The 57,671-nt window shown below is 59.1% G+C and carries 48 protein-coding genes, 3 tRNA genes and 3 pseudogenes (2 of these 54 running past the window's edge); 14 read left to right on the forward strand and 40 right to left on the reverse strand.

Features of this window, described 5'->3' with window-relative positions; genetic code table 11:
- The 5 genes from PSH65_RS27655 to PSH65_RS27675 form a co-directional block, all read left to right on the forward strand.
- Nucleotides 1-450, forward strand: the 3' portion of a protein-coding gene (locus tag PSH65_RS27655; protein ID WP_192417399.1) for an ABC transporter permease. The gene continues 267 nt to the left of window position 1, outside the view; 450 of the gene's 717 nt are visible here — the last part of the coding sequence; its start codon lies off the left edge, out of view; the stop codon is at nucleotides 448-450.
- A 20-nt stretch (nucleotides 451-470) separates the two neighbouring features.
- Nucleotides 471-1,364 carry a glycine betaine ABC transporter substrate-binding protein gene (locus PSH65_RS27660; protein ID WP_305423582.1) on the forward strand — a complete coding sequence of 298 codons (894 nt, stop codon included), beginning with the start codon at nucleotides 471-473 and terminating at the stop codon, nucleotides 1,362-1,364.
- Nucleotides 1,365-1,376: 12 nt separating this feature from the next.
- A complete protein-coding gene (locus PSH65_RS27665; RefSeq protein ID WP_007900392.1) occupies nucleotides 1,377-2,030 on the forward strand; it encodes an ABC transporter permease in 654 nt (217 codons plus the stop codon).
- Nucleotides 2,027-3,184, forward strand: coding sequence for a betaine/proline/choline family ABC transporter ATP-binding protein (locus tag PSH65_RS27670; RefSeq protein WP_305423584.1), 1,158 nt, complete (start codon nucleotides 2,027-2,029; stop codon nucleotides 3,182-3,184). The genes PSH65_RS27665 and PSH65_RS27670 overlap by 4 nt, the downstream gene beginning before the upstream one ends.
- A gap of 467 nt (nucleotides 3,185-3,651) precedes the next feature.
- Nucleotides 3,652-4,815, forward strand: a complete 1,164-nt coding sequence (locus tag PSH65_RS27675) for a type III PLP-dependent enzyme (RefSeq protein WP_008067252.1) — start codon at nucleotides 3,652-3,654, stop codon at nucleotides 4,813-4,815.
- Here PSH65_RS27675 and PSH65_RS27680 read toward each other — a convergent pair.
- Nucleotides 4,812-5,108 carry a hypothetical protein gene (locus tag PSH65_RS27680; RefSeq protein WP_305423586.1) on the reverse strand — a complete coding sequence of 99 codons (297 nt, stop codon included), beginning with the start codon at nucleotides 5,106-5,108 and terminating at the stop codon, nucleotides 4,812-4,814. The two genes, PSH65_RS27675 and PSH65_RS27680, sit on opposite strands and share 4 nt — an antisense overlap.
- Nucleotides 5,109-5,335: 227 nt before the next feature.
- Here PSH65_RS27680 and PSH65_RS27685 point away from each other — a divergent pair.
- Together PSH65_RS27685 and PSH65_RS27690 are read left to right on the forward strand one after the other, a co-directional pair.
- Nucleotides 5,336-5,479: pseudogene (locus PSH65_RS27685) on the forward strand (hypothetical protein); the annotation flags it as partial.
- A 167-nt stretch (nucleotides 5,480-5,646) separates the two neighbouring features.
- Nucleotides 5,647-8,172, forward strand: a complete 2,526-nt coding sequence (locus PSH65_RS27690; protein ID WP_305423588.1) for a sulfite reductase flavoprotein subunit alpha — start codon at nucleotides 5,647-5,649, stop codon at nucleotides 8,170-8,172.
- Between the two features lie 137 nt (nucleotides 8,173-8,309).
- Here the strand turns inward: PSH65_RS27690 and PSH65_RS27695 are convergent, their stop codons facing one another.
- The 4 genes from PSH65_RS27695 to ptsP all read right to left on the reverse strand — a co-directional run bounded on the left by PSH65_RS27695 (nucleotide 8,310) and on the right by ptsP (nucleotide 15,581).
- A complete protein-coding gene (locus PSH65_RS27695) occupies nucleotides 8,310-9,851 on the reverse strand; it encodes an alkaline phosphatase (RefSeq protein WP_305423589.1) in 1,542 nt (513 codons plus the stop codon).
- 170 nt (nucleotides 9,852-10,021) lie between these two features.
- Entirely contained in the window at nucleotides 10,022-11,761 is a 1,740-nt protein-coding gene (locus PSH65_RS27700) for a PTS fructose-like transporter subunit IIB (RefSeq protein ID WP_305423591.1), read from the reverse strand.
- 11 nt (nucleotides 11,762-11,772) lie between these two features.
- The gene (gene pfkB / locus PSH65_RS27705; RefSeq protein ID WP_305423593.1) at nucleotides 11,773-12,714 is read right to left on the reverse strand and encodes a 1-phosphofructokinase; all 942 of its coding nucleotides are present in this window, start codon (nucleotides 12,712-12,714) and stop codon (nucleotides 11,773-11,775) included.
- The gene (ptsP, locus tag PSH65_RS27710) at nucleotides 12,714-15,581 is read right to left on the reverse strand and encodes a phosphoenolpyruvate--protein phosphotransferase (RefSeq protein ID WP_305423595.1); all 2,868 of its coding nucleotides are present in this window, start codon (nucleotides 15,579-15,581) and stop codon (nucleotides 12,714-12,716) included. Before ptsP ends, pfkB begins: the two co-directional genes overlap by 1 nt.
- A gap of 301 nt (nucleotides 15,582-15,882) precedes the next feature.
- Between ptsP and cra the strand changes: the two genes are divergently transcribed.
- Together cra and PSH65_RS27720 are read left to right on the forward strand one after the other, a co-directional pair.
- A complete protein-coding gene (gene cra / locus PSH65_RS27715; protein WP_305423597.1) occupies nucleotides 15,883-16,878 on the forward strand; it encodes a catabolite repressor/activator in 996 nt (331 codons plus the stop codon).
- 3 nt (nucleotides 16,879-16,881) lie between these two features.
- On the forward strand, nucleotides 16,882-17,658 hold the full coding sequence (locus PSH65_RS27720; RefSeq protein ID WP_305423599.1) for a TatD family hydrolase: 777 nt from the start codon (nucleotides 16,882-16,884) through the stop codon (nucleotides 17,656-17,658).
- Between the two features lie 157 nt (nucleotides 17,659-17,815).
- Here the strand turns inward: PSH65_RS27720 and PSH65_RS31960 are convergent, their stop codons facing one another.
- The 6 genes and pseudogenes from PSH65_RS31960 to PSH65_RS27745 all read right to left on the reverse strand — a co-directional run bounded on the left by PSH65_RS31960 (nucleotide 17,816) and on the right by PSH65_RS27745 (nucleotide 23,852).
- Complete coding sequence (locus PSH65_RS31960) at nucleotides 17,816-18,529, reverse strand: methyl-accepting chemotaxis protein (RefSeq protein WP_370694719.1); 714 nt, start codon at nucleotides 18,527-18,529, stop codon at nucleotides 17,816-17,818.
- 192 nt (nucleotides 18,530-18,721) lie between these two features.
- A pseudogene (locus PSH65_RS31965) lies at nucleotides 18,722-18,769 on the reverse strand (hypothetical protein); the annotation flags it as partial.
- Nucleotides 18,770-19,011: 242 nt separating this feature from the next.
- Entirely contained in the window at nucleotides 19,012-19,845 is an 834-nt protein-coding gene (locus tag PSH65_RS27730; RefSeq protein ID WP_305423600.1) for a hypothetical protein, read from the reverse strand.
- A 326-nt stretch (nucleotides 19,846-20,171) separates the two neighbouring features.
- Nucleotides 20,172-21,008 (reverse strand): regulatory signaling modulator protein AmpE, encoded by an 837-nt coding sequence (gene ampE, locus PSH65_RS27735; protein ID WP_305423602.1) that lies wholly within the window; start codon nucleotides 21,006-21,008, stop codon nucleotides 20,172-20,174.
- Nucleotides 21,005-21,580: a 1,6-anhydro-N-acetylmuramyl-L-alanine amidase AmpD gene (gene ampD, locus PSH65_RS27740; protein ID WP_305423603.1), complete on the reverse strand. Its 576-nt coding sequence runs from the start codon at nucleotides 21,578-21,580 to the stop codon at nucleotides 21,005-21,007. The genes ampE and ampD overlap by 4 nt, the downstream gene beginning before the upstream one ends.
- A 64-nt stretch (nucleotides 21,581-21,644) precedes the next feature.
- Nucleotides 21,645-23,852, reverse strand: coding sequence for a DUF1631 domain-containing protein (locus tag PSH65_RS27745; RefSeq protein WP_305423604.1), 2,208 nt, complete (start codon nucleotides 23,850-23,852; stop codon nucleotides 21,645-21,647).
- A gap of 266 nt (nucleotides 23,853-24,118) precedes the next feature.
- Here PSH65_RS27745 and nadC point away from each other — a divergent pair, with 266 nt between their 5' ends.
- Complete coding sequence (gene nadC / locus PSH65_RS27750) at nucleotides 24,119-24,967, forward strand: carboxylating nicotinate-nucleotide diphosphorylase (RefSeq protein WP_305423605.1); 849 nt, start codon at nucleotides 24,119-24,121, stop codon at nucleotides 24,965-24,967.
- 50 nt (nucleotides 24,968-25,017) lie between these two features.
- On the opposite strand, the gene PSH65_RS27755 is transcribed toward nadC, so the two are convergent.
- Nucleotides 25,018-25,323 carry a DUF6388 family protein gene (locus PSH65_RS27755; RefSeq protein ID WP_030128074.1) on the reverse strand — a complete coding sequence of 102 codons (306 nt, stop codon included), beginning with the start codon at nucleotides 25,321-25,323 and terminating at the stop codon, nucleotides 25,018-25,020.
- A 303-nt stretch (nucleotides 25,324-25,626) separates the two neighbouring features.
- On the opposite strand from PSH65_RS27755, the gene PSH65_RS27760 reads away from it, so the two are divergent.
- Nucleotides 25,627-26,172, forward strand: coding sequence for a hypothetical protein (locus PSH65_RS27760; RefSeq protein ID WP_305423607.1), 546 nt, complete (start codon nucleotides 25,627-25,629; stop codon nucleotides 26,170-26,172).
- Nucleotides 26,173-26,180: 8 nt separating this feature from the next.
- On the opposite strand, the gene PSH65_RS27765 is transcribed toward PSH65_RS27760, so the two are convergent.
- The 16 genes from PSH65_RS27765 to rlmE all read right to left on the reverse strand — a co-directional run bounded on the left by PSH65_RS27765 (nucleotide 26,181) and on the right by rlmE (nucleotide 41,703).
- Nucleotides 26,181-26,256 (reverse strand) — tRNA-Thr (locus PSH65_RS27765).
- A gap of 148 nt (nucleotides 26,257-26,404) precedes the next feature.
- Complete coding sequence (pnp, locus tag PSH65_RS27770; RefSeq protein WP_052965657.1) at nucleotides 26,405-28,510, reverse strand: polyribonucleotide nucleotidyltransferase; 2,106 nt, start codon at nucleotides 28,508-28,510, stop codon at nucleotides 26,405-26,407.
- A gap of 195 nt (nucleotides 28,511-28,705) precedes the next feature.
- Nucleotides 28,706-28,975 (reverse strand): 30S ribosomal protein S15, encoded by a 270-nt coding sequence (gene rpsO, locus PSH65_RS27775; RefSeq protein ID WP_011332409.1) that lies wholly within the window; start codon nucleotides 28,973-28,975, stop codon nucleotides 28,706-28,708.
- Nucleotides 28,976-29,092: 117 nt separating this feature from the next.
- Entirely contained in the window at nucleotides 29,093-30,010 is a 918-nt protein-coding gene (gene truB / locus PSH65_RS27780; RefSeq protein WP_007900465.1) for a tRNA pseudouridine(55) synthase TruB, read from the reverse strand.
- Between the two features lie 3 nt (nucleotides 30,011-30,013).
- A complete protein-coding gene (gene rbfA / locus PSH65_RS27785) occupies nucleotides 30,014-30,415 on the reverse strand; it encodes a 30S ribosome-binding factor RbfA (protein ID WP_063341585.1) in 402 nt (133 codons plus the stop codon).
- Between the two features lie 159 nt (nucleotides 30,416-30,574).
- Nucleotides 30,575-33,100: a translation initiation factor IF-2 gene (gene infB, locus PSH65_RS27790; RefSeq protein WP_305423608.1), complete on the reverse strand. Its 2,526-nt coding sequence runs from the start codon at nucleotides 33,098-33,100 to the stop codon at nucleotides 30,575-30,577.
- A gap of 27 nt (nucleotides 33,101-33,127) precedes the next feature.
- Nucleotides 33,128-34,609: a transcription termination factor NusA gene (gene nusA / locus PSH65_RS27795; protein WP_007900474.1), complete on the reverse strand. Its 1,482-nt coding sequence runs from the start codon at nucleotides 34,607-34,609 to the stop codon at nucleotides 33,128-33,130.
- A 47-nt stretch (nucleotides 34,610-34,656) separates the two neighbouring features.
- Nucleotides 34,657-35,115: a ribosome maturation factor RimP gene (gene rimP, locus PSH65_RS27800; RefSeq protein WP_010463487.1), complete on the reverse strand. Its 459-nt coding sequence runs from the start codon at nucleotides 35,113-35,115 to the stop codon at nucleotides 34,657-34,659.
- A 138-nt stretch (nucleotides 35,116-35,253) separates the two neighbouring features.
- A tRNA-Met gene (locus tag PSH65_RS27805) sits at nucleotides 35,254-35,330 on the reverse strand.
- A gap of 96 nt (nucleotides 35,331-35,426) precedes the next feature.
- Nucleotides 35,427-35,512: transfer RNA gene (locus PSH65_RS27810), tRNA-Leu, on the reverse strand.
- A 22-nt stretch (nucleotides 35,513-35,534) separates the two neighbouring features.
- Nucleotides 35,535-35,918: a preprotein translocase subunit SecG gene (gene secG, locus PSH65_RS27815; RefSeq protein WP_017336473.1), complete on the reverse strand. Its 384-nt coding sequence runs from the start codon at nucleotides 35,916-35,918 to the stop codon at nucleotides 35,535-35,537.
- Nucleotides 35,919-35,922: 4 nt separating this feature from the next.
- Nucleotides 35,923-36,678 carry a triose-phosphate isomerase gene (tpiA, locus tag PSH65_RS27820; protein WP_305423611.1) on the reverse strand — a complete coding sequence of 252 codons (756 nt, stop codon included), beginning with the start codon at nucleotides 36,676-36,678 and terminating at the stop codon, nucleotides 35,923-35,925.
- Nucleotides 36,679-36,744: 66 nt separating this feature from the next.
- Entirely contained in the window at nucleotides 36,745-38,082 is a 1,338-nt protein-coding gene (glmM, locus tag PSH65_RS27825; protein WP_305423612.1) for a phosphoglucosamine mutase, read from the reverse strand.
- Nucleotides 38,083-38,099: 17 nt separating this feature from the next.
- A complete protein-coding gene (gene folP / locus PSH65_RS27830) occupies nucleotides 38,100-38,951 on the reverse strand; it encodes a dihydropteroate synthase (protein ID WP_305423613.1) in 852 nt (283 codons plus the stop codon).
- 8 nt (nucleotides 38,952-38,959) lie between these two features.
- Entirely contained in the window at nucleotides 38,960-40,870 is a 1,911-nt protein-coding gene (ftsH, locus tag PSH65_RS27835) for an ATP-dependent zinc metalloprotease FtsH (RefSeq protein WP_305423614.1), read from the reverse strand.
- Nucleotides 40,871-41,070: 200 nt separating this feature from the next.
- Nucleotides 41,071-41,703, reverse strand: coding sequence for a 23S rRNA (uridine(2552)-2'-O)-methyltransferase RlmE (rlmE, locus tag PSH65_RS27840; RefSeq protein WP_003177853.1), 633 nt, complete (start codon nucleotides 41,701-41,703; stop codon nucleotides 41,071-41,073).
- Between the two features lie 105 nt (nucleotides 41,704-41,808).
- Here rlmE and PSH65_RS27845 point away from each other — a divergent pair, with 105 nt between their 5' ends.
- On the forward strand, nucleotides 41,809-42,117 hold the full coding sequence (locus PSH65_RS27845) for a YhbY family RNA-binding protein (protein WP_305423615.1): 309 nt from the start codon (nucleotides 41,809-41,811) through the stop codon (nucleotides 42,115-42,117).
- 9 nt (nucleotides 42,118-42,126) lie between these two features.
- On the opposite strand, the gene PSH65_RS27850 is transcribed toward PSH65_RS27845, so the two are convergent.
- The 8 genes and pseudogenes from PSH65_RS27850 to grpE all read right to left on the reverse strand — a co-directional run bounded on the left by PSH65_RS27850 (nucleotide 42,127) and on the right by grpE (nucleotide 52,749).
- Nucleotides 42,127-42,531, reverse strand: coding sequence for an MFS transporter (locus tag PSH65_RS27850; RefSeq protein ID WP_305423617.1), 405 nt, complete (start codon nucleotides 42,529-42,531; stop codon nucleotides 42,127-42,129).
- Nucleotides 42,532-42,559: 28 nt separating this feature from the next.
- Nucleotides 42,560-43,036 carry a transcription elongation factor GreA gene (gene greA, locus PSH65_RS27855; protein ID WP_010463507.1) on the reverse strand — a complete coding sequence of 159 codons (477 nt, stop codon included), beginning with the start codon at nucleotides 43,034-43,036 and terminating at the stop codon, nucleotides 42,560-42,562.
- A pseudogene (gene carB / locus PSH65_RS27860) lies at nucleotides 43,033-46,256 on the reverse strand (carbamoyl-phosphate synthase large subunit). The gene greA and the pseudogene carB overlap by 4 nt, the downstream one beginning before the upstream one ends.
- A 117-nt stretch (nucleotides 46,257-46,373) precedes the next feature.
- Nucleotides 46,374-47,510, reverse strand: coding sequence for a glutamine-hydrolyzing carbamoyl-phosphate synthase small subunit (gene carA, locus PSH65_RS27865; RefSeq protein WP_008005476.1), 1,137 nt, complete (start codon nucleotides 47,508-47,510; stop codon nucleotides 46,374-46,376).
- 259 nt (nucleotides 47,511-47,769) lie between these two features.
- Nucleotides 47,770-48,576 carry a 4-hydroxy-tetrahydrodipicolinate reductase gene (gene dapB / locus PSH65_RS27870; protein ID WP_305423619.1) on the reverse strand — a complete coding sequence of 269 codons (807 nt, stop codon included), beginning with the start codon at nucleotides 48,574-48,576 and terminating at the stop codon, nucleotides 47,770-47,772.
- A 9-nt stretch (nucleotides 48,577-48,585) separates the two neighbouring features.
- Nucleotides 48,586-49,710: a molecular chaperone DnaJ gene (gene dnaJ / locus PSH65_RS27875; RefSeq protein ID WP_123355997.1), complete on the reverse strand. Its 1,125-nt coding sequence runs from the start codon at nucleotides 49,708-49,710 to the stop codon at nucleotides 48,586-48,588.
- 453 nt (nucleotides 49,711-50,163) lie between these two features.
- Nucleotides 50,164-52,080, reverse strand: coding sequence for a molecular chaperone DnaK (dnaK, locus tag PSH65_RS27880; protein ID WP_305423623.1), 1,917 nt, complete (start codon nucleotides 52,078-52,080; stop codon nucleotides 50,164-50,166).
- 102 nt (nucleotides 52,081-52,182) lie between these two features.
- Nucleotides 52,183-52,749, reverse strand: coding sequence for a nucleotide exchange factor GrpE (gene grpE / locus PSH65_RS27885; RefSeq protein ID WP_305423624.1), 567 nt, complete (start codon nucleotides 52,747-52,749; stop codon nucleotides 52,183-52,185).
- A 240-nt stretch (nucleotides 52,750-52,989) separates the two neighbouring features.
- Between grpE and recN the strand changes: the two genes are divergently transcribed.
- Nucleotides 52,990-54,663, forward strand: a complete 1,674-nt coding sequence (gene recN / locus PSH65_RS27890) for a DNA repair protein RecN (RefSeq protein WP_052965677.1) — start codon at nucleotides 52,990-52,992, stop codon at nucleotides 54,661-54,663.
- Nucleotides 54,664-54,738: 75 nt separating this feature from the next.
- On the opposite strand, the gene fur is transcribed toward recN, so the two are convergent.
- Nucleotides 54,739-55,140, reverse strand: a complete 402-nt coding sequence (gene fur, locus PSH65_RS27895) for a ferric iron uptake transcriptional regulator (RefSeq protein ID WP_305423627.1) — start codon at nucleotides 55,138-55,140, stop codon at nucleotides 54,739-54,741.
- A gap of 47 nt (nucleotides 55,141-55,187) precedes the next feature.
- On the opposite strand from fur, the gene PSH65_RS27900 reads away from it, so the two are divergent.
- Nucleotides 55,188-55,766, forward strand: a complete 579-nt coding sequence (locus PSH65_RS27900; RefSeq protein ID WP_305423629.1) for an outer membrane protein assembly factor BamE — start codon at nucleotides 55,188-55,190, stop codon at nucleotides 55,764-55,766.
- 61 nt (nucleotides 55,767-55,827) lie between these two features.
- On the opposite strand, the gene PSH65_RS27905 is transcribed toward PSH65_RS27900, so the two are convergent.
- The 3 genes in view from PSH65_RS27905 to PSH65_RS27915 are tightly spaced (at most 7 nt apart) and all read right to left on the reverse strand, a layout consistent with a single transcriptional unit that may run on beyond the window.
- Nucleotides 55,828-56,142 (reverse strand): RnfH family protein, encoded by a 315-nt coding sequence (locus PSH65_RS27905; RefSeq protein ID WP_305423630.1) that lies wholly within the window; start codon nucleotides 56,140-56,142, stop codon nucleotides 55,828-55,830.
- Nucleotides 56,135-56,569, reverse strand: a complete 435-nt coding sequence (locus tag PSH65_RS27910; protein WP_030128093.1) for a type II toxin-antitoxin system RatA family toxin — start codon at nucleotides 56,567-56,569, stop codon at nucleotides 56,135-56,137. Before PSH65_RS27910 ends, PSH65_RS27905 begins: the two co-directional genes overlap by 8 nt.
- 7 nt (nucleotides 56,570-56,576) lie before the next feature.
- Nucleotides 56,577-57,671 carry the 3' portion of a sodium-dependent transporter gene (locus PSH65_RS27915; RefSeq protein WP_305423631.1) on the reverse strand. The gene runs 309 nt beyond the window's last position, so 1,095 of the gene's 1,404 nt are visible here — the last part of the coding sequence; the start codon falls outside the window, past its right edge; the stop codon is at nucleotides 56,577-56,579.

Raw genomic sequence — 57,671 nt, forward strand, 5'->3', positions numbered from 1 at the left:
CCGCCTCTTGCCGTACTGGCCATTGCATTGGGGATCCTCGGCATCGGCAGCGGCCCGGCGATCTTCGCCTTGTTCCTCGCCTCACTGTTGCCGATTGTGCGCAACACCTACGAAGGGCTGAAAAACGTCCAGGGTTCACTCAAGGAAGCGGCCGTTGGCATCGGCATGACACCGACTCAGGTGCTATGGCGGGTCGAACTACCGAACGCCGTGCCGATCATCATCGGTGGCGTGCGCGTGGCGCTGGCGATCAACGTCGGTACCGCACCGCTGGCGTTCCTGATTGGCGCCAACAGCCTGGGCAGCCTGATTTTCCCCGGCATCGCCCTGAACAATCAGCCGCAACTGCTGCTCGGCGCGGCCTGCACCGCCCTGTTGGCCTTGCTGCTCGACGGCCTGGTGACACTCGCCAGCCGCCTCTGGCTCGAACGCGGCTTGCGCCCGTCTTAAGCCTCGGCAAAGGAATTTTTATGAAGAAATTAAGCTTTTTACTAGGCTGCGTTCTGCTGTTCGCAGGATTTGCCCAAGCCGCTGAAAAACCGGTGATCCGCATCGGCGCCCGGGTGTTCACCGAACAAACCCTGCTGGCGGAAATCACTTCCCAATACCTGCGCACCAAGGGTTACGACACCCAAGTGACCGGCGGTCTGGGTAGCAACCTGGCCCGCAGCGCCCACGAAAGTGGCCAGCTGGATTTGATGTGGGAATACACCGGCGTGTCGCTGGTGGCCTACAACCATGTCACCGACAAGCTCGACAGCGCTCAGTCCTACGCCCGGGTGAAAGAACTCGACGCGAAAAAGGGCCTGGTCTGGCTCACCCCGTCGAAGTTCAGCAACACCTACGCCCTGGCCCTGCCGGAAAACACCGCAAAGGCTTACCCGCAGATCAACACCATCAGCGAGCTGAACACGGTGCTGCAGGCTGAGGCGAAGACTAATCATCTCGTCGCGCTGGACACCGAGTTTGCCAACCGTTCCGACGGACTCGATGGCATGGTGGACCTCTACGGCATGAACCTGACCCGCAACAACATCCGCCAGATGGATGCCGGGCTGGTCTACACCGCTCTGCGCAATGGCCAGGTGTTTGCCGGTCTGGTCTACACCACCGACGGTCGTTTGAACGCCTTCAAGCTCAAATTGCTGGAAGACGACAAACATTACTTCCCGGACTACACCGCCGCGCCAGTGGTGAGTCAGGTTTACCTCGACGCCCACCCGAAACTCGCCGAAGAGCTCAAGCCACTGGCCGAACTTTTCGACGACGCCACCATGCGTCAGCTGAATGCGCGGGTCGATGTCGATCATGAAAGCCCTTCATCCGTTGCTGCAGATTTCCTGCGCCAGCACCCCATCAACTGAGGAGGAAAAGCCATGGAATTTTTGAACGCCTTTTCCCATCTCGATTGGCCGCAGGTTTTGCACCTGACCTGGCAGCACATCACCCTGGTCGGCATCGCCGTGACCCTGGCGATTCTGGTCGGCGTGCCGCTGGGCATCCTGATGACCCGTTTCCCGACACTGGCCGGCCCGTTGCAAGCCAGCGCTACGGTGTTGCTGACCGTGCCATCGATTGCGCTGTTCGGCCTGCTGCTGCCGTTCTACTCCAAATTCGGCCAGGGCCTCGGCCCGATGCCGGCGATCACCGCCGTGTTTCTGTACTCGTTGCTGCCGATCATGCGTAACACCTATTTGGCGCTGACCGGCGTCGAACCGGGTATTCGCGAAGCGGCGCGCGGCATCGGCATGACCTTCGGCCAGCGCCTGCGCATGGTCGAACTGCCGATTGCCGTGCCGGTGATCCTCGCCGGCGTGCGCACCGCCGTGGTGATGAACATCGGCGTGATGACCATCGCCGCGACCATCGGCGCCGGTGGTCTCGGTGTACTCATTCTCGCTTCCATCAGCCGCAGCGACATGTCGATGCTGATCGTCGGCGCCGTGCTGGTCAGTCTCCTGGCCATCTTCGCCGATCTGCTCCTGCAATGGCTGCAACGCACGCTGACTCCAAAAGGACTGCTCAAATGATCGAACTTCAAAACCTCAGCAAGACCTTCCAAAGCAACGGCAAAGATGTGAAAGCCGTGGACTCGGTAAGCCTGACCGTCAATGAAGGCGAGATCTGCGTGTTCCTGGGGCCATCGGGCTGCGGCAAAAGCACCACGCTGAAAATGATCAACCGCCTGATCAAACCGACCTCCGGCAAGATCCTGATCAACGGCGAAGACACCACCGACCTCGACGCCGTGACCCTGCGTCGCAACATCGGTTATGTGATCCAGCAGATCGGCCTGTTCCCGAACATGACCATCGAGGAAAACATCACCATCGTTCCGCGCCTGCTCGGCTGGGACAAACAGAAATGCCACGACCGCGCCCGCGAGTTGATGAGCATGATCAAGCTCGAACCCAAGCAGTATCTGACTCGCTATCCGCGTGAACTGTCCGGGGGCCAGCAGCAGCGGATCGGCGTGATTCGCGCGCTGGCGGCGGATGCGCCATTGCTGTTGATGGACGAACCGTTCGGCGCGGTCGACCCGATCAACCGTGAGATGATTCAGAACGAATTCTTCGAGATGCAACGGGCGCTGAACAAGACCGTGATCATGGTCAGCCACGACATTGACGAGGCGATCAAGCTCGGCGACAAGATCGCGATTTTCCGCGCTGGCAAACTGCTGCAGATCGACCACCCGGACACCCTGCTCGCGCACCCGGCGGACGACTTTGTCAGCAACTTCGTCGGCCAGGACAGCACCCTCAAGCGTCTGCTGCTGGTGAAAGCCGAAGACGCGGCGGACAACGCGCCCTCGGTGAGCCCGGAAACCCCGGTGGCCGAAGCGCTGGAGTTGATGGACGAACTGGACCGTCGCTACGTGGTGGTTACTTGTGCCGAGAACAAGGCCTTGGGCTACGTGCGCCGTCGCGACCTGCACCGCCAGACCGGCACCTGCACGCAATACTTGCGCGAGTTCAACGCCACCGCGGCGTACGACGAGCATTTGCGCATCCTGCTGTCGCGCATGTACGAGTTCAACCGCTCGTGGCTGCCGGTGATGGATGCCGAGCGGGTGTTCCTGGGTGAGGTGACCCAGGAATCGATAGCCGAATATTTGAGCTCCGGTAAGTCCCGTGGGGGCAAGACCAGTATTGTTTCGCCAGCGGAAACTGCGTTGGCCTGACGGACGCCATCGCGGGCAAGCCTCGCTCCCACAGGGTTCTTGGTGTACACGAGATTTTGTGTACGACAGAAACCACTGTGGGAGCGGGCTTGCCCGCGATTGGGGGCACCACAAATCCCCCTGAAACACCTCAAATATCCCTTCTACGGGAACATCACACTGTCATGCAGGTCGGTTACATCAGTACCTGTCCGGCACCGCACGACGGAAGCGTGCAAAAACGCGACATTTTTTGTTGATCTCAAGCTCCTCACGCCCTAAAGTTCGCGCCGAACGTCCATGCTGGAAACGATCCATCCGGCTCAAGTACTGACGACGAGACAGCAAGGCCAAGGGAAAGCACCGCCTCCCATGGCCTTTTTGCTTTCGGCGACATGCCTTGGGAAGTAGGCGAACCAAAGTGGGGATACGGAGGGCGTTCATTTGCACCCATTGATAATTTCAGTTTGCCAGTAGGAGTTCCCAGCATGTCGATCAACGTCGAAGACTATTTCGCGCGCGATACCTTCCAGAAAATGAAGGCCTTCGCCGACAAACAAGAAACCCCGTTCGTGGTGATCGACACCGCGATGATCAGCCAGGCCTACGACGACCTGCGCGCCGGTTTCGAATTCGCCAAGGTCTACTACGCAGTCAAGGCCAACCCGGCTGTTGAAATCATCGACCTGCTCAAAGAGAAAGGCTCGAACTTCGACATCGCCTCGATCTACGAGCTCGACAAAGTGATGAACCAGGGCGTCGGCCCGGATCGCATCAGCTACGGCAACACCATCAAGAAATCCAAGGACATTCGCTACTTCTACGACAAGGGCGTGCGTCTGTATGCCACCGACTCCGAAGCCGACCTGCGCAACATCGCCAAGGCAGCTCCGGGCTCGAAAGTCTACGTGCGCATCCTGACCGAAGGTTCGACCACCGCCGACTGGCCACTGTCGCGTAAATTCGGCTGCCAGACCGACATGGCCATGGACCTGCTGATCCTCGCTCGCGACCTGGGTCTGGTGCCTTACGGCATCTCCTTCCACGTCGGCTCGCAGCAGCGTGACATCAGCGTCTGGGACGCGGCGATCGCCAAGGTCAAAGTGATCTTCGAGCGTCTGAAAGAAGAAGACGGTATCCACCTGAAGCTGATCAACATGGGCGGTGGCTTCCCGGCCAACTACATCACCCGCACCAACAGCCTGGAAACCTACGCTGAAGAAATCATCCGCTTCCTCAAGGAAGACTTCGGCGACGAGCTGCCGGAAATCATCCTGGAGCCGGGCCGCTCGCTGATCGCCAACGCCGGCATTCTGGTCAGCGAAGTGGTGTTGGTGGCGCGTAAATCCCGTACCGCCGTCGAGCGATGGGTGTACACGGATGTGGGCAAGTTCTCCGGCCTGATCGAAACCATGGACGAAGCCATCAAGTTCCCGATCTGGACCGAGAAAAAAGGCGAGATGGAAGAAGTGGTCATCGCCGGCCCGACCTGCGACAGCGCCGACATCATGTACGAGAACTACAAGTACGGTCTGCCGCTGAACCTGGCGATCGGTGACCGCTTGTACTGGTTGTCGACCGGTGCTTACACCACCAGCTACAGCGCTGTTGAATTCAATGGCTTCCCGCCGTTGAAGTCGTTCTACGTTTAATCCGCTGCTGGCCCGAAAAAAGCCCATGACATGTCATGGGCTTTTTTTTTGACCGCATTCAACGTCCGCAGAATCTGGTCTGACATGGCTTTGACTTCAGCCAGCGAAAAATCCACCAGTCTCAATGAGCTACTGGCACGTCCCAAGGTTTGTCCGGAATGGTTGATTTGAAGATATCGCTGGGCTTCACCCAGGATATACGTCAGCCGGTAGCAAAAGTCGCTGAGATTGTTCACCACCCCTGTGGTGCGCCGATATAACCCGGATAGCCGAGCAAGATGTTCCCGCGCCATTTCCAGTCGCTCCTGCTGAGAGTAGGGTTGGGGTACGCTTCGATCTTGGGGATAGGATCGTGGCATTGACACAAGGGAAGTCCGATCGACTCGATGAGTCGAACAAAAATACTGTGGATCGTTTCACCGACGCTGCGCACTGTTTCCTTGAATCTCGCGACACCTGACTTGCAGGTTTCCAGCCGAGAGAAAAGCTCACGCATGACGCAATGTTGTCGGAGAGGCGTGACGATCTGTCGCTGACCGCCGCGCTGTTCCGCACCGAGAAAACCAACGCGCGGATCAACGATCCGGACGGCGGCACCACGCAAGTACTGGACGGCGAACAGCAGGTCAATGGCCTGGAACTGAGCTACGCCGGCAAGCTGACCAGTTAAACGAGAATCCCTGTGGTTGCGCGGCGGACTGACTGACATTAGGCCAAAGCCCCGTTCATCGACGTGAACGGGGCTTTTGTGTGTAAAAAAGAATGCTTCTCGACAACTCACGGCATAATGCGCGCCGTGATGATGACTTTTGAACGAACAAGGCGAGCGACGTGTTGAAGAAATCCCTGTTCCAGTTGCACTGGTTTTTCGGCATCAGCGCCGGGCTGGTCCTGGCCCTGATGGGCATCACCGGGGCGGCGGTATCGTTCCAGGATGAAATCCTGCGAGCGCTGAACCCCTCTGTGCTGCACGTCGAGAAGCAGATCGCCGGCGTACTGCCGCCTGCCGAGCTGGTAGAGAAAATCGAAGGTGCTTCGGGCAAGACAGTCTCGATGCTTTGGGTCGAGACCGACAGCGGCAACGCCGCGCGGGTGATCTTCACGGCACCACCCGGTGAACGTCGCGGGCCGATGCGTTACTTCGACCCATACACCGCCGAGTTCATGGGCGACGTCACGGGCCAGGATTTCTTTGGCCTGATGCTGCAACTGCACCGGGTCTTGGCCATGGACGATACCGGCCGGCAGATCACCGGCGCCTGTACGCTGATCCTGCTGTTCTTCTGCCTGTCCGGCCTGTACCTGCGCTGGCCGCGGCAGTGGAAAAACTGGCGCGCCTGGCTGACCCTGGACTGGAATAAAAAGGGCCGCAGCTTCAATTGGGATCTGCATTCGGTGGCCGGTACCTGGTGCCTGGTGTTCTATCTTTTGGCGGCGCTGACCGGGCTGACCTGGTCGTACGAGTGGTACAACAAGGGCCTGACGCGGCTGCTTTCCGATTCGCCGCAAAACGAACGAGTGCGCAGTCGCGGTCCTGCGCCAAGCGGCCCGGCCCCCACCGCCGATTACGCCGCGATATGGAGCAGCATCTACAGCGCCGCCGGCCCTGGGCTTTCGTCCTACAACGTGCGTATGCCACCGGTGGCCGGGCAACCGGCAACGGTGTTCTACCTGCTGAAGAACTCCCCCCACGACCAGGCACGGAACCAGCTCACCCTCGATCCGGCGACCGGCATCGTCAGCCGTCATGACCGTTACAGCGACAAGAGCCTCAAGGCGCAGCTGTTGACCAGTGTCTACGCGCTGCATGTCGGCAGTTATTTCGGGATGATCGGGCGGATTATGGTGACGATCGCCGCGCTGGCCATGCCGCTGTTTTTCATCACTGGCTGGTTGCTGTACCTGGACCGTCGACGCAAGAAACGTCAGATCAAGGACGCCCGCAAAGGCCTCGCGCAACCGGGCAGCGATGCGCCGGCATGGCTGATCGGCTTCGCCAGCCAGAGCGGGTTTGCCGAGCAACTCGCCTGGCAGACTGCCGGACAATTGCAGGCCGCCGGGTTGCCGGTGAAGGTTCAACCGTTGGCCAATGTCAGCGAACAGGACCTGCAGGATTCCAGCAACGCGCTGTTTGTGGTCAGCACCTTCGGCGACGGTGAAGCACCGGACAGCGCCCGAGGATTCGAACGCAAAGTGTTGGGTCGGACGCTGAGTTTCGACAGTCTTAACTATGCCGTACTCGGCCTCGGTGACCGCCAGTATCAACACTTCTGCGGCTTCGCTCGCCGCTTGCACACCTGGCTGGGCGAGCACGGCGGCAAGACCTTGTTCGCCCCGGTGGAAGTCGACAGCGGCGACCCTTACGCCTTGCGTCACTGGCAACAGCAACTCGGCCTGCTGACGGGCCAGGCGCCGGTGGATACCTGGCAAGCGCCACGCTACGACAACTGGACCCTGACCCGTCGCGAATTGATGAACCCGGACAGCAGCGGTTCGCCCGTGTATTTGCTCGGTCTCAGCGCCCCCTCCACCAGCAGCTGGCTGGCCGGTGATCTGGTGGAAGTGCTGCCGCGAAACTGCCCGTGGGCCATCGAGCATTTCCTCGACGGCCTGGGGATTGATGGTCGGGCCACGGTTGAGTTCGATGGCCTGTCGCAAACGCTGGAACAAGCCCTCGCCAGCCGCCAACTGCCCGAGAACCGCGCCCATCTGGTCGGCCTGCACGCGCAAGCGCTGGCGGACGCCCTGGTGCCGTTGGCCATGCGCGAATATTCCATCGCCTCGATCGCCGCCGACGGCGTGCTGGAGTTGATCGTGCGTCAGGAATTGCATGCCGACGGCAGCCTGGGCGTCGGTTCCGGCTGGTTGACCGAACACGCGCCCGTGGGTAGCAGCATCAGCCTGCGGGTACGACGCAACAGTGGTTTCCATCTACCGAACGAACCGGTGCCGATGATCCTGCTGGGCAACGGCACCGGGCTCGCCGGGTTGCGCAGTTTGCTCAAGGCACGGATTGCGGATGGGCAGCAGCGTCACTGGCTGCTATTCGGCGAGCGCAATCGCGAGCACGACTACCTGTGCCGCGCAGAGCTGGAAGAGTGGTCCATCAACGGGGATCTGGAGCGACTGGACCTGGCGTTCTCCCGAGATCAGGCCGAGAAGATCTATGTGCAGGATCGCCTGCGCGAATCTGCCGGCGAGTTGAAAAAGTGGCTGGCCGATGGCGCCGTGATTTACATCTGCGGCAGTTTGCAGGGGATGGCTTCAGGCGTGGATCAAGTGCTCAATGAAGTGCTGGGCGCGGATGAAGTCGAGCGCCTGATCGAACAAGGCCGCTACCGCCGCGACGTCTACTAATAGCGCGGTACATTGATTGATCGTTCCCACGCTCCGCGTGGGAATGCCTCAACGGACGCTCCGCGTTCGGCTTGAAAGGGACGCGGAGCGTCCCGGGCTGCATTCCCACGCAGAGCGTGGGAACGATCATGCAGCCCTCAAACTGGCTGCAACCTGCGCTCAAACACCCCCACCCCATCCAGATCCCGTAGCACGATGCCCATCTCCCCCGTCTGCCCATCAATGTTCACCTCGCCAAAAAACTGAAACCCGGCAAACGGCGAGGTGTTCTGCGCCGGCGGTGCTTTCTCGAACACCACTTCGGGACCAAAGGTTTTATCCAGCGCATTCGGCCCGAAGCTCCCCGCATTCAGCGGCCCCGCGACAAACTCCCAGAACGGTTCGAAGTCCTGAAACGCCGCGCGGTCCGGGTGGTAATGGTGCGCCGCGCAGTAATGCACATCCGCCGTGAGGAATACGAAATTGCGCACCTGCTGCGCCCGCAGAAAACCGAGCAATTCAGAGATTTCCACTTCACGGCCTTGAGCCGGGCCGGGGTCACCGTTGGCCACCGCCTCCCACCGCGCCACACCGGGGCTGACTTCACCGTCGGGGACGCCGAGGCCGATGGGCATGTCGGCGGCGATGACTTTCCATTGGGCCTGGGAGCCTTTCAATTCACGCTTGAGCCAGTCCAATTGTTCGCGACCGAGAAACGGTTTGGCGGCCCCCAGGTTGTCGTCATTGGCTTCGCGATAACTGCGCATGTCGAGCACGAACACATCAAGCATCGGCCCATAACTCAGCTTGCGATAAATCCGCCCGCCGTCATCGGCACTCTGCAAGCGCATCGGCGCGTATTCCAGCCAGGCCTGGCGCGCGCGGCCCACCAGGCTGTGGATATCTTTGCTCTTGTAGCGCTCATCCAGTTGCTTGCCCGGCGACCAGTTGTTCACCACTTCGTGGTCGTCCCACTGCCAGATTTGTGGGACCTCGGCGTTGAAGCGGCGAATGTTTTCGTCCATCAGGTTGTAGCGGTAATTGCCGCGATAGTCGTCGAGGGTTTCGGCGACTTTGCTCTTGGCTTCGCTGGTGATGTTGCGCCACACCCGGCCGCTTTCGGTGGTCAGTTGCGCCGGCACCGGGCCGTCGGCGTAGATCGTATCGCCGCTGTGGATAAAAAAATCCGGCAGGCGCAGACGCATGGCTTCGTAGATACGCATGCCGCCAATGTCCGGGTTGATGCCGAAACCCTGGCCGACCGTGTCGCCGCTCCAGACAAACCGAATATCCCGCCGGGCGGTTGGCACACTGCGCAGATGACCGAACCAGGGTTCGCTGGCGACACCGCTTTGGGCGTCTTCGAACGTCACACGGTAGAAAATCGCCTGATCGGCGGGCAGGCCAGTGAGCTCGACGCGGGCGGTGAAGTCGGTGCGGGCATCGGCCAATGGCGAAACAAATCGACGAGGGTTACTGAACAGACTGCGCGTGTCCCATTCCACCACCATCCGCGCCGCGCGGTCGCTACGGCTCCAGATCATCGCCCGGTCGCCCAACAGGTCGCCAGACTGCACGCCATCGGTGAGTTGCGGCCGATCCTTGACCGAAGCAATCACCGCCGGGGCCAGGCCGGGCATCAACAGCCCGGCGCCAACGACCTGCATGACACGACGACGGCTGAGGTCGAATTCGCTCATGGTGTTCTCCCTGAAAAAGGAAAACTTAAGCACGTGCAAATGACACCCATGTGAAAGCCCGATCCCTGTGGGAGCGGGCTTGCCCGCGATAGCGGTGCAACAGTCACCGAATGGGTTGAATGTTAAGCCGTCATCGCGGACAAGCCCGCTCCCACAGGTTTTGTGGTGTGTCAGGCGTTGGCCGGTTCCAGCGCCAGTTCCACTGTTTCCGGCCGCTTGAGCACCGAATACACCACCGCCGTCAGCAAACTACCGGCGACGATCGCCAGCAGGTACAACAGCGCATGGTTGATCGCATTCGGAATCAGCATCACGAACAACCCACCGTGCGGCGCCATGAGTTTGCAGCCGAAGTACATCGACAACGCGCCGGTCAACGCGCCGCCGGCGATGCTCGCCGGAATCACCCGCAGCGGGTCTTTGGCCGCGAACGGAATCGCCCCTTCGGAGATAAAGCACAGCCCCAGCACCAGCGCCGCTTTACCGGCCTCGCGCTCCGTCTGGGCGAACTTGCGCCGGGCGATGAACGTGGCGATGCCCAGGCCAATCGGCGGCACCATGCCGGCGGCCATGGTCGCGGCCATCGGTGCATAACTCTGCGATGCCAGCAGCCCCACTGAAAACGCGTAAGCCGCCTTGTTGATCGGCCCGCCGAGGTCGACGCACATCATCCCGCCCAGCAGCACACCGAGCAGGATGGCGTTGGTGGTGCCCATGCTGTCGAGGAAGTGCGTGAGCCCGGCGAGCATTTCGGCCACCGGTTTGCCGACCACGTAGATCATCACCAGACCGGTGAACAGGCTCGCCAGCAACGGGATGATCAGGATCGGTTTCAGCGCCTCAAGGCTTTGCGGCAGGCGCGCATAGCGATTGATCGCCTGGGCCGCGTAACCGGCGATGAAACCGGCAATGATCCCGCCAATGAAACCGGCGCCCAGGGTGCTCGCCAGCAAACCACCGATCATCCCCGGCGCCAGGCCCGGGCGGTCGGCGATGGAGTAAGCGATGTACCCCGCCAGCAGCGGCACCATCAGCTTGAACGCCGTCTCGCCGCCGATCTGCATCAGCGCGGCCGCCAGCGTACCTTCTTCCTTGAACGCGGTGATGCCGAACACGAAGGACAAGGCGATCATCAGACCGCCCGCTACCACCATCGGCAACATGTAGGACACACCGGTCAGCAAGTGTTTGTAGATGCCGGACTTCTCTTGCTTGGCCGGGCCTTTGGCACCGGTCGCAGCACTTTCCTGCTTGCCTTCGGCCAGGGCTTTGTTCAGCGTCGCTTCGGCCTGTTTCAGCGCAATGCCGGTGCCGCAGCGGTAGATTTTCTTGCCAGCGAAACGCTCGGTGGCGACTTCTATGTCGGCCGCCAACAGCACCACATCGGCATCGGCAATCGCCTCTGCGCTAAGCGGATTGCGCGCGCCGACCGAGCCCTGGGTTTCCACTTGCAGGTCGTAGCCCAGACGCTTGGCCGCTTGCTGCAAGGCTTCGGCAGCCATGAAGGTGTGAGCGACGCCGGTCGGGCACGCAGTGACGGCCACCAGGCGCGGTGCATTTTTAACGATGGCGGCAGGCTCGGCGGCGGCTTCGGGTGCGACGTAAACCTCAGCCTCCTCCACCCCACGGCGCAGCACCGCTTCGACATCTTGCAGGGCCTGGGCCGGGGTGCTCTGGAACACCCGTTTGCCGACGAACCGCGACATGTCCACCGGCGCGCTGGTGACCAGCAACACCCACTCGGCGGCCTCGATGGTCGCCGCCGACAATTGACGTTCCGGATGGGCTGCATCAACGACTTCGACACTGGTGCTCCAACCCTGACGCTGGGCCGCTGCATCGAGCAGACGAGCGCAGAGCACACTGGTGACCATGCCGTTCGGGCAGGCCGTAACAATGGCTAACTTCATTGCAAACCCTCTTATTGTTCTGTCAGGGGGCGCAGGCGCACGCCCTGTTCGAGCTGCGCCAGTTGCGCGGCGTCACCGATGCCAAAACCGATCTGCGTCACGGCCATGGCGGCAATCGCGGTGGCGGTGCGCAAGGTTTGTTCAGGCGTATCGGCACTGAGCAAACCGTGCAGCATGCCCGCCAGCAACGAATCCCCAGCACCAACGGTACTGACCACGCTGACCTTGGGCGGCGTGGCGTGCATGGCCGAGCCGACACTGAACCAACTCACCCCGTCGGCTCCGTCGGAAATCACCACATGCTCGATGCCATGGGCATGCAAACGGCTCGCCGCCTCGGACTGGGCCGTGTGCGAAACCACTTCGCAATCGAGTGCGTCGGCCAGTTCTTCGGTATTCGGTTTAATCAGCCACGGGCCGGCCTTGAGCGCCGTTCGTAGCGCCTCGCCACTGGTGTCGAGGGCGACTTTCAATCCGATTTGATTCAAGCGCTCGATCAACTCCCGTAACCACTGCGCACTGACCCCGCGCGGCAAACTGCCGGCGACCACTACCGCGTCATGCCCCGGCGCGATCTGCGCCAGGCGATCCAGCAGCGCCTGTTGCGCCGCCGCGCCGATCACCGGCCCCGGGCCGTTGATGTCGGTGATGCGCCCGTCGTGTTCGGCCAGTTTGAGGTTGCTGCGGGTCTCGCCCGGAACACGGATAAACGCGTCGACAAAACCGCGTTTGGCGAACAGGGTTTCGAATGCCTGAAGGTTGTCGGCCCCGAGAAAACCGCTGACGGTCAGTTGATGCCCGAGGTCCGCCAGCACCTGCGCTACGTTCACCCCTTTACCGGCGGCATGGGTGTGCATTTCGTCGCTGCGATTGACCTGACCGGGTGTAAGAACCGGCAATTGAACGGTGAGGTCCAGCGCCGGATTAAGGGTCAGGGTTAAGATCTTGGCCATTACAGGGCCTCCACTAATGCGCGGACTTCGTTCGCGCTGCCCACGGCCAGGGCCTGTTGGGCAAGGGTTTGAGTCTGGGTCAGGCTGAGTTCACGAATGCGCGCCTTGACCTCGGCAATGCTGCGGCCCGACACACTCAACTCATCCACACCCAGGCCCACCAGCACCGGCACTGCCAGCGGATCGGCTGCCAGTTCACCGCACACGCCGACCCACTTGCCATGAGCATGAGCCGCACGCACGGTGATGTCGATCAGTTGCAGCACCGCCGGGTGCAAGCCGTCAGCCTGGGCCGACAAAGTGGGATGACCACGGTCGATGGCCAGGGTGTACTGGGTCAGGTCATTGGTGCCGACGCTGAAGAAGTCCACTTCTTTGGCCAGTACCGGCGCCAACAAGGCAGCCGACGGCACTTCGATCATGATCCCCAGTTGCAGGTCCGCGACCGGGATTTCCAGACGCAGACGTTCAGTCATATCCCGAGCCTGACGCCACTCTTCGACGCTGCCGACCATCGGGAACATGATTCGCAATGGACGGTTGTCCGCCGCACGCAGCAAGGCGCGCAATTGCGCTTCCATGACCTGCGGACGTTGCAGGGTCAGGCGAATGCCACGCACGCCGAGGAACGGGTTTTCTTCTTTGGCGATCGGCCAGTACGGCAGCGGTTTGTCACCACCAACGTCAAGGGTGCGCACCACCAGCGGTCGACCGGCCAGGCCATCAAGCACACGACGATATTCGACTTCTTGAGTCGCCTCGTCCGGCGCTTGCGAGTGGGCCATGAAAATCAGTTCGGTGCGCAGCAGGCCAATGCCTTCGGCGCCCTGCTCCACCGCACTGGTGACGCCGGCGCTTTCACCGATATTGGCGAACACTTCCACCGCGTGGCCATCGGTGGTCAGCGCCGGTTGATGGCGTTGTTCAGCGGCGGCTTTCAAGCGCAGTTCGCGGGTGTCGCGCTCTTCGGTGGCGCGCTGCAAGGTTGCGGCATCGGCATCCACATGCAGGCGCCCGCGCTGACCATCGATCAACAGCGGCGTGCCTGGTTTCAGCAGCAACACGGCGGCGCCGGCGCCCACCAGCGCGGGAATACCGAGGGCACGCGCGACGATGGCGCTGTGGGCCGTGGCGCCACCGCGAGCAGTAAGAATGCCGGCGACGCGGGTCGGATCGAGACGTGCCACGTCGGACGGGCCGACTTCGTCCATCACCAGAATGTACGGTTGCGCAGGCTCCTCCGGTGTTTCGACGCCACACAAATGCGCCAGCACTCGACGGCCAATGTCCCGCAAGTCGGCGGCACGTTCGGCGAGCAAGGCGTCCTGCAGCGCTTCCTGTTGTTTGGCAGCCGCTTCGATCACCGCCATCCATGCTGCTTCGGCGCTTTCGCCTTGCTTGAGACGGGTGTCGACTTCGTCGGTCAGTTCCGGGTCGTCGAGCATTTCCTGATGGGTGATGAAAATCTCGCGAATTGCTTTGGCCTTGCTGCGCTCGATCAGGCCTTCGATGTCGCGACGCACATCGACCAGCGCTTGCTTGAGACGTTCGCGCTCGATGGCGGCGGACTCACCGCGCAGCGGGTAATCGATGACTTGCAGTACTTGAATATGCGCCGGGCCGATGGCGATCCCTGGTGCCGCAGCAATCGCCTGAATCAGGCTGCCGGACTTTGGCGCGAGCAGCACTTCGGCGACCTCTACCTCCACGAGCACTTCACGCTGCTGGCTCACCACGGGCAACGGCTCGACTTCTTCACCGAGGCCTTCTTCAATGGCCGCCAGCAAGGCGGGCAAGGCGTCGGCGGCGATGGTCGGTTCGGCGATGAGCTCCAGCACCTGACCGCGGCGGGCGCCAAGACTGAGCAGTTTGCTCAAACTCTTCACCGACACCGCGCTGTCGTGGCCATCGACGATGCGCACACGGATTTCGCCTTCAAAACTTTTCGCCAGTTGCGCAAGGATCTTCGCCGGGCGGGCATGCAAACCGTGGGCGTTGGCCAGGGCGATGCGTGCGCTCGGCCAGTCCGCCGGCACTTCACCGCCAAGGACTTCCAGCACCGCGCGGCTGCTGGTGGCGCGACCCAATTCATGACCACGGCCTTCGATCAGCAACGCGCAAAGGCGTTCGAGCAACGCCTGATGGGCTTCACCGAGGCTGGCCAGGCAGAACAGCCCGCTCAACGGCTGACCGAGGTAGCGGATGGGTTTGTCCGGGGTAACGAACGCCAGGCCCGGACGCTTCACCGTTTGTTCGCTGTGCAGCCACCACAGGCCATCGCCCAGCGGCAGCGCTTCGACCTGCTGCAAGACGCCGGCAAAACCGTTGCTCACGCAATCGGCCTGACGCAGCAAACGGGCACCGCGCCAGACCAGCTCTTCGAAATCATCGGCGGAAACACCGAGGCCGATCATCTGTGCGTCCAGCGCCAATTCTTGCGGCGCGCCTTGCAGCAGTTTCAACAAGGCTTCGGCGGAACTGGCGCGGCGCAGGGCCTGGCCCAGATCGGTTTCACCGAGGGCGCGGGTCAGCAGTTGCAGCAGGCGCAGGTGTTCATCGGATTTGGCGGCGATACCGATCGCCAGATAAACGATCTGGCCATCGCCCCAGTCCACGCCGTCAGGGAACTGCATCAGCCGCACGCCGGTGGAAAACACCAGATCGCGGGTTTCCGGGGTGCCGTGGGGGATGGCAATACCTTGGCCGAGAAAGGTCGAGCCCTGGGCTTCCCGGGCCTGCAAGCCCGCAAGATAACCGTCGGCCACCAGGCCATCGGTCACGAGTCGGTCAGCGAGTAATTGCAAGGCGGTGGCTTTATCCACAGCCGACTGGCCCATGGATATCTGCTCTATGGTGAGCTCGAGCATGCTTTCTCCTTTTTGGCGCCGTGTGACGCCAGGTATTGTTTTGATTGATTCAGCTTAGGCCCTTGGGAGCGCCTTTTCAGGGGCAGTTTTGGCGGTTTCGCGGCAGAACCGACCAAAGCGACCTATAACGTAGAAAATACGCCTGCTGAAACGTTTAATCTAGAATGTTAGGCACGTTACTCGATAATGTCTCATCCTTGAAGTCCAATTGTCGGACAGGCTGCGACAATGGTCGCCTGCCTGAATCGGGTAGGATTGGCGAAAATGTTGCGACACGCTCGAAAAAACAAGGAATACCGGGTTGAAACTCAGTGATATTGCACAGTTGGCCGGCGTCTCCGTGACCACCGCCAGTTATGTCATCAACGGCAAGGCCGAACAGCAACGCATCAGCAGCGCCACCGTCGAGCGCGTGCGCGCGGTGGTCGAACAACATGGCTTCACGCCCAACCCGCAGGCCGCCGGGCTACGCAGTCGGCACACCCGCACACTGGGTTTCATTCTGCCGGACCTGGAAAACCCCAGTTACGCGCGAATCGCCAAACTGTTGGAGCAAGGCGCCCGGGCTCGCGGTTATCAGCTACTGATCGCCAGCTCCGACGATGCGCCAGACAGCGAGCGGCAATTGCTGCAACTGTTCCGCGCCCGCCGCTGCGATGCATTGATCGTCGCCAGTTGCCTGCCGGCCGGCGACGACAGCTATCGCGTGTTGCAAGCCAAAGGCATTCCGATCATCGCCATCGACCGGGTGATGGAGCCTGAGCACTTCTGCTCGGTGATCAGCGACGACCGCGAAGCCAGTCTGCACCTGACCCGCAGCCTGCTGGACCCGTTGCCCAAGCAGATCGCGCTGATCGGGGCCCGTCCCGAATTGAGTATCAGCCAGGAGCGGGCCGCAGGTTTCAAGGAAGCGCTGAACGGCTTCAAAGGTGAGGCGCTGATCGAGCACGGCGAGTCGTTCAGCCGTGAGTGCGGCAAACAATTGATGGAAGAGTTGCTGCAGCGCCTGGGCCATTTGCCGGATGCGCTGGTGACCACCTCCTACGTGTTGCTTCAGGGCGTGTTCGATGCCTTGCACGACTTCCCGCTGAAAAACCGCCCGCTGCGCCTGGGCACCTTCGGTGATACGCAGCTGCTGGACTTCCTGCCGCTGCCGGTCAACGCCATGTCCCAGCAGCATCAGCTGATCGCCGACAAGGCGTTGCAACTGGCGCTGGCGGCCATTGAACAGGCCGATTACCAACCCGGCGTGCAGGCCATCGCGCGTACCTTCAAGCAGCGAATTCATCAGGACTGAGCCGTGGAACTGATCGACACCCACACTCATCTGGATTTCCCGGATTTCGACGTGGATCGTCAGGCGCTGCTGGCCGAGAGCCGCGCCCTCGGCGTGCGGCGGATGGTGGTGCTGGGGGTTTATCAGGGCAATTGGCAGCGGGTCTGGGATCTGGTGCAAAGCGATCCCGATCTGCACGCGGCGTTCGGTTTGCACCCGGTGTATCTGGATGACCATCGCCCAGAGGATTTGACCGAACTCGGTGACTGGCTGACGCGTCTGGCGGGCCATCGACAGCTATGCGCGGTGGGCGAGATCGGTCTGGATTACTTCATCGAGACCCTGGATCGTGAACGCCAACAAGCACTGTTCGACGCCCAACTGCAACTGGCGGCGGACTTCAATCTGCCGGCGCTGATTCATGTACGACGCAGCCATGCGGCGGTGATTGCCACGCTCAAACGGTTTCGCTTGAAGCGCGCGGGAATCATTCACGCCTTCGCCGGTAGCCAGGAAGAGGCCCGCGAATACATCAAGCTCGGTTTCAAACTCGGCCTCGGCGGCGCCGCGACCTGGCCGCAGGCCTTGCGCATGCACCGCGTGCTCGCGGGTCTGCCCGTTGAATCGGTGGTACTGGAAACCGATTCACCGGACATGGCCCCCGCCATGTTCCCCGGTCAACGCAACAGCCCGGCCCATTTGCCGGCGATCTGCGAGGCACTGGCCGCCATCATGGCGATCAGCCCTGAACAACTGGCTGCCGCCAGCACGGCCAATGCGTGTGAGTTGTTTAACTGGTAGTCAGTTGCCACACACATCCCCTGTGGGAGCGGGCTTTTGTGGCGAGGGGGCTTGCCCCCGTTGGGTCGCGAAGCGGCCCCGGCACCCGTTCAGGCAGACCAAGTTGTCTGGTTTACGACTGCTTCGCAGCCGAACGGGGGCAAGCCCCCTCGCCACATCAAACCCGGAACGCGCTGATCAATTGCTTAAGCTCCACCACCTGCGCCGACAACGCTCGGCTGGCATTTTCAGTCTGGTGCGCGCCGTCGGCGGTGCGCTCGCCAGCGCGGTTGATCTCGACGATATTCTGATCGATGTCGTGAGCCACGGCAGTCTGTTGCTCAACCGCAGCGGCAATCTGCTGGTTCTGATCGACGATCATGCCGACGGCGCCGAGGATGTTTTCCAGCGCCTGCTGGACCTTTTCCGACTGCCCGACCGTGCCGTTGGCCATCTGATGGCTGGTGCCCATCGCCTTGACCGCCGCACCGACACCGCTGTGCAGCTTGGCAATCATCTGCTCGATTTCTTCGGTCGATTGCTGAGTGCGTTTGGCCAAGGTCCGGACCTCGTCCGCCACCACCGCAAACCCCCGGCCCTGCTCGCCCGCGCGCGCGGCTTCGATGGCGGCGTTGAGGGCCAGCAAGTTGGTCTGTTCGGCAATGCTTTTGATCACTTCCAGAACACGGCTGATGGATTGGCTGTCGCTGGCCAGTTGATTGATCACCCGCACCGACTGATCGATCTCACTGGCCAGTGCAGCGATGCTGCCCTGCTGGGACTCGACCAGACCGCGACCGCTGATGGTCTCGTCATTGACGCTGTGAGCGCTGCTGACGGCCGCCGCGGCGCTGCGCGCCACTTCCAGAGACGTGGCTGACATCTGGTTCATCGCGGTGGCGACCTGTTCGATCTGCGTACGCTGTCCCGCCACTGCCTGATTGCTCTGGGCCGACACGTTTTCGACCTGGCCGGCCTGGCGCTCGACCTCACTGACGGTCTGGCCCACGCGCTCGATCAGGTCATGGATCTTCTTCACGGTGCTGGTGAACACCTCGCCCAACTCGCCCAGTTCATCGCGGCTGTTGGCGCTGAAGGTCACGGTCATGTCGCCGGCTGCCACCTTGTCCATCACCGCGCCAAGACGCTTGAGGGTAGTGCGGGTCGAGGCGTAGAAACCGCCATAGAGGTAAAAAATCAACAAACACCACCGCCAACGCCACCGCCTGCAGGATCATGTGGGTGCGATGCTGCTCCAGCCGCTGCTGCAACTGGGTACCGAGAAACTTCAGGGTGGCCTCGTTGAGTTGGTAGGTCTGGTCGATCAGGCCCGTGACCTGATCGTAAAAGGCCTGCCACGGTGCATCGAGGGTGTCAGCCATCACCACCTGTTTCTTCGAACAGTTCACTGGCCTTTTTCAGAGAGGCCTTACTGCTTTCGGCCTGAGCGGCCAGGGTTTCGTGCGCCGCTTTACTGGAGCCCAGAGCATCCTGCAATTTCAGACCGTATTCGGCCTGAAGCTTTTCGATCTGCGCCAGCAACTCATCGAAACGGGTGCTCGACGCCGAATTGAGAAAGCCCTGCCCCAATGAGTAAGAACCCATCGCCCGGCCTTCACCGAGCGTCTGGGTGACGGCTGGCGTGACGTTGGTAATGAGCTCGCTCAGCTGACGCATGTCACTCTGGCTGTCGCGGCTCAGGCCGGCCTGACTGGCAATGATCTGACTGAAAATCTGCGCGTTGCCGAGCAACTTGCCGATCAGCGCACTTTTGCTTTGCAGAGAGGTTTCCGCTTGCTGGGCCTTGAACGCGGCAATCATTTCATCGCGCTTGCCATCGAAAAAGGTGATTTGCTCCGGGTCAGTGGTCATCGCCGCCAGCCCTTGCAAACGGGTCAGAACGCTTTGCTCCAGGGCGCTGATATTCGACTCGACATGACCCGCCTTGCCGGACTGGCCAAGGATGACGTTGATCTGCACCAGGTTGTTCAGGGTTTCCAGATCCCGCCGCAGGCTCAGGCCGCTGCCTAGCAGGTCGAGGCTCTGCAGCTCCACCCGGGTGCCCTGGAATTCGCGATAGGAATCGCGCACCAGATAGAAGTTGGTCACCAGCATCGGCACGAGGAATAGCACGCTGATCAGGCTGAACTTCATGCCGAAGCTCAGGCGGTTCATCAGCGCGACGGCGGGATAGAGCAAGCTCTTCACTGTGAAGTCTCCCTTTGATTTCTTATTTTTATGGCAGGCGCGCGGAGAGAGCAGATAGCCACTATTGGCGCTATCTCTGTATAGCCTAAATCGGCGGGGGGTTTTGTAACTTAAGGTTAACGACAGACACGCAGCCTGCGTTCGGCCGTAGCAGCTGTCGAGCCTGCGAGGCTGCGTTCGGCTGCGCAGCAGTCGTCAAATCAGAATTCGCGGTGCATCAGGCAGACCGCGTCAGCCGGATTCACGACTGCTGCGCAGCCGAACGCAGCCTCGCTGGGGCTCGACAGCTGCTACAGGGCTGCGATCTTTTCGATTCAAAGCAGAAATCAGGACAAAACAGTCCACAACGCAAACCCGGCGTACCAAAGCACCGCCGCGCGCAGCAGCAGTTCCCAGATCCGGTCGAGGCTGTTGATGCCGTCCGGCCCGACCACCGGTGCCGGAATTTCACCGGCCACCAACCCGACTTTCTCGATCAGTTGGGCGGCGCTGATGTTCCAGTTCAGCAGCTCGTGCAACATCACCCGGCCGACCGCGACAAAGTTGCCGACCAGCGCAAAACTCGCCGCCAGCAGTCGCACCGGTACCCAATCGAACGCATGACGCAGCTGTGCCGCTCGCTCGACCACGGCCGGGTTCTGCCCGTTCTCCTCGGCCAGCGCCAGCAGTCGATAGCTCAACGCAGCAACCGGGCCCAACAGGAAATACCAGAAGATCACCGCGAAAAAGCTCTGATAGGCCTGCCACAACAGATGCCCTTCAACTCGCTCCAGCAGTTGCTCGCCGCTGTCAGCGCAAATATTCAGGTCACGTTTGGCCACATGCGCGGCGGCTTGCAGGTCTTCCCGGCGCCAGGCATCGCGAAACGGCCCGAGGTCGGCCAGCAGATCACCACGGCCCAGACTGTAAATCACCACCAGCAGGTGCACCGGCAACGCCAGCAAGCCGTAGGCCACCGGGTCCAGCACCACCAACAGCAAACCCAGCAGCGCCACCGGCAACAACACCAGCACCACCAGTATCAGCCACGGGCGGTTTGTCATGCGTGGGCTGGCCTCAAGCTTGTTCAGCTCGCGTACCCAACCGCCATCACGTTGAACCCTATGGCGCAAGGCCGAGAACTTCTCGATCCACACCGCCAGCAGCAGCACCAGAAAACTCATTGTTGCTCCTCTTCTTCCTGAGTGGCTTTTGCCAGAGCCGCGCGATAGCGTGCCCAGTCAAACGCCGGTCCCGGATCAGTCTTGCGCCCGGGTGCAATGTCGCTATGCCCGCAGATGCGTTGTGCGGTGATGCCCGTGAAGGCGCTTTGCAGCTGTCGCGTCAGGTCCGTCAACGCTTGATATTGGGCGTCGGTGAACGGCAGATCATCCGTGCCTTCGAGCTCGATGCCCACGGAAAAATCGTTACAGGTTTCCCGTCCTTCGAAACACGAGACGCCAGCGTGCCAGGCGCGCTCAAGACAAGAGACAAACTGAGTGACGGTGCCGTCACGTTCAATCAGAAAGTGCGCAGACACCCGCAGGTCGGCGATACCTGCAAAGTAGGGATGTTCCGTGACATCCAGACGATTCTGGAAAAACTCCTGCACCTTGCCGGTCAAAAACTGCGCTGGCGGCAGACTGATGTTGTGGATCACCAGCAGGGAAATTTCGCCCTCGGGGCGCGCATTGAAGTTGGGCGAAGGGCATATGCGCACACCCTGACACCAACCGCTCGCGGGGTCCAACTGCATACAGGTTCCTTCAACGACGACTGTGTTGGTGCCCAGTATGCCGCGATAGACCCTCGGCGCGCGATCACTTGCCGTGATTGAGACGCCGCAGGTTGCCCAGCACCGACTCCAGCGCCCGGTCGAACAGCAAGGTGTCGTCCAGCTTTCGCACCGCGCCACGCCGGAACTCCAGGGCCAGACCGGTACGGCTGTGCTCCAGCACTTTCATCCCGGTACGGTTGACGAAGATGTATTTGTCGGTGGCTTCAATGATCGCCGCCAGCTTGCAACGCAGGGTGTTTTCCTCGTCTTCCTGAAACTCGACCCAGCAGCCCGGGCGTAGCTGATCGACCTGAAGCAGAGCGACATCGTCCTCCGGTAAACGCACCGATGCCGTTTCGACCGGACCTTCGTCAGCGGTGCGAAGCACGATTTGCTGCTGCACTTCGACCATCATCGGTGCGTCAACAGCCGTGCTTTTCTGGCCCGGGCGTTCGAACAACTGAAGGTGCAAAACTTCCAGCTCGCTGAAAAACTCGCCGGTGGCGAACGGGTCGAATGCCGAGCTGTTCAAGCCATCGCGCAACGACTTGAGCAACCCCGGCACCAGCGACAACAAGCGCAGGCTCGCATCGGGTTCGTCATGGCGCTGCACGCTCCAGATCAATTGCGCCATGGTCTGCACATCGGCATGCCATTCGGCGGACTGATCACCGCGCTTGAGGCAGGTCAGCAACAACACTTTGCTCCAGGCTTCCTGGACAAACGCCACCACGCTGTGCGGCAACACCTTGCCCACCAACGCCTGGTTCAGCGCCTGCTCAACGCGCTGACGCGCCAGTTCGGTCCTGGCGCGGCCCTCCTCGGCGTCACGGGTGCGCTGCTCGAGTAATTCGCTGCGACGGCGCTCATCACTGGTGAAGGTGAGAAAATCCGCCAGCAATTCGGAAAAGATCGCCGGATCATCGACAAAGTCGTTCAACAAGCGCTGCACTACTTGCTCGATGCGCAGGTACAGGCTGTCGCGCTCATGGTCATCGCACTCGCCCCAGCCCATGGCCGCAGCGGCGATTTCGTTGAGCAAACGCCGAGCGGGATGGCTGCTGCGGCTGAAAAAGCTCTTGTCGAGCACCGCGACTTTCAGCATCGGAATCTGCAAACGGCCGATCAGCGCCTTGAGGGAGTCCGGCAGGTTACGGTCATCGAGGATGCATTCGAAGAGCATGGCGATCAGATTGATCACGTCTTCGTCGGCCACCCCCACCACGCGCGACTTGCCGCTTTTGACGCTGACCCGGGTCAGCAGTTGTTCGAGCTGGTTACGCAGATCGAAGTCGTCCTGAACCGCCAGCGCCGGTACGTATTGCTGCAAGTGCGAGAGCAGGCGCAGCAGGTCGCGGGTTGAAATGGGCTGGGTCTGGGCACTGACTTCCAGGGTCGGCGCGACGCTGCCACGCACATGGAACAGCAGTTCCTGCAGGGCGGCGAAGACTTCCTGCACGCCCTCGTCGATCTGCGTATTAGCAGTCCGCACGCCTGTTTCGGCGGAGTCAGCACGAACGCTCGCAGCCGCCCGATCGGTGGCACGCCGCGCCGGGGCGGGCTTGAGGTCCGGCAGCACGCCGGTGGCGATCAGCAGTTGATTGGCTTCGGCGTAGAGCTGATCAGCATTGCTGAGCACATAGCGTTCGAACAACTTGAGGATGATCAGCTTGACCTTGATCTCCATGCCCAGGTTGCGCCCGGCCTGCAAGAAATACTCGCAGAGCAGCGTCGGCCCCAGGGGGTTGTGCTGTTCGACCAGCGTCTTGCTCAGCAGTGTGCTGAGTCGAGCGGTGAGCTGGTCGAGGGCGAAACCGTCACGGTTCAACACTTTGCCGACCATGGCCTCCACCGCCACATTGCGCTCCATGTCGTCATCGGGCATCGACGCCGAGGCATCGAAAGCCAATGCCCGGGGCAAGGCAGCGTGAGAAATATCGTACCGCGCGAGGCTGACGAAGGCCTCGAAGTATTGATCGAGAAATCCGCGTTCGATGCTTTTGCGCTTGAGGCGCAAATCGCGCATGGCCTCGAAGAAGATGTTTTGCTCGACATTATTTCGGGCCCGGTCGGCCATTTCGAACAGGGTGTCGTCGGCGTTATCGAACAGTTCCTGCAAACCTTGCTTGAGCTGTTGAGCGGCCTTGTCGCGAACCTGAAGCAGAATCACGGGCAGGCGGGCGAGCGGCGAGTGAGTCGCCTGGTCGGTAGCGGCCTTGTGCAAAGGCACTACATTCCCGTCGTTGTGCATCCAAGCCTCCTGAAACGGTGATTCTTCGGTTAACGTCAAAGCCATGACGTCAAATGCAAGGCGGATTATCGACAAAAGACCTTCCTTGTGCCAGCAGACTCTGCGCTTCACCAAGGAATAGACGTTTATGAGGGCTCCTTGCTTAGCGCCGAGTCTCGTGCGAATCGACCAAATGCAGGTTGACGGGTAACCCGATGACCGTTGATGCCTTGGGTTGCCTCGCAGCATGGCCCTATAATCGGGCCACTTTGTTTGTGGAGCCCGTTATGCCGAATCTACGTCTCGCCGATTTGACCGCCGAAATCGAAGCCAACGTGCGCCGTGCGTTGCTCGAGGACATCGGCAGCGGCGACATCACCGCGCAACTGATCCCGGCCGAACGCCTGGCCAAAGCCACCATCATCACCCGCGATGCGGCTGTCATTGCTGGCACCGCGTGGGTGGATGCCGTGTTTCGGCAGCTGGATCCGCGGGTTGCGGTGCACTGGCAGGTAGCCGACGGCGAACGGGTGAAACCCAATCAGGTGCTATTCCATCTCGAAGGCCCGGCGCGCTCGCTGCTGACGGGTGAGCGCAGTGCGCTTAATTTCCTGCAATTGCTGTCTGGCGTGGCCACTCGCGCGCAGTACCTAGCCGATTTCGTCGCCGAGACCCAGGTGAAGTTGCTCGACACCCGCAAAACCCTGCCGGGGCTGCGCCTGGCTCAGAAATACGCCGTGACCTGCGGCGGTTGCCATAACCACCGCATCGGCCTGTATGACGCCTTCCTGATCAAGGAAAACCATATCGCCGCCTGCGGTGGCATTCCTGAAGCCATCAACGCCGCGCACAAGATCGCCCCGGGCAAACCGGTGGAGATCGAAGTGGAAAACCTGGCAGAGCTGAAGGAAGCACTGGCGGCGGGCGCCGACATCATCATGCTCGATGAACTGAGCCTGGATGACATGCGCGAAGCCGTGCGCTTGAACGCCGGCAAGGCAAAACTGGAGGCCAGCGGCGGCATCAACGAAAGTACGTTGCTGCCAATTGCCGAAACCGGGGTGGATTATATTTCGATTGGTGCGATGACCAAGGATGTGAAGGCTGTGGACCTGTCGATGCGACTGAGTCTCTGATCACGCCTTTGATAATAAAAAATGCCAGCCTGATGAAGGCTGGCATTTTTTTAGACCACCAGATTATTCATCTCGCAGTACTCTTCCCACTCGACGCCCAATACCTCGGCCGCCTCCTTGTGCAGCGCCAGGCGCGCGGCCTCGAACTCTTCCGGGGTTGTGGTGTATTTGAGCGTCAGCTCCCACGGCTGCAAGCCCTGAGCTTCCGCCTCATCCTCGAACGCCCACTGGATCTGGTCTTTCTGATCGTCGGCGGGCAAGTCCTTGATCTCTTCCAGCAACTGGGGCGCGTCCAGCACGTACTTTTTCAGGGCTTCTTCGTGTCTGGCTTCTTGGGTCAATTCTTTAACGGTCATGGCGTTCTCGCTGATCTGAGGAATGGAAGATGGATCTGGATCATCAAGGATCTCTCTGACGCAGAAAAACCGTTTGAAGCCCGGTTTGTCTGGCCTTCAGAACCATTCGGGATCATCTGAAAACTGCTGGGTGATGCTCATGCAGACAACGAATATAGGACGTTTTGCCGATGATTTACACGGGTCTTTACATCTATCCCATAAAAAACCACACGCACAAGGTGCAGGTGGCTTAGGGAACATAAGTCAAAACCCCAAGTCATAGCGATGTGCCATATCAGCACTTCACAAGGAACCCCAGTGATGCGCAGTTTTTCGAAGCTTTTGTCTGCCCAGCTTGCGACCGCTACCCTGCTGCTCGGCAGCCTGACATTGGCCAGCGCGGCTCAAGCGGCTGTCGAAGTCACCTCTGACCCTGCGTTGTACTCCGACAAAATCTCCGCCCTCCACAATTCATTCGGCAAGGACACGCTCGTCAGAACCAGCGTCAGCATCGACGATCTGGAAAGCCTGCAAAAAACCGTGAAGGCCAATGCCACCGAACTGGAAAGCCAGAAACGCACCCTTAGCGAGCAGGCCCGTCAGATCGAAGAACTCAATCGCAATAGCGGTTCCAGCTCAAGCTCCAGCAGCAAGGAGATTGAGGATCTCAAGCGCACGGTCAATGAGCAGGAGCGCGATCTGAACAACCTTGGCAAGCAAATGGAAGAGCTAAAGCGCAACAGCGGCTCCAGCTCAAGCTCGAGCAACAGCGAAATTTCCAGTCTCAAACGGGAGATCAGCGATCAGGATCGCGCGATGGATCAGCTCAAGCGCACCGTCGAGGATCTGAGCAGAAAGGTGAAATGAAGAAGAGATGGTGCCCGAGACAGGAATCGAACCTGCGACCTTCGCGTTACGAGTGCGCTGCTCTACCGGCTGAGCTACACGGGCTGTGGGCTAAACCTAGCACTGGCTTCGGGGTCCGGCAACTTGTGACGAGGGAGCTTATTCAGATATTTTTCTGCGCACAAAAAAATGCCCCGCCGTTTTCACGGCGGGGCATTTTTTATAACGTTGAAGCGGTCAGGCGCGGGGGTGATTAAACGCCCGAAGCCTTGGCTGCTGCTACGTCTTTGATGGACAGCTTGATACGGCCGCGGTTGTCCACGTCCAGTACCAGTACTTCCACTTCCTGGCCTTCTTTCAGGATGTCGGTCACTTTCTCAACGCGAGCATCGCTCAGCATCGAGATGTGAACCAGACCGTCCTTGCCCGGCAGGATGTTGACGAATGCGCCGAAGTCGACGATGCGCTCAACTTTACCAACGTAGATCTTGCCGATTTCAGCTTCAGCGGTGATGCCCAGAACGCGCTGACGTGCCGCTTCAGCCGCTTCCTTGGTTTCGCCGAAGATCTTGATCGAACCGTCGTCTTCGATGTCGATCGAAGCCTTGGTTTCTTCACAGATCGCACGAATGGTCGCGCCGCCTTTACCGATGACATCACGGATTTTGTCGGTGTCGATTTTCATCGCGATCATGGTCGGAGCGTTTTCCGACAGCTCGGTACGCGACTGGCCAATGATCTGGTTCATCTGACCGAGGATATTCAGGCGCGCTTCCAGGGCTTGGCCCAAAGCGATTTCCATGATTTCTTCGGTGATGCCCTTGATCTTGATGTCCATCTGCAGCGCGGTAACACCTTTGGCGGTACCGGCTACTTTGAAGTCCATGTCGCCGAGGTGATCTTCGTCGCCCAGGATGTCGGTCAGGACGGCGAATTTCTCGCCTTCTTTAACCAGACCCATGGCGATACCGGCAACCGGTGCCTTCATCGGAACACCGGCATCCATCAGAGCCAGGGAAGCGCCGCAGACCGAAGCCATGGAGCTCGAACCGTTGGACTCGGTGATTTCCGACACCACACGAATGGTGTACGGGAACACGTCGGCAGCAGGCAGCATGGCCTGAACCGAACGACGGGCCAGACGGCCGTGACCGATTTCGCGACGACCAGCGCCACCCATGCGGCCACACTCACCTACCGAGAACGGAGGGAAGTTGTAGTGCAGCATGAACGGGTCTTTTTTCTCGCCTTCCAGGGTGTCCAGCAGCTGTGCGTCACGGGCGGTACCCAGAGTCGCGACTACCAGGGCCTGGGTTTCGCCACGGGTGAACAGTGCCGAACCGTGGGTCTTCGGCAGAACACCAACTTCGATGTTCAGCGGACGTACGGTCTTGGTGTCGCGACCGTCGATACGTGGCTTGCCGTTAACGATATTTTCGCGAACGGTGCGGTATTCGATTTCACCGAAAGCCGCTTTGACTTCAGCGGAAGTCGGCTGACCTTCTTCACCGGACAGGTTGGCAACCACCTGGTCTTTCAGCTCGCCCAGACGTGCATAACGGTCGGCTTTGACGGTGATGGTGTAAGCCTGGGAGATCGCTTCGCCGAACTCGGCACGGATAGCGCCCAGCAGTGCGGTGGCTTCTGGCTGAGGAGCCCAGGTCCAGGTTGGCTTGGCAGCTTCGGCGGCCAGTTCCTTGACGGCGTTGATCACCACCTGGAACTCGTCGTGAGCAAACAGTACAGCGCCCAGCATCTGGTCTTCGGTCAGCTCTTTGGCTTCCGATTCAACCATCAACACAGCTTCCGAAGTACCGGCAACGACCATGTCCAGGCTCGAAGCTTTCAGTTGTTCGTAAGTCGGGTTCAGCAGGTAGCCGGTGCTTTCATGGAACGCAACGCGGGCAGCGCCGATCGGGCCATCGAAAGGAATGCCGGAGATGGCCAGGGCAGCCGAGGTACCGATCATCGCAGCGATGTCCGGATCGGTCTTCTTGCTAGTGGAAACGACGGTGCAGACAACCTGCACTTCGTTCATGAAGCCTTCTGGGAACAGTGGACGGATCGGACGGTCGATCAGTCGGGAAGTCAAGGTTTCTTTCTCGGAAGGACGGCCTTCACGCTTGAAGAAACCGCCAGGGATCTTACCGGCAGCGTAAGTCTTTTCCTGGTAGTGAACGGACAGAGGGAAGAAGCCCTTGCCTGGATCGGCTTGTTTGGCACCAACGACGGTCACCAATACGCTGACGTCGTCGTCAACGGTGACCAATACTGCGCCGGAGGCCTGACGGGCGATACGGCCAGTCTCGAGGGTAACGGTCGACTGACCGAACTGGAATTTTTTGATTACCGGGTTCACGGTGTCCTACCTTCTTTTGTGGCTCTTGGGGAACTTGTCTTCTTGCGAAATTCTTGGGCAATGTCGGGAATCGGCCCAACGCCTGTCCAGGGTAAAACGTATACCCAGATAAAACTTGAGGCTGGGAGCCTGCCATGCGCCAGCGGGAAACCCACTGACGCACGACAGACAACCAACCTCTAGCGCAATCGCTTATTAGCGACGCAGACCCAGGCGAGCGATCAGAGCGCTGTAACGGCTCACGTCCTTGCCTTTCAGGTAGTCCAGCAGCTTACGACGCTGGTTAACCATGCGGATCAGACCACGACGGGAGTGGTGGTCTTTACCGTTGGCCTTGAAGTGACCTTGCAGTTTGTTGATGTTGGCGGTCAGCAGTGCAACTTGCACTTCTGGCGAACCAGTGTCACCAACAGCTTGCTGGTAGTCAGCTACGATTTGAGCTTTTTCTTGAACGTCGAGAGCCATGAGGCAATCCTTTTATCAGGAAACTGTTTCAAAGAAACAGCTTCAACAGGCCAGGGACAAATCCCTGTATCTATAAATGAGTAGTGACCGTGCCTGTTAACAGCCACACTCGTCCGGTCATTCTGACCGAATCAGTCGACGTGGCGCGATGCGCCCGTCTTCGCTCACTTCACCGATACCGATGAAGCGACCGTTGTGATCCTGTACCCGTACCATGCCGAATTTCGGTGCATCCGGGGCGCGTACCGGTTGGCCGTTAAGCCAGTAGAACGCGCTGTGCTCCGAGAAATGCAACAGTGGCCAGTCCAGCAGGCCGCTGTCCGATGGCATCAGGAAGCGGTCGACCGCTTCGTTGCCGCCTTCGGCGTGTACCGCTTCAAGCTCTTCCAGAGTGACGGTCTGTGCAAGCGTGAAAGGCCCGGCCTGGGTACGTCGCAATTCAGCGACGTAAGCGCCACAACCGAGTTGCTCACCTATATCCTCCACCAGGGTGCGGATATAGGTGCCTTTGCTGCAATCCACCGCAAGCCGCGCAGTATCACCCTCAAAGGCCAGTAATTCCAAGCGCGCAATAGTAACAGAACGCGGTTCGCGCTCCACTACTTCGCCTGCACGGGCCAGCTTGTACAGCGGCTGGCCATCACGCTTGAGCGCCGAGTACATCGGCGGTATCTGACTGATTTGCCCACGAAATTTCGGCAGCACAGCTTCGATATCGGCGCGACCAACGGTCACCGGGCGTTCCAGCAAAACTTCACCTTCGGCATCGGCCGTGGTGGTGGTCTTGCCCAGTTGCGCCAGGGTTTCATAACCCTTGTCGGAATCGAGCAGGTATTGCGAGAACTTGGTGGCCTCGCCGAAGCACAACGGCAGCACGCCAGTGGCCAGCGGATCGAGACTGCCGGTATGCCCGGCCTTCTCGGCATTGAGCAGCCAGCGGACCTTCTGCAACGCCGCGTTGGAGGTGAACCCCAACGGCTTGTCGAGCAGGATGATGCCGCTGACGTTACGACGGATACGTTTGACCTGAGCCACCGATTACTCCTTGGCGTCTTCGGGTTCAGCCGCTACCGGGTGCTGATTGTCTTCAGCCACCGCACGCTCGATCAGGGCCGACAGGTGCGCGCCACGCACGACGCTTTCGTCGTAATGGAAGTGCAACTGCGGAACGCTGCGCAACTTCATTTCGCGAGCCAGCTGCATACGCAGGAAACCGGCGGCTGCGTTGAGCACCTTGATGCTTTGCGCGATGTCGTCGCGGCTGTCCTGGCCCATCACGGTGATGAAGATCTTGGCGTGACCGACGTCACGGCTGACTTCAACAGCGGTAATGGTGACCAGACCGACGCGCGGGTCTTTGACTTCACGACGGATCAGCTGTGCCAGCTCACGCTGCATCTGATCGCCGATACGTTGGGTACGGCTGTATTCTTTTGCCATGTCTTGTTACCTGTTACTGCCCCACGGTGAAACCCGAGGGGTCTGAAAGCGGCAAACGCCCGGCCTGACAAAAGCCAGACCGGGCGTTGCGTTTAGAGTCCGGACGTTGCGCCGCGCATCTGCATGCGGCGGCTCATCGTGGCCCTTGAAGTGCGCGAGTTAGAGGCTGCGAGCAACCTGAACCTTCTCGAAGACTTCGATCTTGTCACCGACTTTGACGTCGTTGTAGCTCTTCACGCCGATACCGCATTCCATGCCGGCACGTACTTCGGAAGCGTCATCCTTGAAGCGGCGCAGGGATTCCAGCTCGCCTTCGAAGATAACGATGTCTTCACGCAGTACACGGATTGGACGGTTACGGTGAACAACACCTTCGATAACCATGCAACCAGCGATCGCGCCAAACTTCGGCGAACGGAACACGTCACGCACTTCGGCGGTACCCAGGATGTTCTCGCGAACATCGCTGCCCAGCATACCGGTGAGGGCTTTTTTGACGTCTTCGATGATGTCGTAGATCACGTTGTAGTAACGCATATCCAGACCTTCCTGCTCGACGATCTTGCGAGCGCCAGCATCGGCACGCACGTTGAAGCCGAACAGTACAGCGTTGGAGGCCAGTGCCAGGTTGGCATCGGATTCGGTGATACCACCGACACCGCCACCGACCACACGCACTTGCACTTCGTCGTTACCCAAGCCATTCAAGGCACCGTTCAACGCTTCCAGCGAACCACGGACGTCGGATTTGAGGACGATGTTGAGCGTCTTCTTCTCTTCCTGACCCATGTTCTCGAAGATGTTTTCAAGCTTGCCGGCGTGAGCACGGGCCAGTTTGACTTCGCGGAACTTGCCTTGACGGAACAGAGCCACTTCACGGGCTTTCTTCTCGTCGGCAACCACACTCATCTCGTCGCCAGCGTCCGGGGTACCGTCCAGGCCGAGGATCTCGACAGGGATGGAAGGACCGGCTTCCTTGATTGGCTTGCCGTTCTCGTCGAGCATGGCGCGAACGCGGCCATAGTTCGAACCGACCAGCACCATGTCGCCTTGGCGCAGGGTACCGTCTTGAACCAGAACGGTTGCAACCGGGCCACGACCTTTGTCGAGACGCGATTCAACCACGACGCCACGGCCAGGAGCCGAAGGGGTCGCTTTCAGTTCGAGAACTTCAGCTTGCAGCAGAACAGCTTCGAGCAACTCGTCCACGCCAGTACCGACTTTCGCCGAAACCGATACGAACGGGGTGTCGCCACCCCACTCTTCCGAGGTCACGCCGTGAACCGACAGTTCGCTACGGATGCGATCGAGATCGGCGCCCGGCTTGTCGATTTTGTTCACTGCAACAACCAGCGGAACACCAGCAGCCTTGGCGTGCTGAACGGCTTCAACGGTCTGCGGCATTACGCCGTCGTCCGCTGCAACCACCAGGATCACGATGTCGGTCGCCTTGGCACCACGAGCACGCATGGCGGTAAACGCGGCGTGACCAGGGGTGTCGAGGAAGGTGACCATGCCGCGTTCGGTTTCAACGTGGTATGCACCGATGTGCTGGGTGATACCGCCGGCTTCGCCAGCAGCTACCTTGGCACGACGGATGTAGTCGAGCAGCGAGGTCTTACCGTGGTCAACGTGACCCATTACGGTCACAACCGGTGCACGGGAGAACGCTTCACCTTCAAACTTCAGGGACTCGGCCAGGGAATCTTCCAGGGCGGTGTCGCTGACCAGGGTCACTTTGTGGCCCAGCTCTTCGGCAACCAGTTGGGCAGTTTCCTGATCCAGTACCTGGTTGATCGTCGCTGGGGTACCCAGTTTGAACATGAACTTGATGATTTCAGCAGCCTTGACCGACATCTGCTGGGCGAGATCGCCAACAGTGATGGTCTCGCCGATCTTCACTTCGCGCACAACAGGGCCGGTTGGGCTCTGGAAACCGTGGGCGTTGCGTTTCTTCAGCTTGGCCTTGCCGCGACCACCACGACGGAAGCCATCGCTTTCTTCGTCGGTAGTACGTGGCGCAACACGTGGCGCAGGCGCTTTTTCCTTGACCGAAGCACGATGCGGAGCGTTTTTGCGCTCGCCATCGCCACTGCCACGACGATTGCTATCGTCGGCACGTGGTTTGTCCGGACGACGCTGCTCGTCGCGTTTGCGAGTGTCGGCCGCAGGTGCTGGTGCAGCTGCAACAACCGGCGCGCTTTCACTCACGGGTTCGGCAACTGCAACAGGCGCTGCAACGGCGTCGTTAGTAGCGGTTTGCGCAGCAGCAGGCTGGCGACGCGCTTCTTCTTCGGCGCGACGCTTGGCTTCTTCTTCAGCCTTCTGACGTGCAGCATTTTCTACTGCGCGACGTTCTTCCAGTTCGCGTTTGCGCTCGGCTTCGATTTCTTCCGGGCTGCGCTGTACGAAGACTTTCTTCTTGCGTACTTCAACGCTGATGCTCTTGCTACCAGCAACACGCAGGGTGCTGGTGGTTTTGCGCTGCAATGTAATCTTGCGCGGTTCTTCCACTTTCGCCTTGTGGCTGCTCTTCAAGTGAGTCAGCAAAGACTGCTTCTCACTATCGCTCACACCTTCATCGGCGGCGGTGTGCGGCAGACCTGCCTCACGCATCTGCTGCAACAGGCGCTCTACCGGTGTTTTGACCTCATCGGCCAGTTGTTTCACCGTGACTTGCGTCATGCACTTCTCTCCTCAGGCCGCGCCTAATTACTCGAACCAATGGGCTCGGGCGGCCATGATCAACTTGCCGGCACGATCATCGTCAATGCCGTCGATGTCGAGCAGGTCGTCAATAGACTGCTCGGCCAGGTCTTCGCGGGTAATTACGCCGCGCACCGCCAGTTCCATCGCCAAATCCTTGTCCATACCCTCAAGCGAGAGCAGGTCTTCGGCCGGATGGGCGTCTGCCAGCTTTTCCTCAGTAGCGATGGCTTTAGTCAACAAACGATCCTTGGCGCGAGCGCGAAGCTCGTTGACGGTTTCTTCGTCAAAGCCGTCGATGTTGAGCATTTCTTCCAACGGTACGTAGGCAATCTCTTCCAGGCTGGTAAAGCCTTCATCTACCAGCACCTGTGCCAGGTCTTCGTCGACTTCCAGCTCGTCGATGAAGTTGCGCAGGATATCGCCGGTTTCTGCTTGCTGCTTAGCCTGGATGTCCGATTCGGTCATCACGTTCAGGGTCCAGCCAGTCAACTGGCTGGCCAGACGCACGTTCTGACCACCGCGACCGATGGCCTGAGCCAGATTGTCTGCGCCAACGGCGATGTCCATTGCATGGGCATCTTCGTCAACGATAATTGCCGCCACTTCAGCCGGCGACATTGCATTGATCACGAACTGCGCCGGATTATCGTCCCACAGGACGATGTCCACACGCTCACCGCCCAATTCGCCGGACACTGCCTGGACGCGCGAACCACGCATACCGATGCAAGCGCCTTGCGGATCAATGCGTTTGTCCTTGGAGCGGACCGCGATCTTGGCGCGCGAACCCGGGTCGCGGGACGCAGCCATTACTTCGATCAGGCCTTCAGCGATTTCCGGCACTTCGATGCGGAACAACTCGATCAGCATTTCCGGCGCAGTACGCGACAGGATCAGCTGAGGGCCGCGGTTCTCGGTGCGGATTTCCTTGAGCAGCGCACGCAGACGCACACCAACCCGGAAGGTTTCGCGAGAAATGATGTCTTCACGGGCCAGCAACGCTTCAGCGTTATTGCCCAGGTCGACGATCACGTTGTCGCGGGTGACTTTCTTCACGGTGCCGGAGATGATTTCTCCCAGGCGCTCGCGATAGGCATCAACGACTTGAGCACGCTCGGCTTCGCGAACTTTCTGCACGATGACCTGCTTGGCGGTCTGTGCAGCAATGCGGCCGAACTCGATGGATTCGATCTTTTCTTCGACAACATCGCCGACCTTGGCACCAGGATGCGTTTCTGCAACCTTGCTCGGCCAGGTTTCGATGGCCGGATCGTCCAGATCTGCTTCTTCGACGACCGTCCAGCGACGGAATGTTTCGTAAGCACCGGTGTGGCGATTGATTTCCACACGCAGATCGACTTCGTCCTCAAAACGCTTTTTGGTAGCAGTGGCCAGAGCCAGCTCCAGCGCTTCAAAAATTACGTTTGCCGGTACGCCCTTTTCATTGGATACCGACTCAACAACCAGCAGTACTTCTTTGCTCATCGTACGCCTCGCCTTTCGCAAGCCATTGGATCCGCGGGATCCGCGTCTCAGTCAAAACTGGGAATAATGTTGGCCTTGTCGATCATATCGATCGGCAACAGGAACTCATGGTCTTCAACCTGCACCACGACGTCCTGCTCTTCTACACCGCGCAGAAGGCCCTGAAAGTTGCGCCGACCTTCAAAAGGCGAGCGCAGCTTGATCTTCACTTGTTCACCGGCAAATTTTGCAAACTGCTCAATAGTGAACAGTGGGCGTTCCATGCCAGGCGAGGAAACTTCAAGGGTGTATTCAACGGCGATCGGATCTTCAACATCCAGTACACCGCTGATCTGACGGCTGACGATGGCACAATCGTCCACCAGCACGCCGCCCTCTTTATCAATATAAACGCGCAACATTGAGTGGCGACCTTGAGCCGAAAACTCAATACCCCAGCATTCATAGCCTAGGGCCACGACCACCGGGGCCAGCAAGGCCTGCAACTCTTCTAGCTTGCTCGACACCTGAACCCCCTCGTGCATGTATGTGCATGCTGTGCAAAATAAAAAAATGGGCGAAACGCCCATCCTTGAAACGCCGTTGAACAGCGGCGTTGAAAGTGTCCAGCTAACAAAAAGCCCCTTAAAAGGGGCTCCTTAAACTGGTTGCGGGGGCCGGATTTGAACCGACGACCTTCGGGTTATGAGCCCGACGAGCTACCAGACTGCTCCACCCCGCGACAAAGCTGGGGCGGAAGTATACGACCGATCCCTGACAGGGTCAATGTAACCTTCCACCTACAAGAAAGCCCGCAACAGCGGGCTCTCCTGATAATTGGTACCGAGAAGGGGACTCGAACCCCTACACCCTATGGGCACAACCACCTCAAGGTTGCGTGTCTACCAATTCCACCACCTCGGCAATACTACGTTTGAAACCCTTCTTACTTCTGCTCTTGAGCTGGAGGCACGTCAGTCGCTGGAGTAGCCGACTTTTGCTCTTGAAGCACCGGGACATCATCAGAAGCCGGTTGTTGCTTTGGAACTTCCAACACTGCCGGGTTTGGCAAACCTACTTGAGTCAGCTGGTGAGCCTTCTCTTTAGCAAAGTAACCTAACCCTAAGCTGGTTATGAAGAAACCGGCGGCAAGTATAGCAGTAAACTTACTAAGAAAGGTAGAGGAACCTTGGCTTCCGAACACAGTATTTGAAGCACCTGCTCCGAAAGACGCGCCAGCATCCGCACCTTTACCCTGCTGCAGCAAAACCAGAGCAACTACGCCCAATGCACCCAGCAGATGAAAAACGACTACGACTGTTTCCAGCATTTTTTCAGTTTCCCGCGGCGCGACAAATCGCACCGAACTCATCTGCATTCAGGGAGGCTCCACCAATGAGCCCCCCATCGATATCCGGCATGCCGAACAGTTCGACCGCATTGGCCGCCTTCACGCTGCCGCCGTATAGAAGCCGCACACCTTGCGCGACCTCAGAATTCTCTGCCGCCAACTGAGCGCGAATGGCTGCATGCACATCCTGCGCCTGTTGCGGCGAAGCAGTCAGCCCGGTGCCTATGGCCCAGACTGGCTCGTAAGCGATTACTGCCTTTGCAAAGACACCAACACCCAGCTCCTCAATGATACTGCCAAGCTGACGCCCGACAACCTCAAGAGTTTTTCCAGCTTCGCGCTCTTCAAGGGTTTCCCCTATGCATAACACTGGAATCAAGCCACATGCCTGTACCGCTGCGAATTTGCGAATGAGTGTTTCATCATTCTCGCCAACGATCTGGCGCCGCTCGGAATGCCCAACGAGCACCAGCGAGCAACCTTCATCAGCCAATTGACTCGGCGCAACTTCACCGGTCAATGCACCTTGTTTGGATTCCACCGCAGCGTTCTGCGCGCCGACCTTGATCGACTTGCCTTCCAGACCATCAATCACTTGATTGATATGCAAGAAAGACGGGAATACCGCAACATCAACACCGCTCGGCAAGGCCTGATGACGAAGGCCGTTGATCAGCTCAGCGACGCTGGCGCGGGTACCGTGCATCTTCCAGTTACCAGCTACCATAGGGCGACGCATGCTGTACCTCGTCGGTCAAAGTGGGCGCAGATGTTACCCAACACAATCATGGCTGGCAAGCCGAATTCAGGCAGAAACTTCAGTAACCAGTTTTGCCAGCTCTTCGGCGTAGCCGCGAACCTGCATTTCGTCCTCGCCCTCGACCATAACCCGCACCAGAGGCTCTGTCCCGGACTTGCGCAATAGCACACGCCCACGACCGGCCATCGCCTGGGTGACACGGTCACTGGCCTCCTTGACTTTCGGATGCTCGAGCGGACTCGCACCACCGCCAAACCGGACATTGATCAGTACCTGAGGGCACTTGCGCAACGCCTGACGGGACTGAGCCAATCCTTCTGCGCGCCTCTTCAGGGCCATCATCACCTGCAACGCGGCAATAATTGCATCACCAGTAGTGGTGTGACTGAAGCAGACAATGTGCCCCGAGTTTTCTCCACCCACCTGCCAATCGCGCTCCAGCAACTCGGAGATCACGTAACGGTCGCCAACGTTGGCGCGAACAAAAGGAATCGCCAGATCAGCCAGGGCCAACTCCAGCCCCAGGTTACTCATCAGCGTTCCGACCACACCGCCCTGCAACTTGCCGCGCTCTTGCAGATCGCGAGCAATGATAAACAACAACTCATCGCCGTCGACGACAGTGCCAGTGTGATCGACCATTTGGACCCGATCACCATCACCATCAAAGGCAATACCCAAATCGGCGTGCTCGGCCAATACAGCGGCTTGCAGCGGCTCCATATGGGTCGAACCGCAATTCTCATTGATGTTCAGGCCATTAGGATGAGCAGAAAGCACAACGACATCGGCCCCCAACTCACGGAACACACTAGGCGCCACTTTATAGGTCGCACCGTGGGCACAGTCGATCACGATCTTCAGCCCGGCGAAACTGGTACCGGTAGGGACGCTGCTCTTGCAGAATTCGATATAACGGCCCGAGGCATCGTTGATTCGCGACACCTTGCCGATTTTGCTCGACTCAACCACGGTCATCGGGGTGTCGAGCAGCTCTTCAATCATCAGTTCGACTTCATCCGGAAGCTTGGTGCCCTTCCCGGAGAAAAACTTGATGCCGTTGTCGTCATGAGGGTTGTGCGAAGCGCTGATCACGATGCCGGCTTCAGCATGAAAGGTACGTGTCAGATAGGCGATGGCCGGCGTCGGCATCGGCCCCAGGAGCATCACATCAGCACCTGCCGAGGTCAGACCAGCCTCAAGCGCCGACTCGAACATGTAACCGGAGATCCGGGTGTCCTTGCCCACGAGCACCTTGCAGGCACCCATGCTGCGAAATGCCATGCCTGCCGCCCAGCCAAGCTTTAGCATGAAATCAGGAGTAATCGGGTATTCACCGACCCGACCACGAATGCCGTCGGTGCCAAAGTATTTTTTACTCATAAGTACTCCATCATTTCTTATTCGGCTGATTCTACTGCGGCAATCATTCGCACTACGTCGACCGTTTCAGCCACATCATGGACGCGCAATATACGCGCCCCCTTGATTGAAGCCAGTGCCGCGAGCGCTAAACCACCATGCAGGCGCTCTCCCACCGGCCGATTCAACGCTTGCCCGATCATGCTCTTTCGCGAAACCCCGACCAACAGGGGCCGCCCCAAGGCATGCAAGGCCTCCATATGCTTAAACAAGCTCAGGTTGTGCTGCAAGGTTTTCGCGAAGCCGAAGCCCGGATCGAGAATGATCCGCTCAGGGGGGATGCCTACCGACGCACACTGGACCATGCGCTCGGCGAGAAACTCGCCGACCTCTTTTGTCACATCCTGGTACTGCGGATTGTCCTGCATGTCACCCGGCTCACCGAGCATATGCATCAGACACACCGGCAAACCGGTGGCCGCTGCTGCATCCAGGGCTCCGTCTCGACGCAACGAACGCACATCATTGATCAACCCCGCTCCCAGCCTTGCGGTTTCACGCATGACCGCCGGCGTGGAAGTATCGACCGAGATAATCACATCGAGTTCACGATGAATACGCTCGACGATGGGCGCTACACGCTCCAACTCCTCAAGTGGTGAAACCGCCCTGGCCCCTGGCCGGGTCGATTCACCACCGACGTCGATCAGCGTCGCCCCCGCCACCATCATCGCCTCGGCGTGGCGCAGCGCCGCATCCAGCTGACTGTATCGGCCGCCATCGGAAAACGAGTCGGGAGTGACATTGAGAATACCCATGACATGCGTCTGGGCCAAATCAAGAACCCGGTTGCCGCAAGGCAACCGGGTCGAGGACTGAACAGAAGTCATTTCAAACCTTATACGTCAGCAGCCGGGCCACCGATTGGTGTTTCCGAACGCCCATCCTGCACCGCCGGAGGCGTACCGGAAGTATCGCTGCCGCCAGACCAGTCGCGAGGTTCGCGAGGCGTACGACCCGCCATGATGTCGTCGATCTGATCGGCATCGATCGTCTCGTACTTCATCAAGGCATCCGCCATGGCGTCGAGCTTGTCACGGTTATCCGTAAGGATCTGTTTGGCCGTGCCGTAGCACTGGTCAATGATGCTGCGTACTTCGGAGTCGATCAGCTTGGCTGTCTCGCCGGAGAAGCTGGCATGCTGACCGCCGCCACCACGACCGAGGAACACTTCGCCCTCTTCTTCGGCGTACATCAACGGACCGAGTTTTTCCGACAAACCCCACTTGGTCACCATGTTCCGTGCAATCTGGCTGGCACGCATGATGTCGTTGGATGCGCCGGTGGTGACGCCGTCGAAGCCCAGGGTCATTTCTTCAGCGATACGACCGCCGTATAGCGAGCAGATCTGGCTGATCAGCGCACGCTTGGACAGGCTGTAGCGATCTTCTTCCGGAAGGAACATGGTCACACCGAGCGCACGACCGCGCGGGATGATCGACACTTTGTAGACCGGATCATGCTCAGGTACGACGCGACCGACGATAGCGTGGCCTGCTTCGTGATAAGCAGTGTTCTGCTTCTCTTTCTCGGACATGACCATGGATTTGCGCTCGGCACCCATCATGATCTTGTCTTTGGCCAGTTCGAACTCTTTCATCTCGACGATGCGCTTGCCAGCACGGGCTGCGAACAACGAAGCCTCGTTCACCAGGTTGGCCAGGTCGGCACCGGAGAAGCCAGGAGTACCACGCGCGATCACGGCCGGAGCGACGTCGTCACCCATTGGCACTTTGCGCATGTGGACTTTGAGAATCTGCTCGCGACCACGGATATCCGGCAAGCCGACCACGACCTGACGGTCGAAACGGCCCGGACGCAGCAACGCGGGGTCCAGCACGTCGGGACGGTTGGTCGCAGCGATGACGATGATGCCGTCATTCATTTCGAAACCGTCCATCTCTACCAGCAACTGGTTGAGTGTCTGTTCGCGCTCGTCGTGACCGCCACCCATGCCGGCACCACGGTGGCGACCGACGGCGTCGATTTCATCGATGAAGATGATGCATGGCGCGTGCTTCTTCGCCTGCTCAAACATGTCACGAACACGACTGGCACCGACACCGACGAACATTTCGACGAAATCGGAACCGGAAATGGTGAAGAACGGCACTTTGGCCTCACCGGCAATCGCCTTGGCGATCAAGGTTTTACCAGTACCAGGAGGACCGACCATCAGCACGCCACGAGGGATGCGACCGCCCAAACGCTGGAACTTGCCCGGATCACGCAGGAATTCGACGAGTTCGCCAACTTCTTCCTTGGCTTCGTCGCAACCGGCAACGTCAGCCAAAGTGGTTTTCACCTGATCTTCGGAGAGCAGGCGCGCCTTGCTCTTGCCGAAGCTCATCGGCCCGCCCTTGCCACCGGCACCGCCCTGCATCTGCCGCATGAAGAACATGAAGACGGCGATGATCACCAGGATCGGGAAGCTTGCGACCAGGAGCTGAGTCCAGATGCTTTGCTGCTCAGGCTGCTTGCCTTCGACTACCACGTGGTTATCCACGAGGTCGCCGATCAGGCCATTGTCCTGGATTGCCGGACGAATGGTCTTGAAGCTGTCGCCATCGTTGCGCTTGCCGGTAATCACGTAGCCATCAACCGCTACGCGCTCGACCTTGCCATCCTTGACCTGCTGGATGAAGTCGGAATAGTTGAGGGTCTGCGGCTCGTTAGGGCTGGAGAAGTTGTTCATCACCGTCACCAGGACAGCCGCGATGATCAACCACAGGATCAGATTCTTTGCCATATCGTTCAATTAACTACCCTCTGAAGCAAGCTCCGCTAATGGCGCGTGCTTCGCATGATATTCACCGGCCTAACTTACTACATTACCTACGGCTCTGGCAGGCGCCGTCTGTAACCCTTTGTGAAACACTTTCTACACAGTATTCGCTAATGCTCACGGGACGAAATACGAAAAACCTATCGCCCCGCTCGAAAAACCTCTTATTCCTCACTGCGACCACGGAAACCACGGCCCAGCAGGTACTGCTCGCGGGAGCGATCGCGTGACGATTTCGGCTTGCGCGTCGTGACCTTCTCGAACTGCTTGCGAACGCTCTTGTGGTATTCGTCGAAGCCTTCACCCTGGAAGACCTTGATCAAAAAATCACCACCTGGCTTCAACACCCGAGTCGCAAGATCCAGTGCCAGCTCGCACAGGAACATCGATCGCGGCATATCAACAGACGCCAATCCACTCATATTGGGGGCCATATCGGAAATCACAAGGTCCACTTCGTTTTTTCCGACCGCTTCAAGGATCTGCGCCAGTACGGCGTCCTCGGTGAAGTCGCCCTGAATGAAGGTCACATCCGGGATGCTGTCCATCTCCAGGATGTCGGAGGCGATCAGTGTGCCTTGCCCGCCAATCAGACGACTGGTCACCTGGGACCAGCCACCCGGGGCGGCGCCCAGGTCGATCACGCTCATGCCCGGACGGATCAAACGATCCCTTTCCTGAATCTCCAGCAGCTTGTAGCTGGCACGGGAGCGATACCCGTCTTTTTGCGCCATTTTCACGAATGGGTCGTTGAAATGCTCTTGCAGCCATTTAAGACTTGTCTTGGAACGGGCCACGGGCCACCTCGAAAATAAAACGGGTCGTGATTAACTGGGCGGTCCCGGACTCGCTCGGGTAAACTGGCCGCCGCTTTTTACAAGATCAGACGCAGGGGTCAGATTATGCCGCTCACTCAAGAGCAGAAGAAACAGTACAAATCCATTGGCCACCATCTGAAACCAGTTTTGATTGTGGCTGACAACGGTTTGACTGAAGGTGTGTTAGCCGAACTTGAACGCGCGCTGGCGGATCACGAGCTGATCAAAATCAAGCTCAACATCCTCGATCGCGAATCGCGCCTGGCAGCCATTGCAGAGCTCTGCAAGGTCGGCAAAGCCGATCTGGTTCAGGTCATCGGCAAGATGGCGCTGATTTACCGCAAGAACTTCAGCGTCAACAAGCAGCTGTCGAACGTCCATCGCTTCAAGTGATGACAAGGGTCAAGGGTGTGCTTCGCGCACCCTGATACTCCATCCCGGCACCGGTTGCATCACCAGCACCAGCCCGGAAAACCCCAGAACAAGATAGCTGAACAGCTGCCAATGCGCCGCCTGCGGCCAGCCGACGTGGACCGCGAAATACATCGCGCCCCCATACAGCGCCATCATCAGCAGTTGCCCGCGAATATCGCGCCATAGACTGGCAAGGCCCTCGGCCTGAACCAGCACCAAAGCCTGAAAAATCACACACACTGTGGCAAATCCCACCATCAGCGTATTCAGCATGCCTGCAATTTCGTCGATCAGCAGCGGTGCCAGGCCTATTCGCCCCAGCACCGGCAGCAGACCGATGTGCAACAGCCACAGGCCGCCAACCCACAACATTTGGGTCAGCTGCCAAAGCATGGCGCCCGCACGTAGCGGGCGCCTTCTTTCAGATGTGGCGAACTTCGACAATCTCATACTCGATAACGCCACCTGGCGTTTTCACGGCGACCACATCACCCTCTTCCTTGGCAATCAAGGCGCGGGCCAGTGGCGAACCCACCGAAATCTTGCCGAGTTTGAAGTCAGCCTCATCCTCACCCACGATGTGGTAAGTGACGCTTTCATCAGTCTCGACGTTGGCGATTTCAACGGTGGTGCCGAAAATCACTTTGCCGGTGTGAGGAATGGTCGTGACATCGATGATGACCTGATTCTGAATCCGGCCTTCGATATCACGAATCCGCGCCTCGACCATACCCTGCTGCTCACGAGCAGCGTGGTATTCGGCGTTTTCTTTCAAGTCACCCAACTCGCGGGCCGTACCGATGTCCTGGCTGAGCTTCGGACGGACGACCTTGGTCAGGTGAGCGTGCTCTTCTTCCAGGGCTTTCGCGCCCTGGACGGTCATTGGGTATTTGATCATGCCTTCAATCCTGCGTGTAAATCCTGCAAGCGGCGCACGGTCTTCTCGGGACCGAACTTCAGCGCTTCGCAGATAGCTTCGCCAGCAGCAATGGTAGTGGTGCAATAGATCTTGTGCTGCAAGGCATTACGACGAATGGAGTAGGAATCGGCGATCGACTGGCGACCTTCGGTGGTGTTGATGATCAGGGTGACTTCGTCATTCTTGATCATGTCGACCACGTGCGGACGCCCCTCGGTCACCTTGTTCACACGACGCACTTTCAGGCCTGCGGCTTCGATCAGCTTGGCAGTACCCGGCAGTGGCGACCACTTCGAAGCCCAAGTTGATCAGATCACGGGCCACGCCTGCAACCAGTGGCTTGTCATCGTCACGCACGCTGATGAACGCGGTACCGCCAGTCGGCAGCACTTCGCTGGCACCCATCTGGGCTTTGGCAAAGGCTTCGCCGAAGGTATCGCCCACGCCCATCACTTCGCCGGTGGACTTCATCTCAGGGCCCAGGATCGGGTCCACGCCAGGGAATTTTGGCGAATGGGAACACCGCCTCTTTCACGCTGTAGAAGTTCGGGATGATTTCTTTGGTGAAGCCGATTTCCTTCAGGGTTTTACCGGCCATCACGCGAGCCGCGATCATTGCCAGGGAAACACCGATGCACTTGGACACGAACGGCACAGTCCGGGAAGCGCGCGGGTTGACTTCGATGACGTAGATGTCTTCGCCTTGCAGCGCCAGCTGAACGTTCATCAGGCCGACAACGCCCAGTTCCAAGGCCATTTTCTTGACCTGTTCGCGCATCTCGTCCTGGATGTGAGCAGGCAGCGAGTACGGCGGCAGGGAGCACGCGGAGTCACCGGAGTGAACGCCGGCCTGCTCGATGTGCTGCATGATCGCGCCGATCACCACGTCGGTGCCGTCACAGACCGCATCCACGTCCATTTCGATCGCGCAGTTGAGGAAGTGATCGAGCAGCACCGGGCTGTCGTTGGACACTTTCACCGCATCACGCAGGTAGCGCTTGAGTTCTTCTTCTTCGTAGACGATTTCCATCGCGCGACCGCCCAGTACGTAGGACGGACGAACCACCAGCGGATAACCGATTTTGGCTGCGGCACGAATCGCTTCGTCTTCGCTGCGCACGGTGGCGTTTGGCGGCTGACGCAGATTCAGACGCTCAACCATTTGCTGGAAGCGCTCACGGTCTTCGGCACGGTCGATGGCATCAGGGCTGGTGCCGATGATTGGCACGCCGGCTTCTTCCAGGGCACGCGCCAGTTTCAACGGAGTCTGGCCGCCGTACTGGACGATCACGCCTTTCGGCTTCTCGACACGGACGATTTCCAGTACGTCTTCCAGGGTCACTGGCTCGAAGTACAGACGATCGGAGGTGTCGTAGTCGGTGGAAACGGTTTCCGGGTTGCAGTTGACCATGATGGTCTCGTAACCGTCTTCGCGCAGGGCCAGTGCCGCGTGTACGCAGCAATAGTCGAACTCGATGCCCTGGCCGATACGGTTTGGACCGCCACCGAGGATCATGATCTTGTCGCGACCCGAAGGCGCAGCTTCACACTCTTCCTCGTACGTCGAGTAGAGGTAAGCGGTGTCGGTGGCGAACTCGGCAGCGCAGGTGTCAACGCGCTTGTAGACCGGGAAGATTTCCAGCTTATGACGGTGGCGACGCAGAGCCTTCTCGGTTACGCCCAGCAGCTTGGCCAGACGCATGTCGGAGAAGCCTTTACGCTTGAGGCGGAACATCAAGTCGCGGTCGATGCTGGCCAGACCCAGGGTCTTGACCTTCTCTTCTTCCTTGATCAGATCTTCGATCTGCACCAGGAACCACGGATCAATCATGTTCATGCCGAAAATGTCTTCGACCGACAGACCGGCGCGGAACGCGTCAGCGACGTACCAGATACGCTCGGCGCCCGGCACGGTCAGTTCGCGCTTGAGGATGCTCATGCTTTCCGGGTTGCTCAGGTCGAGCTTCTCGTCCAGACCACAAACGCCCACTTCCAGACCGCGCAGGGCTTTCTGCAGGGATTCCTGGAAGGTCCGGCCGATGGCCATGACTTCACCAACCGACTTCATTTGAGTGGTCAGGCGTGCGTCGGCTTTCGGGAATTTCTCGAAGGCGAAGCGTGGCAGCTTGGTGACGACGTAGTCGATGGACGGCTCAAAGGACGCCGGGGTCTTGCCACCGGTGATGTCGTTCGATAGCTCGTCGAGGGTGTAACCGACGGCCAGTTTAGCCGCGACCTTGGCGATCGGGAAACCGGTGGCTTTCGAGGCCAGGGCCGAGGAACGGGATACCCGCGGGTTCATTTCGATCACGACCATGCGGCCGGTGTCCGGGCAAATGCCGAACTGCACGTTGGAACCGCCAGTTTCCACGCCGATCTCGCGCAGTACCGCCAGGGAGGCGTTACGCAGGATCTGGTATTCCTTGTCGGTCAGGGTCTGTGCTGGTGCAACAGTGATCGAGTCACCGGTGTGCACGCCCATCGGGTCGAAGTTTTCGATGGAGCAGACGATGATGCAGTTGTCCTTCTTATCGCGGACAACCTCCATCTCGTACTCTTTCCAGCCGATCAGCGATTCGTCGATCAGCAGCTCTTTGGTCGGCGACAGGTCCAGACCGCGGGCGCAGATTTCTTCGAACTCTTCACGGTTGTAAGCGATACCGCCACCGGTGCCGCCCATGGTGAAAGATGGACGAATGATGCACGGGAAGCCCAGACGATCGAGAACCGCGTTGGCCTCTTCCATGCTGTGGGCGATACCCGAACGCGGGCAGTCCAGACCGATGGATTTCATCGCCTTGTCGAAGCGCGAACGGTCTTCGGCCTTGTCGATGGTGTCAGCGTTGGCGCCGATCATTTCTACGCCGAACTTCTCCAGAACGCCTTCGCGCTCCAGGTCCAGGGCGCAGTTCAGAGCGGTCTGGCCGCCCATGGTTGGCAGCAGCGCGTCCGGGCGTTCCTTCTCGATGATCTTGGCAACGGTCTGCCACTTGATCGGTTCGATGTAGGTGGCGTCGGCCATGGCCGGGTCGGTCATGATGGTCGCCGGGTTGGAGTTCACCAGGATGACGCGGTAACCCTCCTCGCGCAGGGCTTTACAGGCCTGGGCGCCGGAGTAGTCGAATTCGCAGGCCTGGCCGATCACGATCGGGCCAGCGCCGAGAATCAGGATGCTTTTAATGTCTGTACGTTTTGGCATGGGTTGTCACTCAAATCCGCAGGTCAGTCGGCAAGCCGTCTTGTTCAATCTCTGAAGCCTTGAGGGGGCCACCGGTTTCGGGACCGCCCTCAGGCTTCGCTACATCAAGGCGAGCGATTAGCGTCGCTTGGCCATTTCGTTGATGAAGCGATCAAACAGTGGCGCTACGTCGTTCGGGCCAGGGCTGGCTTCAGGGTGACCCTGGAAGCTGAAGGCGCTCTTGTCGGTACGCTCGATGCCTTGCAGGGTGCCGTCGAACAGCGATTTGTGGATCGCCCGAACGTTACCTGGCAGGGTCGCTTCGTCTACCGCAAAACCGTGGTTCTGGCTGGTGATCATCACCACACCGCTGTCCAGATCCTGAACCGGGTGGTTGGCACCGTGGTGGCCGTGGCCCATTTTCAGGGTCTTGGCGCCGGAGGCCAGAGCCAGCAGTTGGTGACCGAGGCAGATGCCGAACACCGGAATCTCGGTTTCCAGCACGTCCTTGATTGCCTGGATCGCGTAGTCGCATGGCTCAGGGTCGCCCGGGCCGTTGGACAGGAACACGCCGTCCGGTTTCAGTGCCAGCGCTTCGGCGGCCGGAGTCTGTGCCGGCACCACGGTTACGCGGCAACCGCGCTCGACCAGCATGCGCAGGATGTTCAGCTTGACGCCGTAGTCGTAAGCCACCACGTGGTATGGCAGCTCGGAGGCTTCGAGGGTCGCATGGCTGTCGGTTTTCAGATCCCAGACAGTCGAGCGCCACTCGTACTTCTCTTTGGTGCTGACGACTTTTGCCAGGTCCATGCCTTTGAGGCCAGGGAAACCCTGAGCGGCGGCGATGGCGGCTTCTTCGGAGATGTTGTCACCGGCCATGATGCAGCCGTTCTGTGCGCCTTTCTCACGCAGGATGCGTGTCAGGCGGCGGGTGTCGATACCGGCGATTGCCACCACATTGTTGGCTTTCAGGTAATCAGACAGTGACATCGTGTTGCGCCAGTTGCTCGCAACCAGTGGCAGGTCACGGATGACCAGGCCAGCGGACCAGACGCGGTCGGACTCGGCGTCTTCCGGCGTGGTGCCGGTATTGCCGATGTGCGGGTAAGTCAGGGTAACGATCTGTTGGGCGTAGGAAGGATCGGTAAGGATTTCCTGATAGCCGGTCATTGCGGTGTTGAACACCACCTCACCAACGGTTTGACCGTCGGCTCCAATGGCTTCGCCGCGAAAAATGCTGCCATCAGCAAGGGCGAGTATGGCTGGCTTAGTCAAGAAGACCTCCCGTAAATAAAGCCTGAAAGGGCGATCGCAGGTTGTAAAAAAGCGGAGTGACGTATGGACACGTCACCCCGCTTCTTCACCGAATTATTCTGCGCGCTTTTAGTGGACACACTAAAGCTGTAGCTTACAGAAAAAGGCATTTTTGGTCTACCGCCAATGAGCCCTAAAGGCCGGAGAATGCGACAGGACGTCGCTTGGCGGAATAAAACCGGGCCCAAACGCTGAGTTTGAACCCGATTTCGGGCACATCTTACCGCAGGTCGAGCACGTCTTGCATGTCGTAAAGGCCTGGTTCACGACTGTCCAGCCATAAAGCTGCACGCACCGCGCCCTTGGCGAAGGTCATTCGACTGGATGCCTTGTGCGTGATTTCCAGTCGCTCACCCTCACAGGCGAACAGCACCGTATGATCACCGACCACATCACCACCGCGCACAGTGGCAAAGCCGATCGTTTCACGCTCGCGCACACCGGTGTGACCCTCACGACCATAGACCGCAACTTTCTGCAGATCACGATCCAGCGCATTGGCAATCACTTCACCCATGCGCAGAGCTGTGCCTGAAGGCGCATCGATCTTGTGCCGATGATGGGCTTCGATGATTTCGATATCAGCGTCATCGCCCAGCACACGAGCCGCCATGTCGAGCAGCTTCAGCGACAGGTTTACACCGACACTGAAATTGGCCGCGAACACAATCGCAATATCTTCGCTCGCCTCGACCAGCAACTGCTTCTGCGCGGCGTCCAACCCCGTCGTGCCGATCACCATGGCCTTGCCCGCCTTGCGGCAGAACGCCAGGTTTTTCAGCATGACCTCAGGGAGCGTGAAGTCGATCAACACATCGAATTCATCGGCCACCGCATCCAGCTTGCCGGACAGCGGAACGCCGATACGCCCCAGCGAGGCCAATTCACCAGCATCCACGCCAATCAGCGTACTGCCAGGGCGCACGATGGCTGCCGTCAGCCCGGTCAGCGGCGCGCGCTGCTGCACCGCCTCGACCAGAATCTTGCCCATGCGCCCGGCAGCGCCCATCACAGCTATACGTCGCATGCCGACTCCTTACAAATCGCCGAAGAAGCGCTTCACGCCTTCGAACCAACCGGTGGTTTTCGGCGAATGACTGTTGTCACCCGCCAGGGAGCTGCGCAACTCCTCCAGCAATTCGCGCTGACGACGACCCAGATTGACCGGGGTTTCGACCGCCACACGGCACATCAAGTCACCAGCACCGCCACCACGAACCGGCGCGACGCCTTTACCGCGAACACGGAACTGCTTACCCGTCTGAGTCCCTTCCGGAATCTTCAGCTTGACCCGACCATCGAGGGTCGGAATCTCCAGCTCGCCCCCCAGCGCTGCGTCGACGAAGCTGATTGGCACTTCGCAGAACAGGTGCTTGCCGTCACGCTGGAAGATCGCGTGCTCACGCACATTGATCACCACGTACAGGTCGCCGGTCGGACCACCCTGCGCGCCCGCCTCGCCTTCGCCAGACAGGCGAATACGGTCACCGGTGTCGACACCGGCCGGCACTTTCACCGACAGGGTCTTGTACTCTTCGACACGACCTTCGCCGTGGCAGGAATCGCACGGGTCGGAAATGATCTTGCCCTGACCATGACAGCGCGGGCAGGTCTGCTGCACCGAGAAGAACCCCTGCTGCATGCGCACCTGACCGATACCGCCGCACGTCGGGCAAGTGATCGGCGAGGAACCTTTCTTGGCACCCGAGCCATCGCACGGCTTGCAGTTGACCAGTGTCGGAACGCGGATATTCACGGTAGTGCCGCGCACCGCTTCTTCCAGGTTCAGCTCCAGGGTATACCGCAGGTCGCTGCCGCGCTGAGCGCCGCCACGGGAACCGCCGCGACCGCCACCGAAGAAGTCACTGAAGACATCGCCAAAGATGTCGGAGAAGTTCTGACCGCCAAACCCGGCACCGCCGCCACCCATGCTCGGGTCGACACCGGCATGACCATATTGGTCATAGGCCGCGCGCTTGCTGGAATCGGACAGCACTTCGTAGGCCTCGTTGGCCTCCTTGAACATATCTTCCGACGCTTTGTCATCGGGATTACGGTCCGGGTGGTGCTTCATCGCCAGGCGACGGTAGGCCTTTTTCAGGTCCGCTTCGCTTGAACCACGCTCAACACCCAATACTTCGTAATAGTCACGCTTTGCCATAAGTCTTTGCACTCTTAAGGACGTTCGGCAAACCTCTCCTGAGCCTCGCCAAACTCGTTGAGCCCCAATACAGGCCCGGACCCAACTCACGTCAATTCAACGATCCTGGTCTTTGATTCGATGCGGTACTTTCGGCTCGAAAAGCAGGAGCATCCTCGGCCATACCACCAGCACCTGGGCGGACTGAATGGCTTGTTCGTTAGGCAATTCCGGCGCCCGAGCCCCATACCCTGCGTTGCCGCTCCTCCCCATAGCGAGCTATGAGTCGTCGCAGCGCCTTGGTTATGGCGCTCAGGCATCCGAACTTGCTCTAATGAACAAGCCACTAAACCCGCCCTTGTCGCATGCTGTAAAAATTCGCTTACTCCAGACACGCCAACGCGGGAGCAAGCTCCCGCGCGGCGACATCCTACCAGTCACCGCCTGAAGGCAGTCAACCGGGCGACCAACAACTTACTTGTGGTCTTTGACTTCTTCGAACTCGGCATCGACAACGTCGTCAGCCTTTTCAGCCGATTCGTCTTTCGGCGCCGCGCCTTCAGCTGGCTGAGCCTGCTCGGCGTACATTTTCTGAGCCACTGGCGCGGAGACCTTGGACAGCTCTTCAACTTTGGCTTCGATAGCAGCCTTGTCGTCGCCTTTGATGGCGGCTTCCAGGGCAACTACAGCGGCTTCGATTGCAGTCTTCTCTTCAGCGCTCACTTTGTCGCCAGCATCAGCGACCATTTTGCGCGTCGAGTGAACCAGGGCATCGCCTTGGTTACGGGCGCTGGCCAGTTCTTCGAACTTGCGGTCTTCTTCAGCGTTCACTTCAGCATCACGAACCATCTGCTGAATTTCTTCCTCGGACAGACCCGAGTTGGCCTTGATCACGATCGACTGAGTCTTGCCGGTAGCCTTGTCTTTCGCGCCGACGTGCAGGATGCCGTTGGCGTCGATGTCGAAGGTCACTTCGATTTGTGGCACGCCACGTGGAGCTGGTGGGATCTCGGCCAGGTCGAACTTGCCCAGGGACTTGTTCTGTGCGGCTTGCTTACGCTCACCTTGCAGCACGTGAATGGTCACTGCGCCCTGGTTGTCGTCGGCAGTCGAGAACACTTGCGATTTCTTGGTAGGAATCGTGGTGTTTTTCTCGATCAGTGCGGTCATCACGCCGCCCATGGTTTCGATACCCAGGGTCAACGGGCTGACGTCGAGCAGCAGAACGTCTTTCACGTCACCGGCCAATACCGCGCCCTGGATAGCAGCACCCATGGCAACAGCTTCGTCAGGGTTAACGTCTTTACGAGCTTCTTTACCGAAGAAGTCGGAAACAGCTTTCTGCACCATTGGCATACGGGTCTGACCGCCGACCAGAATTACGTCGTCGATCTTGCTGACGTCAATACCGGCATCTTTCATCGCAATGCGGCAAGGTTCGATGGTGCGCTGAACCAGGTCTTCCACCAACGCTTCGAGCTTGGCGCGGGAGATTTTCACGTTCAAGTGCTTAGGACCGGTAGCGTCTGCAGTGATGTACGGCAGGTTCACGTCGGTCGACTGGCTCGAGGACAGTTCGATCTTGGCTTTCTCAGCGGCTTCTTTCAGGCGCTGCATGGCCAGCGGGTCACCCTTGAGGTTCATGCCGCTTTCTTTCTTGAATTCGTCAACGAGGTAGTCGATCAGACGAATGTCAAAGTCTTCACCGCCCAGGAAAGTGTCACCGTTGGTGGCCAACACTTCGAACTGGTGCTCGCCATCGACTTCAGCGATTTCGATCACGGAAACGTCGAACGTACCGCCGCCCAAGTCGTAAACGATCACGGTATGATCGCCTTTCGCCTTGTCCATACCATAGGCCAGTGCGGCTGCGGTTGGTTCGTTGATGATACGTTTAACGTCCAGGCCCGCGATGCGGCCGGCGTCTTTGGTGGCTTGACGCTGGCTGTCGTTGAAGTAGGCCGGAACGGTGATCACCGCTTCGGTCACAGGCTCGCCGAGGTAGTCTTCGGCGGTCTTCTTCATTTTCTTCAGAATTTCGGCAGAAATTTGTGGCGGCGCCATTTTCTGACCGTTCACTTCAACCCAGGCGTCGTTGTTGTCAGCCTTGACGATCTTGTAAGGGACCATCTGGATGTCTTTCTGTACGACTTCTTCGTCGAAACGACGACCGATCAGACGCTTCACCGCGTACAGGGTGTTATGCGGATTGGTCACTGCCTGACGCTTGGCCGACTGGCCAACCAGGATTTCACCGTCGTTGGCATAAGCGATGATCGACGGCGTGGTACGCGCGCCTTCAGCGTTTTCAATAACCTTGGCCTTGCCGTTTTCCAGCACGGAGACGCAGGAGTTGGTAGTCCCCAGGTCGATACCGATAATTTTGCCCATGTTCACTCTCCCGAAACTTTGGATTTGGATGCCGCAGCAGTGGTGGCTGACTGCGGTAGCACTTAAACGCTTGACTTCTAAATGGGGGCCTTGCGGCTAATTTCAAGCCTGCTCGTCAATCGAAGGCGAAACCGGCGCAGGCGCCTTGCTGACCACGACCATGGCCGGGCGCAGCAGGCGACCGTGAAGCTGGTAGCCCTTCTGAAACACCTTGAGCACGCTGTTTGGCTCGACGTCGGCGCTTTCCTGCATGGCCATTGCCTGATGATGCGAGGCGTTGAAGGGTTCGCCCTCAGGATCGATCGCTTCCAGGTGATAGCGCTTCAGGGTGTCCTGGAACATTTTCAGGGTCAGCTCGATCCCTTCACGCATCGAACGAATATTTTCGTCGTCAGGGCTGGACAGCTCCAGGCCACGCTCCAGGCTGTCGATGATCGGCAGCAGGTCGCCAGCGAACTTTTCCAGGGCGAATTTGTGAGCCTTTTCAACGTCCTGATCGGCACGACGGCGGACGTTCTGCAGATCGGCGGCTACACGCAAAGCCTGATCCTGCGCACCAGCCAATTGCTCTTCGAGCACTTGTACACGAGCCGCCAGGTCTTCACCCGAAGCCTCGGGGCCCTGGTTGGCGTCTAGATTTTGCGTATCCACTGTCTGTTCGTCAGCCATAGATTTCTCCTTCCAATATCGTCCGCGAGCTCAACTCGCGCTTCTGCCCCGGTATATGGGGCCGCAAAATTCAGCTTCAAGGGCTATTTGATGATTAACCCTACAAAAACAGCTGCATTGTCATTCCTCGATGCGCTAAGGATTTCTTCAGATCAAGCAAATCGACCTAAGAGGGGGCATTGTCAGCCAGAAACAAAACACTGTATAAATAACCAGACCTAAAGCCTGGGAGCGGCCTTTATGCTGGTGCACCTGTCCGTACACAACTACGCCATCGTTGAACATCTCGATCTCGAACTCGATCGCGGGATGAGCGTGATCACAGGGGAAACCGGCGCCGGCAAGTCGATCATGCTCGACGCCCTGGGCCTGACCCTTGGCGATCGCGCCGACAGCGGCGTGGTCCGCCCGGGCGCCGACAAGGCCGATATCCTGGCCACCTTCGATCTGGTCGACATCCCGGAAGCCAGCGCCTGGCTGGCCGAGCGCGACCTCGAGAACGACGGCCCGTGCATTCTGCGTCGAGTGATCACCGCTGAAGGACGCTCGCGCGGCTACATCAACGGCACTCCCTGCCCTCTCGGTGACCTGAAGGCCCTGGGCGAGTTGCTGATCGACATCCACAGCCAGCACGAACACCAATCCCTGCTCAAAACCGATACTCACCGCCGCCTGCTTGATGAATACGCCGGTGCCACGGACCTGGCCCGCCAAGTGCAACTGGCCGCCCAACGCTGGCGCCAGACCCGCCAGGAACTGGAACGCCTCTCCAACTCCGGCGACGAACAACGCGCCCGTCATCAGTTGCTCAGTTATCAACTCGAAGAACTGGAAAACCTCGGCCTCGGCGAAAACGAGCTGGAGCAGCTGGAACAGGAACACAAGAACCTGACCAACGCCGAAACCTTGCTGGGCATTTGTCGGCAAGTGGTCGAACAATGCAGCGAAAGTGATTCCGGCAACGTACTGAACGCGCTGACCGCCAGCCTTAACCGCCTATCGAGCGTGAACAATTCAATCGGAGCCCTGGGCGAAGCCAGCAGCCTGCTGACCAGCGCGCAGATTCAGGTTGAAGAAGCCGTAGGCGAGCTGAACCGCTTTCTCGACAACTTCGACGCCGATCCGGCCCGCCTTCAATACCTGGAAGAGCGCCTCGATGCGATCTATACCCTGGCGCGCAAACACCGCATCCAGCCGACCGAAGTCGCCGAGATGCAACAAAAGCTACTCGATGAAATCGAAACCCTGAATGCCAATGACGAATCCATCGAACGACTGAGCGATGAGCTGGCCTCCTACGCCCGCCATTATCAGGAGAAAGCTCGGGACCTGAGCGATCTGCGGCATCAAGCCTCGAGCAGCCTGGCCAGTGCCGTGGAACAGGAAATCCAGCGCCTGGGCATGCCCGGCGGCCGCTTTACCATCGAACTGCGCCCCAACAGCAGCGACGAACTGTTGCCCAATGGGCTCGAACAGGTAGAACTACTGGTGAGTGCCAACCCAGGGCAACCCTTGAAAGCCCTGGCAAAAGTGGCTTCGGGTGGCGAACTGTCGCGTATTAGCCTGGCGATTCAGGTGATCACCGCACAGACCTCGCGCGTACCGACCCTGGTGTTCGACGAAGTGGACGTGGGTATCGGCGGCCCGACCGCCGAGATTGTCGGCCAGTTGCTGCGACGCCTAGGGGAGCGTGGGCAGGTTCTGACCGTGACTCACTTGCCGCAAGTGGCGGCGCAGGGGCATCAACATCTATTTGTACACAAGGTCCGCGGTGAAGACGCCACGCATACGGCCGTCTCCAAACTGAGCAAGACCGATCGTGTCGAAGAAGTGGCGAGGATGCTGGGCGGCATCGATCTCACCAAGGAATCACTGGCGCACGCGAAAAAGATGGTTGTTACCGCAAAAATTTGAGAACGGCAGAAAGCACGAAGGCGACCCTGGGGTCGCCTTCGCTCGTTTCGCGAACCTGAGGTTCGCGCGACATGCTTACTTTTTCTTGCGCACGTACAGTACAAGATTGTGATCAACCATCTCGAAGCCATACTTGTCGACGATTGCTTTCTGCAGCCGCTCGATTTCTTCGTCGAAGAATTCGATCACTTCACTGGTTTCGACGTTGACCATATGGTCGTGATGCTTGCCGTCGTCCAGCTCGAAGACCGCATGGCCTCCGTCGAAGTTGTGCCGCACCACAAGGCCAGCTGCCTCGAACTGGGTCAGAACACGGTAAACCGTGGCCAGACCGACGTCCTCACCAGCCTCCAGCGCCTTGTAGACATCCTCGGCACTCATGTGGCGTTGCTCGGCGGAATCGAGCATTTGCAGAATTTTGACCCGTGGAAGGGTCACTTTGAGGCCGGCTTTGCGTAGTTCGCTATTTTCAACCATGGTCAGCTTTCTCGCGATGCTGCTTCGCAGCTTCTCTTAATGCGGGTATGATCGGCGTTTACGTTGTCCCAGCCAAGATAGTGGAAGTCGCCCACCGATGCAAAACAACCAAGCTCTTGCTAACCAGTTTCACCTTTGTGGGACTGCTCGCACTCGCCGGTTGTTCATTCCCCGGGGTTTACAAAATCGACATCCAGCAGGGCAATGTCGTCACGCAGGACATGATAGACCAGTTACGCCCGGGAATGACCCGCCGGCAAGTACGGTTTATCATGGGTAACCCTCTGCTGACTGACACGTTCCATGCCGATCGCTGGGATTATCTGTACAGCCTGCAACCGGGTGGTGGTGAACGCCAACAGGAACGCATTAGCGTTATCTTCAACCCAAATGACCAACTTGTCAGCCTCTCTGGCGACTTCATGCCAGGCGTGAGCCGCGACGAAGCCATTCTCGGCAAGGACAGTGGCACTACCGTGACCACACCTGCCGAAAACGCCGAGAAGCCGAAGCCAGAAAAACCGGTCAAGCCAGGTTCGTTGCTGGACCAGATCCAGAAGGACGTGGACAACGTGGAAACTGTTCCAGTCCCGACACCAGAACCGTTGGAAACTTCGCCGCAATAATTTGCGACGCAATAAAAAACCCGGCATGTCCGGGTTTTTTATCGTCTGGCGTTTAACCGGATCACTGATTCCGGGCTTTGGCCTCGGCCGCCTTGGCGGCGCGCAACCGGCGAACTTCTTTCGGATCGGCGAGCAACGGTCGGTAAATCTCGAGGCGATCCCCTGCCTGAACCGGACGATTGGCCGGCTCAGCGATCACTTTGCCAAAGATCCCAACCGGACAACTGGCCAGATCCAATTCAGGGAATTCGCTGTTCAGGCCGGATTTGAGCAACGCATCTCGCACCGTTGCGCCCACCGGTACGGTTACGGCCAGCAGCACCTGACGATCAACAGCGGCATACACCACTTCGATCTTTATCACGGCCTCAACCATGCATCTGTTTCGCACGCTGGCAAAACGCGTCCATCAGCGTATTCGCCGCCTGATTGAACAAAGGCCCCAACGTCGCTCGCACCAGCGGCCCCGAATAGTCGAACGACAAATCCAGACTGATCTTGCAGGCCTTCTCGCCCAACGGCTTGAACACCCAGACGCCGTGCAACTGGCTGAATGGACCTTCCTCGAGGTTCATCTCGATCGAACGCCCGGGTACCAAGGTATTACGCGTCACGAAATGCTGACTAAGCCCCCCCTTGGCCACGCCGACGCTGGCACGCATAAGCTCAGGAGTGCTTTCCAAGACTTCGGCCGATGAGCACCACGGCAGGAATTCCGGATAGCGGGCCACGTCGTTGACCAGGTCATAAAGCGCTTGTGCCGGATACGGCAGCAGGGCCGAACGTTGAATGTGTGTCGTCATGTCAGCGTTACTTCCACAGCTGGGCGGCAAACACTACAAGAATGCCGATGGGCGCCACATAGCGCATCAAGAACAGGGACAGGGCGAACAGCACCGGACGGCGGATCGACAATTCGTCGCGCACCGCTTCACGCCCCATCACCCAGCCCGCAAACACCACGAAACACAAACCACCGAGTGGCAACATGATCCGCGAGGTGAAGAAATCGATCACACCGAAGAAGTCCAAACCACCGGTTGCTCCCCATTGATAGAGGTGGAACATCCCGCCTTCGTTCACGAAAAACTTGGCTTCCTTCCAGATATTGAAGGAAAACACGGTGCCCAAACCGACGAACCAGCAAATGAATGCCAACCAGAAGGTGACCCAGGCGCGGCTGATTTTCGTGCGCTCAACCAGGTAAGCCACCATCGGTTCGAGCAGGGAAATCGCCGAACTCCAGGCTGCAATTGCTACCAGCACGAAGAACACTACGCCCATCAACTGACCGAACGCTACGTTGCCAAAGGCAAATGGCAGGCTGACGAACATCAGGCCAGGGCCTTCGCTCGGGTTCAGGCCAGCAGCGAACACAATCGGAAACAATGCCAGACCGGCCACCAGCGAAACGAACGTATCGAGCAATGCCACGCCCACGACGGTGCCAGAAATCGATGAGTTTTTCGGCATGTAGGCACCGTAGATCATGATTGAACCGACGCCCACGCTCAGCGAGAAGAACGCGTGGCCCATGGCGGGCAGCAGGCCGTCGAGGACTTTTTCCGGATGGAAGTCGAACATGAAATGCACGCCTTCCATGAAGTGGCCGGTGGTCATGCTGTAGCCCAGCAGGACAATCACCATCACGAACAGCAGTGGCATCATGATCCGCAGGCTACGCTCCAGCCCGGCAACCACGCCCTTGGCGATCACCACTGCGGACAGCAGCATGAAAATCGTATGCCAAAGTGTCAGGCGCCACGGGTCGGCGATCACATTGCCGAAATAAGCCCCGACCTGATCAGGCGTCACTCCCTGGAAGTCGCCACGGCCCATGTCGATGATGTAATCCAGCGACCAGCCGCCCACCACACTATAGAAAGACAGAATCAGCAGCGCCGT

It is taken from the genome of Pseudomonas sp. FP603, from assembly GCF_030687415.1.
GTDB classification, from domain to species: domain Bacteria; phylum Pseudomonadota; class Gammaproteobacteria; order Pseudomonadales; family Pseudomonadaceae; genus Aquipseudomonas; species Aquipseudomonas wuhanensis.

Coding starts and splice junctions, on each gene's coding strand:
- PSH65_RS27660 (WP_305423582.1), top strand. CDS start 471: ATGAAGAAATTAAGCTTTTTACTAGGCTGCGTTCTGCTGTTCGCAGGA.
- PSH65_RS27665 (WP_007900392.1), top strand. CDS start 1,377: ATGGAATTTTTGAACGCCTTTTCCCATCTCGATTGGCCGCAGGTTTTG.
- PSH65_RS27670 (WP_305423584.1), top strand. CDS start 2,027: ATGATCGAACTTCAAAACCTCAGCAAGACCTTCCAAAGCAACGGCAAA.
- PSH65_RS27675 (WP_008067252.1), top strand. CDS start 3,652: ATGTCGATCAACGTCGAAGACTATTTCGCGCGCGATACCTTCCAGAAA.
- PSH65_RS27680 (WP_305423586.1), bottom strand. CDS start 5,108: ATGGCGCGGGAACATCTTGCTCGGCTATCCGGGTTATATCGGCGCACC.
- PSH65_RS27695 (WP_305423589.1), bottom strand. CDS start 9,851: ATGAGCGAATTCGACCTCAGCCGTCGTCGTGTCATGCAGGTCGTTGGC.
- PSH65_RS27700 (WP_305423591.1), bottom strand. CDS start 11,761: ATGAAGTTAGCCATTGTTACGGCCTGCCCGAACGGCATGGTCACCAGT.
- pfkB (WP_305423593.1), bottom strand. CDS start 12,714: ATGGCCAAGATCTTAACCCTGACCCTTAATCCGGCGCTGGACCTCACC.
- ptsP (WP_305423595.1), bottom strand. CDS start 15,581: ATGCTCGAGCTCACCATAGAGCAGATATCCATGGGCCAGTCGGCTGTG.
- PSH65_RS31960 (WP_370694719.1), bottom strand. CDS start 18,529: ATGAACCAGATGTCAGCCACGTCTCTGGAAGTGGCGCGCAGCGCCGCG.
- ampE (WP_305423602.1), bottom strand. CDS start 21,008: ATGAGTTTTCTGGTGCTGCTGCTGGCGGTGTGGATCGAGAAGTTCTCG.
- ampD (WP_305423603.1), bottom strand. CDS start 21,580: ATGCAGTTGGACCCCGCGAGCGGTTGGTGTCAGGGTGTGCGCATATGC.
- PSH65_RS27745 (WP_305423604.1), bottom strand. CDS start 23,852: ATGCACAACGACGGGAATGTAGTGCCTTTGCACAAGGCCGCTACCGAC.
- nadC (WP_305423605.1), top strand. CDS start 24,119: ATGCCGAATCTACGTCTCGCCGATTTGACCGCCGAAATCGAAGCCAAC.
- PSH65_RS27755 (WP_030128074.1), bottom strand. CDS start 25,323: ATGACCGTTAAAGAATTGACCCAAGAAGCCAGACACGAAGAAGCCCTG.
- PSH65_RS27760 (WP_305423607.1), top strand. CDS start 25,627: ATGCGCAGTTTTTCGAAGCTTTTGTCTGCCCAGCTTGCGACCGCTACC.
- rpsO (WP_011332409.1), bottom strand. CDS start 28,975: ATGGCTCTCGACGTTCAAGAAAAAGCTCAAATCGTAGCTGACTACCAG.
- rbfA (WP_063341585.1), bottom strand. CDS start 30,415: ATGGCAAAAGAATACAGCCGTACCCAACGTATCGGCGATCAGATGCAG.
- infB (WP_305423608.1), bottom strand. CDS start 33,100: ATGACGCAAGTCACGGTGAAACAACTGGCCGATGAGGTCAAAACACCG.
- nusA (WP_007900474.1), bottom strand. CDS start 34,609: ATGAGCAAAGAAGTACTGCTGGTTGTTGAGTCGGTATCCAATGAAAAG.
- secG (WP_017336473.1), bottom strand. CDS start 35,918: ATGCTGGAAACAGTCGTAGTCGTTTTTCATCTGCTGGGTGCATTGGGC.
- tpiA (WP_305423611.1), bottom strand. CDS start 36,678: ATGCGTCGCCCTATGGTAGCTGGTAACTGGAAGATGCACGGTACCCGC.
- glmM (WP_305423612.1), bottom strand. CDS start 38,082: ATGAGTAAAAAATACTTTGGCACCGACGGCATTCGTGGTCGGGTCGGT.
- folP (WP_305423613.1), bottom strand. CDS start 38,951: ATGACTTCTGTTCAGTCCTCGACCCGGTTGCCTTGCGGCAACCGGGTT.
- ftsH (WP_305423614.1), bottom strand. CDS start 40,870: ATGGCAAAGAATCTGATCCTGTGGTTGATCATCGCGGCTGTCCTGGTG.
- PSH65_RS27845 (WP_305423615.1), top strand. CDS start 41,809: ATGCCGCTCACTCAAGAGCAGAAGAAACAGTACAAATCCATTGGCCAC.
- PSH65_RS27850 (WP_305423617.1), bottom strand. CDS start 42,531: ATGCTTTGGCAGCTGACCCAAATGTTGTGGGTTGGCGGCCTGTGGCTG.
- greA (WP_010463507.1), bottom strand. CDS start 43,036: ATGATCAAATACCCAATGACCGTCCAGGGCGCGAAAGCCCTGGAAGAA.
- dapB (WP_305423619.1), bottom strand. CDS start 48,576: ATGCGACGTATAGCTGTGATGGGCGCTGCCGGGCGCATGGGCAAGATT.
- dnaJ (WP_123355997.1), bottom strand. CDS start 49,710: ATGGCAAAGCGTGACTATTACGAAGTATTGGGTGTTGAGCGTGGTTCA.
- dnaK (WP_305423623.1), bottom strand. CDS start 52,080: ATGGGCAAAATTATCGGTATCGACCTGGGGACTACCAACTCCTGCGTC.
- grpE (WP_305423624.1), bottom strand. CDS start 52,749: ATGGCTGACGAACAGACAGTGGATACGCAAAATCTAGACGCCAACCAG.
- recN (WP_052965677.1), top strand. CDS start 52,990: ATGCTGGTGCACCTGTCCGTACACAACTACGCCATCGTTGAACATCTC.
- fur (WP_305423627.1), bottom strand. CDS start 55,140: ATGGTTGAAAATAGCGAACTACGCAAAGCCGGCCTCAAAGTGACCCTT.
- PSH65_RS27900 (WP_305423629.1), top strand. CDS start 55,188: ATGATCGGCGTTTACGTTGTCCCAGCCAAGATAGTGGAAGTCGCCCAC.
- PSH65_RS27905 (WP_305423630.1), bottom strand. CDS start 56,142: ATGGTTGAGGCCGTGATAAAGATCGAAGTGGTGTATGCCGCTGTTGAT.
- PSH65_RS27910 (WP_030128093.1), bottom strand. CDS start 56,569: ATGACGACACACATTCAACGTTCGGCCCTGCTGCCGTATCCGGCACAA.